This window comes from Bosea sp. 29B (assembly GCF_902506165.1).
Taxonomy (GTDB): domain Bacteria; phylum Pseudomonadota; class Alphaproteobacteria; order Rhizobiales; family Beijerinckiaceae; genus Allobosea.
Genome location: NZ_LR733817.1, coordinates 5,500,364 through 5,556,494, shown reverse-complemented (window position 1 = coordinate 5,556,494; position 56,131 = coordinate 5,500,364). Strand labels below are relative to the sequence as shown.

The 56,131-nt window shown below is 65.0% G+C and carries 52 protein-coding genes and 5 pseudogenes (1 of these 57 only partly in view); 33 read left to right on the top strand and 24 right to left on the bottom strand.

Annotation, left to right across the window (positions count from 1 at the left end; translation table 11 throughout):
- The 4 genes from GV161_RS26845 to GV161_RS26830 form a co-directional block, all read left to right on the top strand.
- Positions 1-603, top strand: partial view of a HupE/UreJ family protein gene (locus tag GV161_RS26845; protein WP_152017456.1) — the 3' portion only. It extends 126 nt beyond the left edge of the window; only the last 603 of its 729 coding nucleotides appear in the window; its start codon lies off the left edge, out of view; its stop codon occupies positions 601-603.
- A 14-nt stretch (positions 604-617) separates the two neighbouring features.
- Positions 618-1,298 (top strand): transmembrane anchor protein, encoded by a 681-nt coding sequence (locus tag GV161_RS26840; RefSeq protein WP_152016277.1) that lies wholly within the window; start codon positions 618-620, stop codon positions 1,296-1,298.
- Between the two features lie 79 nt (positions 1,299-1,377).
- The gene (locus GV161_RS26835; RefSeq protein WP_152016276.1) at positions 1,378-2,022 is read left to right on the top strand and encodes a class I SAM-dependent methyltransferase; all 645 of its coding nucleotides are present in this window, start codon (positions 1,378-1,380) and stop codon (positions 2,020-2,022) included.
- On the top strand, positions 2,019-2,813 hold the full coding sequence (locus tag GV161_RS26830; protein WP_152016275.1) for a nucleoside phosphorylase: 795 nt from the start codon (positions 2,019-2,021) through the stop codon (positions 2,811-2,813). Before GV161_RS26835 ends, GV161_RS26830 begins: the two co-directional genes overlap by 4 nt.
- 7 nt (positions 2,814-2,820) lie before the next feature.
- Here the strand turns inward: GV161_RS26830 and GV161_RS26825 are convergent, their stop codons facing one another.
- On the bottom strand, positions 2,821-3,108 hold the full coding sequence (locus GV161_RS26825; protein WP_152016274.1) for a hypothetical protein: 288 nt from the start codon (positions 3,106-3,108) through the stop codon (positions 2,821-2,823).
- Between the two features lie 270 nt (positions 3,109-3,378).
- On the opposite strand from GV161_RS26825, the gene GV161_RS26820 reads away from it, so the two are divergent.
- The 8 genes from GV161_RS26820 to GV161_RS26785 all read left to right on the top strand — a co-directional run bounded on the left by GV161_RS26820 (position 3,379) and on the right by GV161_RS26785 (position 16,499).
- The gene (locus tag GV161_RS26820) at positions 3,379-4,089 is read left to right on the top strand and encodes a DUF6875 domain-containing protein (protein WP_152016273.1); all 711 of its coding nucleotides are present in this window, start codon (positions 3,379-3,381) and stop codon (positions 4,087-4,089) included.
- Between the two features lie 9 nt (positions 4,090-4,098).
- On the top strand, positions 4,099-5,313 hold the full coding sequence (locus tag GV161_RS26815) for a GNAT family N-acetyltransferase (protein WP_193219579.1): 1,215 nt from the start codon (positions 4,099-4,101) through the stop codon (positions 5,311-5,313).
- 266 nt (positions 5,314-5,579) lie between these two features.
- Complete coding sequence (locus GV161_RS26810) at positions 5,580-7,160, top strand: peptidase S10 (RefSeq protein WP_152016271.1); 1,581 nt, start codon at positions 5,580-5,582, stop codon at positions 7,158-7,160.
- 358 nt (positions 7,161-7,518) lie between these two features.
- Positions 7,519-7,905, top strand: a complete 387-nt coding sequence (locus tag GV161_RS26805; RefSeq protein ID WP_152016270.1) for a DUF305 domain-containing protein — start codon at positions 7,519-7,521, stop codon at positions 7,903-7,905.
- Positions 7,906-8,049: 144 nt separating this feature from the next.
- Positions 8,050-8,559: a hypothetical protein gene (locus GV161_RS26800; protein WP_193219578.1), complete on the top strand. Its 510-nt coding sequence runs from the start codon at positions 8,050-8,052 to the stop codon at positions 8,557-8,559.
- Positions 8,560-8,622: 63 nt separating this feature from the next.
- Positions 8,623-11,526 carry an autotransporter outer membrane beta-barrel domain-containing protein gene (locus tag GV161_RS31400; protein WP_159741846.1) on the top strand — a complete coding sequence of 968 codons (2,904 nt, stop codon included), beginning with the start codon at positions 8,623-8,625 and terminating at the stop codon, positions 11,524-11,526.
- 217 nt (positions 11,527-11,743) lie between these two features.
- The gene (locus GV161_RS26790; RefSeq protein ID WP_152014901.1) at positions 11,744-12,358 is read left to right on the top strand and encodes a tyrosine-type recombinase/integrase; all 615 of its coding nucleotides are present in this window, start codon (positions 11,744-11,746) and stop codon (positions 12,356-12,358) included.
- 394 nt (positions 12,359-12,752) lie between these two features.
- Entirely contained in the window at positions 12,753-16,499 is a 3,747-nt protein-coding gene (locus tag GV161_RS26785) for a DUF2339 domain-containing protein (protein WP_152014900.1), read from the top strand.
- 482 nt (positions 16,500-16,981) lie between these two features.
- Here GV161_RS26785 and GV161_RS26780 read toward each other — a convergent pair whose 3' ends face one another.
- The 7 genes from GV161_RS26780 to GV161_RS26750 all read right to left on the bottom strand — a co-directional run bounded on the left by GV161_RS26780 (position 16,982) and on the right by GV161_RS26750 (position 23,314).
- Entirely contained in the window at positions 16,982-17,797 is an 816-nt protein-coding gene (locus GV161_RS26780) for a creatininase family protein (protein ID WP_152014899.1), read from the bottom strand.
- Between the two features lie 7 nt (positions 17,798-17,804).
- Positions 17,805-18,497, bottom strand: coding sequence for an ABC transporter ATP-binding protein (locus GV161_RS26775; protein WP_152014898.1), 693 nt, complete (start codon positions 18,495-18,497; stop codon positions 17,805-17,807).
- Positions 18,487-19,245, bottom strand: a complete 759-nt coding sequence (locus GV161_RS26770) for an ABC transporter ATP-binding protein (protein ID WP_152014897.1) — start codon at positions 19,243-19,245, stop codon at positions 18,487-18,489. The genes GV161_RS26775 and GV161_RS26770 overlap by 11 nt, the downstream gene beginning before the upstream one ends.
- Positions 19,242-20,228, bottom strand: coding sequence for a branched-chain amino acid ABC transporter permease (locus GV161_RS26765; protein ID WP_152014896.1), 987 nt, complete (start codon positions 20,226-20,228; stop codon positions 19,242-19,244). Before GV161_RS26765 ends, GV161_RS26770 begins: the two co-directional genes overlap by 4 nt.
- Entirely contained in the window at positions 20,225-21,085 is an 861-nt protein-coding gene (locus GV161_RS26760; RefSeq protein ID WP_280179050.1) for a branched-chain amino acid ABC transporter permease, read from the bottom strand. The genes GV161_RS26765 and GV161_RS26760 overlap by 4 nt, the downstream gene beginning before the upstream one ends.
- Positions 21,086-21,110: 25 nt before the next feature.
- Entirely contained in the window at positions 21,111-22,313 is a 1,203-nt protein-coding gene (locus GV161_RS26755) for an ABC transporter substrate-binding protein (RefSeq protein ID WP_201303056.1), read from the bottom strand.
- Positions 22,314-22,549: 236 nt separating this feature from the next.
- Positions 22,550-23,314 (bottom strand): FCD domain-containing protein, encoded by a 765-nt coding sequence (locus GV161_RS26750; RefSeq protein WP_152014893.1) that lies wholly within the window; start codon positions 23,312-23,314, stop codon positions 22,550-22,552.
- A 187-nt stretch (positions 23,315-23,501) separates the two neighbouring features.
- Here GV161_RS26750 and GV161_RS26745 point away from each other — a divergent pair, with 187 nt between their 5' ends.
- From GV161_RS26745 to GV161_RS26730, 4 genes are read left to right on the top strand one after another with little or no spacing between them, the layout of a single operon-like run.
- Positions 23,502-23,840 (top strand): hypothetical protein, encoded by a 339-nt coding sequence (locus tag GV161_RS26745; protein WP_152014892.1) that lies wholly within the window; start codon positions 23,502-23,504, stop codon positions 23,838-23,840.
- Positions 23,833-24,672 (top strand): hypothetical protein, encoded by an 840-nt coding sequence (locus GV161_RS26740; protein WP_152014891.1) that lies wholly within the window; start codon positions 23,833-23,835, stop codon positions 24,670-24,672. The genes GV161_RS26745 and GV161_RS26740 overlap by 8 nt, the downstream gene beginning before the upstream one ends.
- A gap of 1 nt (position 24,673) precedes the next feature.
- Positions 24,674-25,405: an isochorismatase family cysteine hydrolase gene (locus GV161_RS26735; protein WP_159650444.1), complete on the top strand. Its 732-nt coding sequence runs from the start codon at positions 24,674-24,676 to the stop codon at positions 25,403-25,405.
- The gene (locus tag GV161_RS26730; RefSeq protein WP_152014889.1) at positions 25,402-26,370 is read left to right on the top strand and encodes an amidohydrolase family protein; all 969 of its coding nucleotides are present in this window, start codon (positions 25,402-25,404) and stop codon (positions 26,368-26,370) included. Before GV161_RS26735 ends, GV161_RS26730 begins: the two co-directional genes overlap by 4 nt.
- A 69-nt stretch (positions 26,371-26,439) precedes the next feature.
- Here GV161_RS26730 and GV161_RS26725 read toward each other — a convergent pair whose 3' ends face one another.
- Positions 26,440-27,429: a LysR family transcriptional regulator gene (locus tag GV161_RS26725; protein WP_244624097.1), complete on the bottom strand. Its 990-nt coding sequence runs from the start codon at positions 27,427-27,429 to the stop codon at positions 26,440-26,442.
- A gap of 32 nt (positions 27,430-27,461) precedes the next feature.
- Here GV161_RS26725 and GV161_RS26720 point away from each other — a divergent pair, with 32 nt between their 5' ends.
- Both GV161_RS26720 and GV161_RS26715 read left to right on the top strand, forming a co-directional pair.
- The gene (locus tag GV161_RS26720; protein WP_152014888.1) at positions 27,462-28,376 is read left to right on the top strand and encodes an NmrA family NAD(P)-binding protein; all 915 of its coding nucleotides are present in this window, start codon (positions 27,462-27,464) and stop codon (positions 28,374-28,376) included.
- Positions 28,377-28,447: 71 nt separating this feature from the next.
- The gene (locus GV161_RS26715; RefSeq protein ID WP_159650442.1) at positions 28,448-29,635 is read left to right on the top strand and encodes an MFS transporter; all 1,188 of its coding nucleotides are present in this window, start codon (positions 28,448-28,450) and stop codon (positions 29,633-29,635) included.
- A 621-nt stretch (positions 29,636-30,256) separates the two neighbouring features.
- On the opposite strand, the gene GV161_RS26710 is transcribed toward GV161_RS26715, so the two are convergent.
- The 7 genes from GV161_RS26710 to GV161_RS26680 all read right to left on the bottom strand — a co-directional run bounded on the left by GV161_RS26710 (position 30,257) and on the right by GV161_RS26680 (position 37,830).
- Positions 30,257-31,471, bottom strand: a complete 1,215-nt coding sequence (locus GV161_RS26710) for a Xaa-Pro peptidase family protein (RefSeq protein WP_152014886.1) — start codon at positions 31,469-31,471, stop codon at positions 30,257-30,259.
- A gap of 61 nt (positions 31,472-31,532) precedes the next feature.
- Positions 31,533-32,249, bottom strand: coding sequence for an ABC transporter permease (locus tag GV161_RS26705; RefSeq protein ID WP_244624096.1), 717 nt, complete (start codon positions 32,247-32,249; stop codon positions 31,533-31,535).
- A gap of 140 nt (positions 32,250-32,389) precedes the next feature.
- Entirely contained in the window at positions 32,390-33,439 is a 1,050-nt protein-coding gene (locus GV161_RS26700; RefSeq protein ID WP_152014884.1) for an extracellular solute-binding protein, read from the bottom strand.
- A gap of 26 nt (positions 33,440-33,465) precedes the next feature.
- On the bottom strand, positions 33,466-34,593 hold the full coding sequence (locus tag GV161_RS26695) for an ABC transporter ATP-binding protein (protein ID WP_152014883.1): 1,128 nt from the start codon (positions 34,591-34,593) through the stop codon (positions 33,466-33,468).
- Positions 34,590-35,339 (bottom strand): ABC transporter permease, encoded by a 750-nt coding sequence (locus GV161_RS26690; protein ID WP_159650440.1) that lies wholly within the window; start codon positions 35,337-35,339, stop codon positions 34,590-34,592. Before GV161_RS26690 ends, GV161_RS26695 begins: the two co-directional genes overlap by 4 nt.
- Before the next feature lie 447 nt (positions 35,340-35,786).
- Positions 35,787-36,653: a LysR substrate-binding domain-containing protein gene (locus tag GV161_RS26685; protein WP_244624095.1), complete on the bottom strand. Its 867-nt coding sequence runs from the start codon at positions 36,651-36,653 to the stop codon at positions 35,787-35,789.
- Positions 36,654-36,924: 271 nt separating this feature from the next.
- On the bottom strand, positions 36,925-37,830 hold the full coding sequence (locus GV161_RS26680; protein WP_152014881.1) for a LysR substrate-binding domain-containing protein: 906 nt from the start codon (positions 37,828-37,830) through the stop codon (positions 36,925-36,927).
- Between the two features lie 94 nt (positions 37,831-37,924).
- Here GV161_RS26680 and GV161_RS26675 point away from each other — a divergent pair, with 94 nt between their 5' ends.
- A complete protein-coding gene (locus GV161_RS26675; protein ID WP_152014880.1) occupies positions 37,925-38,950 on the top strand; it encodes an amino acid ABC transporter substrate-binding protein in 1,026 nt (341 codons plus the stop codon).
- A gap of 7 nt (positions 38,951-38,957) precedes the next feature.
- Positions 38,958-40,286 carry a pyridoxal-phosphate dependent enzyme gene (locus tag GV161_RS26670; protein WP_159650438.1) on the top strand — a complete coding sequence of 443 codons (1,329 nt, stop codon included), beginning with the start codon at positions 38,958-38,960 and terminating at the stop codon, positions 40,284-40,286.
- A 153-nt stretch (positions 40,287-40,439) separates the two neighbouring features.
- Here GV161_RS26670 and GV161_RS26665 read toward each other — a convergent pair whose 3' ends face one another.
- Genes GV161_RS26665 through GV161_RS26655 form a run of 3 tightly spaced genes read right to left on the bottom strand, consistent with a single transcriptional unit; the run spans position 40,440 to position 43,815 of the window.
- Positions 40,440-41,678, bottom strand: a complete 1,239-nt coding sequence (locus tag GV161_RS26665) for a cyclopropane-fatty-acyl-phospholipid synthase family protein (protein ID WP_244624094.1) — start codon at positions 41,676-41,678, stop codon at positions 40,440-40,442.
- Positions 41,675-42,478 (bottom strand): DUF1365 family protein, encoded by an 804-nt coding sequence (locus GV161_RS26660; protein WP_152014878.1) that lies wholly within the window; start codon positions 42,476-42,478, stop codon positions 41,675-41,677. Before GV161_RS26660 ends, GV161_RS26665 begins: the two co-directional genes overlap by 4 nt.
- Complete coding sequence (locus tag GV161_RS26655) at positions 42,475-43,815, bottom strand: FAD-dependent oxidoreductase (protein WP_152014987.1); 1,341 nt, start codon at positions 43,813-43,815, stop codon at positions 42,475-42,477. The genes GV161_RS26660 and GV161_RS26655 overlap by 4 nt, the downstream gene beginning before the upstream one ends.
- 140 nt (positions 43,816-43,955) lie before the next feature.
- Here GV161_RS26655 and GV161_RS26650 point away from each other — a divergent pair, with 140 nt between their 5' ends.
- The 6 genes and pseudogenes from GV161_RS26650 to GV161_RS26625 form a co-directional block, all read left to right on the top strand.
- On the top strand, positions 43,956-44,555 hold the full coding sequence (locus tag GV161_RS26650; RefSeq protein ID WP_152014877.1) for a hypothetical protein: 600 nt from the start codon (positions 43,956-43,958) through the stop codon (positions 44,553-44,555).
- A gap of 30 nt (positions 44,556-44,585) precedes the next feature.
- Positions 44,586-44,954 (top strand): DUF2147 domain-containing protein, encoded by a 369-nt coding sequence (locus GV161_RS26645; protein WP_152014876.1) that lies wholly within the window; start codon positions 44,586-44,588, stop codon positions 44,952-44,954.
- Entirely contained in the window at positions 44,902-45,627 is a 726-nt protein-coding gene (locus GV161_RS26640; protein ID WP_244624093.1) for a sigma-70 family RNA polymerase sigma factor, read from the top strand. Before GV161_RS26645 ends, GV161_RS26640 begins: the two co-directional genes overlap by 53 nt.
- Positions 45,624-46,247: a ChrR family anti-sigma-E factor gene (locus GV161_RS26635; protein WP_152014875.1), complete on the top strand. Its 624-nt coding sequence runs from the start codon at positions 45,624-45,626 to the stop codon at positions 46,245-46,247. The genes GV161_RS26640 and GV161_RS26635 overlap by 4 nt, the downstream gene beginning before the upstream one ends.
- Positions 46,244-47,047 (top strand): DUF1295 domain-containing protein, encoded by an 804-nt coding sequence (locus GV161_RS26630; protein WP_152014874.1) that lies wholly within the window; start codon positions 46,244-46,246, stop codon positions 47,045-47,047. Before GV161_RS26635 ends, GV161_RS26630 begins: the two co-directional genes overlap by 4 nt.
- Positions 47,044-48,063: pseudogene (locus GV161_RS26625) on the top strand (cyclopropane-fatty-acyl-phospholipid synthase family protein); the annotation flags it as partial. The gene GV161_RS26630 and the pseudogene GV161_RS26625, both read left to right, overlap by 4 nt.
- A gap of 27 nt (positions 48,064-48,090) precedes the next feature.
- Here the strand turns inward: GV161_RS26625 and GV161_RS26620 are convergent.
- The gene (locus GV161_RS26620) at positions 48,091-48,504 is read right to left on the bottom strand and encodes a DUF2177 family protein (protein ID WP_152014985.1); all 414 of its coding nucleotides are present in this window, start codon (positions 48,502-48,504) and stop codon (positions 48,091-48,093) included.
- Between the two features lie 170 nt (positions 48,505-48,674).
- Here GV161_RS26620 and GV161_RS26615 point away from each other — a divergent pair, with 170 nt between their 5' ends.
- Both GV161_RS26615 and GV161_RS26610 read left to right on the top strand, forming a co-directional pair.
- Entirely contained in the window at positions 48,675-49,487 is an 813-nt protein-coding gene (locus GV161_RS26615) for an alpha/beta hydrolase (RefSeq protein ID WP_159650436.1), read from the top strand.
- Between the two features lie 110 nt (positions 49,488-49,597).
- A pseudogene (locus GV161_RS26610) lies at positions 49,598-49,738 on the top strand (SDR family oxidoreductase); the annotation flags it as partial.
- 124 nt (positions 49,739-49,862) lie between these two features.
- On the opposite strand, the gene GV161_RS26605 reads toward GV161_RS26610, so the two are convergent.
- Positions 49,863-50,621, bottom strand: coding sequence for an NmrA family NAD(P)-binding protein (locus GV161_RS26605; protein WP_244624092.1), 759 nt, complete (start codon positions 50,619-50,621; stop codon positions 49,863-49,865).
- Positions 50,622-50,845: 224 nt separating this feature from the next.
- Between GV161_RS26605 and GV161_RS31265 the strand changes: the two are divergent.
- The 3 pseudogenes from GV161_RS31265 to GV161_RS26595 form a co-directional block, all read left to right on the top strand.
- Positions 50,846-50,968, top strand: a pseudogene (locus GV161_RS31265) (ethanolamine utilization protein); the annotation flags it as partial.
- Positions 50,955-51,146: pseudogene (locus GV161_RS31260) on the top strand (DUF4130 domain-containing protein); the annotation flags it as partial. The pseudogenes GV161_RS31265 and GV161_RS31260, both read left to right, overlap by 14 nt.
- A 10-nt stretch (positions 51,147-51,156) precedes the next feature.
- Positions 51,157-51,681: pseudogene (locus GV161_RS26595) on the top strand (integrase core domain-containing protein); the annotation flags it as partial.
- A 510-nt stretch (positions 51,682-52,191) separates the two neighbouring features.
- Here the strand turns inward: GV161_RS26595 and GV161_RS26590 are convergent.
- On the bottom strand, positions 52,192-52,503 hold the full coding sequence (locus tag GV161_RS26590) for a CcdB family protein (RefSeq protein ID WP_159650434.1): 312 nt from the start codon (positions 52,501-52,503) through the stop codon (positions 52,192-52,194).
- Between the two features lie 4 nt (positions 52,504-52,507).
- On the bottom strand, positions 52,508-52,738 hold the full coding sequence (locus tag GV161_RS26585) for a type II toxin-antitoxin system CcdA family antitoxin (RefSeq protein WP_201303055.1): 231 nt from the start codon (positions 52,736-52,738) through the stop codon (positions 52,508-52,510).
- Positions 52,739-52,977: 239 nt separating this feature from the next.
- Here GV161_RS26585 and GV161_RS26580 point away from each other — a divergent pair, with 239 nt between their 5' ends.
- Together GV161_RS26580 and GV161_RS26575 are read left to right on the top strand one after the other, a co-directional pair.
- On the top strand, positions 52,978-54,471 hold the full coding sequence (locus GV161_RS26580; protein ID WP_152014870.1) for an amidohydrolase family protein: 1,494 nt from the start codon (positions 52,978-52,980) through the stop codon (positions 54,469-54,471).
- A gap of 3 nt (positions 54,472-54,474) precedes the next feature.
- Complete coding sequence (locus GV161_RS26575; protein WP_152014869.1) at positions 54,475-55,401, top strand: GTP-binding protein; 927 nt, start codon at positions 54,475-54,477, stop codon at positions 55,399-55,401.
- Positions 55,402-55,436: 35 nt separating this feature from the next.
- On the opposite strand, the gene tenA is transcribed toward GV161_RS26575, so the two are convergent.
- Positions 55,437-56,105 carry a thiaminase II gene (gene tenA, locus GV161_RS26570; protein ID WP_152014868.1) on the bottom strand — a complete coding sequence of 223 codons (669 nt, stop codon included), beginning with the start codon at positions 56,103-56,105 and terminating at the stop codon, positions 55,437-55,439.
- Positions 56,106-56,131 lie beyond the last annotated feature (26 nt).

Sequence of the window (56,131 nt, the reverse complement as noted above, 5' to 3'; positions counted from 1 at the left end):
AAGGGCTATATCCAGGAGATCAGCGGCATCAACCTGATGCCCTTTGTCTATCTGGGCGCCAAGCACATGATGACGGGCTACGACCACCTGCTCTTCCTCTTCGGGGTGGTCTTCTTCCTATACCGGATGAAGCACGTCGCCATCTATGTCAGCCTGTTCGCGCTCGGGCACTCCACCACGATGCTGCTGGGCGTGTATTTCAACATCGGCATGAACGCCTATATCATCGACGCCATCATCGGCCTCTCGGTGGTCTACAAGGCGCTCGACAACATGGGCGCCTACCAGCGCTGGTTCGGCGTTCAGCCGAACACCAAGGCCGCGACGCTGATTTTCGGCCTGTTCCATGGCTTCGGCCTCTCGACCAAGATCCTCGACTACAACGTCGCACCGGACGGCCTCGTGCCCAACCTTCTGGCGTTCAATGTCGGGGTCGAGATCGGCCAAATCCTGGCCCTGACCGCAATCCTGATCGCGATGGGCTTCTGGCGGCGCACTCCCAGCTTCCTTCGCCACGCTTACACCGCCAACACCGTCATGATGACCGCCGGGTTCGTGCTGATCGGCTACCAACTCACCGGCTTTTTCGTCTCCGCAACCTGAAAGGCACCCACACCATGTACAACTCCGACATCCCCACGCGCGCCGAACTGCCGACCTCGGCGCAACTCCTGCGCTCCACGGCCATTGCCATCGTCGCGGCCGCCGGCATTCTTGTGACGATTGTCCTGCCGGCCGAATACGCCATCGACCCGACCGGAATCGGCCGCATGCTGAAGTTGACCGAGATGGGCGAGATCAAGACCCAGCTCGCTGCGGAAGCCGAGGCAGACCGCCTGAAGGACGGTCCGACCACGCCGGCTCAGCCGGCCCCAGCGACGCCTTTGCCGGACCAGCGCTCAAGCCTGCTGACCACGCTGGCCGGGCTACTCGTCTCGCCTGCACAAGCCGGCGAGCGGGTCGTTCTCGCCCAAGCTGAGAAGACCGACGAGACCGTGATCACGCTGGAGCCGACCAAGGGCGCGGAGTACAAGCTGACCATGGCCAAGGGCGCGCAGGTCACTTTCGACTGGAGCGTCAAGGACGGCGTCGTGAACTACGACATGCACGGCACGCCCGGCCCCGGCGCCAAAGAGAAGAGCTACAAGACCGGCCGCGCGGTGGCAGGCGATACGGGCGTGCTTACCGCTGAGTTCGATGGCGGCCATGGCTGGTTCTGGCGCAACCGGGGCACGAAGCCCGTCACCATCATCCTACGGACCAAGGGCGCCTATGCCGAGATCAAGCGCATGAGCTGACGGCAGGTTGCGAAACGGTCAGCCGGATCGATTTGTCCGGCTGGCCGCCTTAAGGTCTCCGCAAGACAAGGAGCCGGCGATGACCAGCCCACGACGTAGCCACTGGAACGACGTCTACACGACCACGCCGGCCGACACGGTCAGCTGGTTCCAGGACGATCCGACGCCGTCGCACGATATGATCGCGCAGACCGGTCTGGGCACGGGCGACCCCATCGTCGACATCGGCGGCGGCGCCTCGATGCTGATCGACCGATTGCTGGGTGCCGGCCATTCGGCAGTGACCGTGCTCGATATCGCCGAGGCCGGCCTCGCCGTCGCACGTACGCGCCTAGGCGAGCGCGCCGAGCTGGTGACGTGGATCGCGCAGGACGTCACAGCCTGGCAGCCTCCGAAGGACGCCTTCTCGATCTGGCATGACCGGGCTGTCTTCCACTTTCTCGTCGATGAAGCCGACCGGCTATCCTATCGGCGCGCGCTTGACCGAGGCGTCAGGGCCGGCGGCTTCGTCATCCTCGCGCCCTTTGCGCTCAGCGGTCCTGAACGATGCAGCGGGCTCCCCGTCAGGCGCTATTCGGCGGACATGCTTCAGGCGGAGCTTGGACCGGCCTATCACCTGATCGATCAGCAGCCGCAGACTCATGTGACGCCAACCGGGAACCATCAGGACTTCATCTGGTGTCTGTTCAAGAAGACGCCGACGTCGGCGGCCTTTGAACAATGACCGACCACCACGACGGCTCTGTGCCAATCCTGGCCAACAAGCACTACGCGGAAGAATCCGCCTTCCAGCCGGGAAACCTGCTGCGCGAAGCGCGTCGCCAGAAAGGTCTGGCCGTGCGCGCGGTACCGGCGATCTGCGTGCTCGACCCCGACGGCGATCTCGTCCGACGCTTGCGCCGGGACGGACGCGCGACGGCTGACCGAGACTGGGCCTGCTATCACAGCGAACTCGATCGCTTCGTCGAAAGCGACCTCGAATTCGGAATCGTCGGCTGCGTCGTCGGCGCCTCCTATGCCGTGCTGGTGGCGGAGCAGCTCTTCGCCGCCGGCTGCAGGCTCCTGATCAGCATGACCTCGTCCGGGCAACTGCAGCCGATACGGCCGCCGCCTTATTTTATCTTGATCGAACGGGCCCTGCGCGACGAGGGTACGAGCTACCACTACCTGCCGTCATCGGAATTCTCACAAGCCGACGCCGGCGTCCTCGCTACGCTTGAGGGCGCCTTTGACGGACTGCGCGAGCCGGTGCTGAGCGGCGCGACCTGGACGACCGATGCGCCCTTTCGGGAGACGGAGCGCACCATCGCCGCCATGACCGCACGCGGCCTGCTCGCCGTCGAGATGGAAGCCGCCGCGCTCTATGCCTTTGCGCAAGCCTGCGGCAAGCGAGTCGTCTGCTTCGCCCACGTCACCGACCAGATGGGCCAGGAAGGCGATTTCGAGAAGGGCGAAGCAGACGGCACCGTAGATGCGCTGGCCGTCATTGTAGCGGCCGCGCGTCGTCTGGGATGACGCCTCTTTAAGCCACAGGCCCCCGCACCGCGAGGCTCACTTCGGCGCGTTCTAATCTGACGTCAGAGAGTCGTTTCGACCGTTCCGTCGGCGCGGACGAAGATGACGTCCTTACCCATCGCTTGACCTTCGGATCCTTCGCGCTGCTGACCTTCGCTGCGGTCACCGTGGCGGCGCGGGTCTGGCGGTCAGTCATCTCGCCCATCGTCATAATAATCTGCCCAGCGATCATCCCCATCTCGCTGGTGCGGGTGGCGGCCGCGACGCCCATGCCTTCGTCATCGATGATTTGCACCGGGAGTGGCCCGAGCGCGTGGGCTGATTCCTAATGACCCTGTGAACCGGCTCGAACGCTCAACATTGAGATTTGGCGGCATAGCCGGTTGGTATCACCCCCCGTGTGAAGCGATGCCAATGGATTTATGTATAGGCTCAGCGATCTTGTGGCTGTTTAAGAGCCATAACGAAGTCCTAAGGCGTCGCCGTCGACGAAAGCTGCGTCGGAAACGCTTCTCTAAGACCGCCCTGCTAGAGCCTCCCTCAAGCAAACCCGAGGCAGCGCGGAATGAGCCAGAAGTCGGATCGGGTCGGAAATTTATTCGAGCCCTTGGCGGGCGCCGGCAGCGGTGCGGTCGCCAATCCACTGGCTGAACTCGAAGCCTCCGGCGCGATGTCGACGCTTGCCGTGGCCCGGGCGCGCTGCGACCAGTCCGGTTCCGACGCCCTGTCGACCCTGATCGGCTGGGTCGAGGGCTATCTGATGACGGCCCATCCCGATCTTGGCCGCACAGGCGCCGTTTGCCCCTTCACCCGCCAGGCGGCAAAGCTCGACACCGTCCGGCTCGGCGTCTGCGAGGCCAGCCCCGATAACGAGGACAGCGTGTTCACGCTGATCCGCACGAGTTTCCAAGCACTGGAGGCGATCCCCGCAAAGCCGGCCATGGCGCATTTCCGCACGATCATCATCGGCTTTCCAGCCTGTGGCGGCGATCGTGGCATCGCCATGCTGAGGCGCATCCATGACCGCCACAAAGTCTATTCGCTGACACGCAACCGGATGATTGGGCTGATGCATGCTGGATCTGAGGCACCCGGCCTATGGAATCCCGATTTCAGGCCGTTGCGCGCGCCGATGCCTGTCCTCGCCATCCGTCACATGGTCGAGCAGGATGCGCCTTTCGCCGTCCGTCATCCGCTGCTTCTGCTGCCCTATCTGGTGCGGTTCCCGTTCGCCGGTCTGAAGCGCATCGTCGCCCATTATATCGGCCGTGGCTGAACCATGTCCTTGATCGCAGCAGCCCACATCGACCCGATCAAGGCATGGACCGCGCCTGTCCCGGTGCACGATACCCTGCCGCGCGACGACGAGATCGCGATCGCGATCGTGGACAGTCCGATCGCATTCTTGGCGATGCAGGCCGAATGGGAAGCCCTGTTCGAGCGCGCTGGCCAGCCTCATCAGGTTTTCCAGAGCCATGCGGTTCTGCGGCACTGGATGCGGCACTACCTCGATTCGCGCACCAGTCTGAGCATCATCACCGGACGACGCGGGGGGTGTTTAGTCATGGCTTGGCCGTTGATCCGCCAGCGCCGTTTCGGCGTGGTCAGCCTGCGCTTCATGGGCGTTCCTGTGGCGCAGTTCGGCGATGTTCTCATCGAGCCTGCCGAGTGCGATGGGTCTCTGATGCAGGCCGGCTGGGACTGCCTGCAAAGGCTCGATGCGGACGTCCTGGACCTACGCAAGCTACGCGCCGATTCGGCGCTCATGCGCTCGGGCCTCGTCGCCGGCGCAGTCCTGCGCGAGCGGCTCGAGGCCCCCTTTGCCGATCTCACCTTTCGGGTCGGGCCCGATGGACCAAGCAAGGCCTATGCATCCCGGGAGCGGTCCAACCATCGGCGCCGGTTGCGGCGGCTCTCGGAACGTGGAGCGATCGCCTTTGGGACGGTGGAGCCCGGGCCGGAGGCGGCCCGGCTTGCCGTCATCGCGGTGGCGATGAAGCGGGCTTCGCTTCTGCGCCATGGCATCGTGGCGCCGACGATCGCAGATCAGCGCTTCTCGGCGTTCTTCCACGATCTCGCTGGCGACGCCGCCGGCGGTTCGCCGCTGCACATAACGATGATCACCTGCGACGGCGCGCCGATCGGGCTCGACCTGGCCCTGGATTGCAAGGGCACCAGCTTCGGCCATGTCATCGCCACGCATCCCGAGCATGAGCGTGGGGGGGTCGGCGGAATTCTGGTGCATCATAGCTTCGCCTCCGCCAAACGTCGCGGTAACGCCATCTTTGACTTGCTAGCGCCGGCTGACGCCTACAAGCACGAGCATGCCGACGGCCTGACGGCCGTGAGCGACTTGGTATTGCCTTTGTCCTGGAAAGGCCGGCTGGCAGCGAATTATGGGCTACTGAACTGGAGACCCTTCCTCAAACAGGCATTCCGACGCCTACCGTCGCCTCTGACACGAAGATTGGCCGCCTGGTCGTATGGCGGAAAGAGCTAAACGCTGCGCAGAATCTAAGGCGACTATCGCGATCGTCATGCGCTCACGGCTGAGATCGGCGACCAACACGCCTGATTCCTGTTCCTACCGGATCGCGATGATTTGCTCTTCCGAGAAACGACTGTGCTTCACCTTCTGCTCCCCTCAATGAGCCAGAGCGAAGTTCAACCCGGATCAGCCCCGAGGGGCAACGTCATGCAACCTCGCGGAATTCCGCCTCGTTGTCGTTCTACCGCGGTTCTTCGGCTTCGACATCGAGGTGCTCCATGAGAATTCCTCCACCAATCCTTCTGCTGCTCGCCGCTTGTCTGGCCGCGGCCCCGCTGCCGGGCGGCACCGACGCGGCGTCGCAGGAGACGGGGTCGCCGGTTCAAGCGCAGGGACGGCCTGCCGCGCAGGAATCACGGCCTCAGGGGCAACCGGACGTGCGGTCAACCGTTCAGAACCAGCTTCTGCCGCAGCCCTCCGTCACCCGGCACGAGATCGTCCTGCCCGGCCGCACGCTGCGCTATACGGCGACCGCCGGCTCGCTGCCGGTGCGCGACCAGGAGGGGCGGACGCTCGCAGAGATCGCCTACATCGCCTATGTGCTGGATCACGAGGATGGCTCAGCCTCGCCGCACCGTCCCGTCAGCTTCGCCTTCAACGGCGGTCCGGGCGCGGCGTCGGCCTACCTTAACCTCGGCCTGATGGGGCCTAGACGCCTGCCGTTCGGACGGCAGGGCGACGGGCCGTCCATGCCGCCGGTTCCGATCGACAATGCCGAGACCTGGCTCGATTTTACCGACCTCGTCTTCATCGATCCCGTGGGGACCGGCTACAGCCGCTTTGCCTCTTCAGGCGACGATGAGCGAAGGCTGCTTTGGTCGGTGGAGGGCGACTACCGGTCGCTGTCGCGGTTCATCGGCAATTGGCTTCGGCTGAACGACCGCCTCGCCTCGCCGAAATACCTCGTCGGCGAGAGCTATGGTGGCTTCCGCGCCCCCAAGGTCGCAGGCGAGTTGCAAAGCGCCGACGGCGTCGGCGTCTCCGGCATCGTGATGATCTCGCCGGTGCTCGATTTTACCTTTCAGCGCGACGCACGCGGCTCGCCGCTGAGCTGGGTGGTCTCGCTGCCCGGTATGGCGGCCGTCCGGCTGGAGCGCGAAGGCAAGCTATCACGCCAAGCGCTTGCTGCAGTCGAAGCCTACGCCTCGGGCGCCTACCTTGCCGATTTGCTGAAAGGCCCTCGCGATCGGCAGGCGGTGGAGCGGATGTCCGACCAGGTAGCTGCGCTGACTGGGCTCGATCGCGGCCTGGTCATGCGGATGGGCGGCAAGGTCGATGCTGGCACCTTCCTGCGCGAACTCGATCGCTCAAGCGGACGGGTCGGCAGCCCTTACGATGGCGCAGTGACCGCCTTCGACCCCAATCCGGACGCAAGCCGTAGCCGGGCCCCCGACGCCGTGCTCGACGCCATCACCGCGCCGCTGACGAGCGCCATGCTGAGCCATTACGCTAGGGACCTGAAATGGCGCCCCGAGGGGCGCTATATGTTGTTGAATGACGATACGAGCCGCCGTTGGAGCTACGGCCAGGGCAGGGGCGACCGCGAATCCATGCGCGAACTGGGCGGTGCGCTGGCGCTCGACCCGGGTCTAAAGGTCATCGTCGCTCACGGGTTCACCGATCTGGTGACACCGTATTTCGAGACGAAGCTTTTACTGGATCAATTGCCTACCTTCGGCGACTCCGCCCGGGTCAAGCTCGAGCTGCTCCCCGGGGGCCACATGTTCTATTCCCGTGACAAGTCGCGGACCGGATTTCGCGCTTCCGTCCGCCAAATGATGGATCCGACAGCCGAATGACCAACCGGCCTGTGCCGTGCAGAGTTCTCGCAGCAACCTTCGCGTGGTCGGACGTCGATTATTACGAATTGTTACCGTGCGGAACGTCGAAGTTGGCGGTGCGTCTCTTGTATTGCGCACCAGAAAAAATCTGGAGCGTCGGGAGACGGTTCAAGACACGGTTATACCCATCCGCATTTGTATCCGCTCGTCCCGATCCATTCGCAGATAGCGTGAGCGAATTGCCCGTGTTGGACGTGTGGGCTTGTGCCTCAAACCCGCGGTGAACGCTGCCATGAGGTGGCAGCGTAGGAGACGCGTCCGACACCCCGGTCGCATCCCCAGACTGATTTCTCACTCAAATGAAGGAACCACGACCATGATCCGCCTGACATTGATCTCGCTCTCTTCGGTTCTCGCCATTACCGCGGCTGTTGCCCAGCAGCCTGCCTCCAAGCCGGCCATGGACCCCGGCATGCACATGAAGATGATGCAGCCGGCAGCCTCTGATTCCGCCTCCACCAAGGGTTACAAGGAATCGATGATGAGCATGATGCAGGCGATGCCGATGACGTTTACCGGCGACGCAGACATCGACTTCATGACGCAAATGAAGGGTCATCATCAGGGCGCGATCACCATGGCGAAGGTTGAGCTCACCCACGGCAAGGATCCCGAAGCCAAGAAGCTCGCCACTGAGATTGTTGCGGCTCAGGAAAAGGAAATCGCGATGATCGACAAATGGTTGAAATCTAAGGGGAAGTGACCAAGACCAAGTTCGCGGTCGACGCGATATTCCTGCTCTGATGCCGGCCGGATGCCTCACCCGAGGCATCCGGCCGGTCGTGCGCTGCAGGCACCGGTCTGTTTCGTCCTCGGTCGTATCCTCGGCCAGAAAAGACTCAACGCCATGCCAAGCTGGCTCTCCTGGCTGCGGCGCTACCTCGCAACAAGTGCGATCGGCCATCTCTTATGGGAAATCGTGCAGCTTCCACTCTATACGATCTGGTCCACCGGAACCGTGCGCGAGCAGGTGATCGCGATCGTCCACTGCACGGCTGGTGATGTCGTCATCGCCACGTTGGCCATCGTCCTTGCGCTCGTTCTAGTTGCCGACTCAGACTGGCCGGCAACCCGCTTCTGGCCGACTGCTGCGGCGGCGCTGATGGGCGGCGTCGCCTATACCGGCTTGAGCGAATGGCTCAACACCGTGCTTCGGACGTCCTGGTCTTATTCCGAATGGATGCCTGTCCTCCACCTATTCGGCTTTCGGTTGGGCATCTCACCCATGCTGCAATGGGTCATCGTGCCTGCGTTGGCGATGTGGCTCGCGATGCGCCCCGGCTCGAGCAGCCGCTTTACATCACTTGATCCCAGATCACGCGTAAGCGCCACGCCGGTCCCCTCGTGCGGTTCATGAGCTGTATGTGGCAGCATCCTCCGATTGGCGAGACGGAGGATCGGGATGGAAGCAGACGTGCAAATGGACGTCCAATTGGACGTCGCGACACGTGGGGGTGGGGGTGGCGGCCTCGTCCTGACCGGCGCCGGAGTTGCCATGAATACAAATGGCTTCGCTGTCTCGGGCGGCGGCGGCGCTGGCGGCGGCATCGGTGCGGGAGCCGGAGCCGGCGGCGCCGGGCTGGTGCTGCTGGGCGGAGGCACGATCACCGTCGCGGCCGGAGCGGGCGGCACCAGCGTCATCGCCGGCGGCCAGGGCGGTGACGATTATGAGAGCGGGCACGGCGGCGCCGGACTGTTCCTGTACAATGGCGGCAGCTTGTCTCACCAGGCCGGCTCGATCAGCGGCGGCGCGGGCGGGACGGGCGCCTGGGCCGGCTCCGGCGGTGCCGGTGTGCTGAGCAATCTCGGCATCATCGACAACCGGGCCGCGATCACCGGCGGCAAGGGAGGCGATTCGAACGCAGGCGGGACTGGCTACGGCCGAGGCGGCGCCGGCCTGGAAGCCTGGGGCGGCTCTATCGCCAATATGGTGGGCGGCAGCATCACGGGCGGTGCGGGCGGGAACCAGTCCGACCTCAACCCAGTCTATGTCGCGGGCGTCGGCGGAGCCGGCATCGTCTTCCGGGATGGCCAGACCGCCAGCCTGGACAATGCCGGGACGATTTCCGGCGGCAATGGCGGCACCGCCGCCTCCAGCAGCCATGGCGCAGGCGGCGTTGGCATCGTCGGCGCGGCGAGCGGCGGCATCTCGATCGTCAATTCCGGGGCGATCGCGGGTGGGCTGGCCGGGAACGGCGCGACGCGGGCCAACGCGGTCGAGTTCTACGGCAGCAACAACCGCTTCGAGATCCGGGCCGGCTCGAGGACCGACGGCAATGTCGTGGTTCAGGGCGGCGGCACCAACAGTGTGCTGGCGCTGGGCGGAACAGCGAACGGCACCGTCAATATCGGCAATCTCGTAGCCTCGCATACCGGCTTCACGGCCTATGAGAAGACGGGATCGTCGACCTGGACGCTGTCGGGCAGCGGCAGCCAGCACTGGTCGATCCGGGACGGGACACTCAGCGGCAATTCCTCCAGCATGGCCGGCGACCTGACCTTCGCGACGGGAGCCGGCACGCGCGGCGTCATCTTCAACGAGGGCGCGGGCGGCAGCTATTCCGGGACCATCTCGGGTGATGGCAGCTTCACCCTGAGGGGAGGTGGTTCCCTCACCCTGGTCAATGCGCAGAGCTATACCGGAGCGACGACCGTCGCTGCCGGCACGCTGATCGTGAACGGCTCGATCGCGGCCTCGTCCGGTGTGACGGTGGCGGCAGGCGCGACGCTCGGCGGCACGGGGGTCATCCCGACGACGGTGGTGAACGGCACGCTGTCGCCCGGCAACTCCGTCGGCACGCTGACCGTCCAAGGCGGTGTGACTTTCAACGCGGGCTCGACCTACCGGGTCGAAATCGTCGGCGCGACCTCCGACCTGCTGACGGTGAGCGGCAGCGCCAGCTTGGCCGGCACGATCCAATTGGTGGCAGGCGGCGGTTCCTACAGCTTCAACACCGCCTACACCGTGCTGAGCGCGGCAAGCGTCAGCGGCAGTTTCGGGACCGTCTCGACCGAGGGCTCCTTCGGCGACGGCGTGACCACGACGGTGAGCTACACCAGCAATGACGTGCAGGTGACGCTGACGCCGAAGCGACTGACGCCATCCAACCCGGCGGACAATTCCCCGACGACCCCATCGGGCCCGAGTTTCATCGGGCCGACAGGGCCGAGCAACGCCTACGCCGTCGGCAAGGCCATCGACCAGGCCGTCGAGAGCGGCGGCGATCCGTCCTCGCTGTTCGCGATCTACAACCTGCCGGCCGCATCGATCGCGGCCGCGGTGAACAGCCTGTCGGGCGAGGTGCACACGGCAGCGCCCGCGATGGCGCACATCGCCTCGGATCAGTTCCTGCGGGTGATGCTCGACCAGACCGCCACGGGCCGGCTCGGTGCCGACGCTCCCGGACCGGGCGGCGCAAGCTATTCCGGCTTCGCGCGCAAGGACGCCGACCAGTCCGCCGCATCCTCCCGGCTCGATGCGCCGCTCTACTCCGTCTGGGGGGCGGCCTATGGTTCCTATGGCCGCACCGACGGCAATGCCCATATCGGCTCGGCCAGGCGCAACATCGACGATGCCCATCTGGCGACGGGCGTCGATGTCAGACTGATGCCCGGGACGTTCGCCGGCGTCGCGGTCTCCGGCGGCAAGGCGCGGGCCTCCCTGCCGGGCGTGCTCGGCAAGATCGATGCGGATGTCTTCCAGGCTGGCCTCTACGGCATGACGCAACTCGGTCCGGTGAAGCTTGGCGCGGCGCTGAGCTATTCCCGGCTCGAGAACGATGTCAGCCGCAGCATCCCGGTCCTGGGCTCGAGCCTCGCTTCCTCCTACGCGACGACGGCCTGGAGCGGGCGATTGCAGGCAAGCGCTGCGCTGCTGAGCTGGAACGGCCTCTCGCTGTCGCCGCTGGCCGCGATCCAGGGCACGCGAGCCCACAGCCCGGCCGTGATCGAGGCGAACTGGGGAGGAGCCAATGCCGGAGCGCTGGCTCTGGCCAGGCGCAACGACATCACCGCGCGCGGCGAACTGGGCGTACAGGTCGACAGCGACACGGCGCTCGGCGGTGTCCCCATTACCGGTTATGTCCGGGCGGCCTGGGCGCATTACTTTCGCCGCGATGCCGATCTGACAGCGAGCTTGGCCGGCCTGCCTGGCGCGGTGTTCACGGCGACTGGCGCCGAGCCCGACCGCAACAGCGCGCTCGTCAGCGCCGGTGTTGTGGCGAAGCTGTCCGATCGCTTTTCGTTGGGCCTCAATCTCGACGGTGAACTTTCCGCCAACAGCAGCCGCATCGGCGGATCAGTCCAGATCAGGGTCAGCTTCTGAAAGGCCGCTGCCCGACCTGAGCACAGCGGCTCGCTAGCTTTGAGTACGGGGTGCTGTTGACACAGGATGGCATGATCCGGACCGAAGCTGTGTCGTTAGGCTCCGCAGGGGGTGCCTGGTTTCGGGGCGGGAGCCGGAGTCGGCTATTAGTGCATCAAACGAGCAGCGATGGCAGTATTATGGATCCTGGATGCGGCGTCCCGATGGAGGACGCATCATGCTTGTCGAAGCTCAGCAGACCCATCAGCGCCCGGCTTGGAATACCCGCCGCATCATAGGCCCGAAGCCGCCGCTTAAGCCGCGTCATATCTGGGCGATCAGGACACGGCTGCAGCATGAACATCGTGTGCGTGACCTGGCGATGTTCAATCTCGCCATCGACAGCAAGCTGCGTGGCTGTGATCTCGTTCGGCTTCGTGTGGCTGATGTTGTGCTCGGCGGAACCGTGAGGCTGAGGACGTCAATCATACAGCAGAAGACCGGCCGGCCGGTGCCATTCGAGCTGACCGATACGACGCGAGAGGCGCTAACAGCTTGGCTCAGAAGACGACCAGCGGCAACTGGCGATTGGCTCTTCCCGAGTCGCAGCCGACCTGGCGATCACGTAACGACCAGACAATACGGTCGCCTGCTTGACGGCTGGATCGCCTTGATAGGCCTCGATCCCGCGCTCTATGGAACACACAGCCTTCGGCGAACGAAAGTTGCCTTGATCTATAAGCGCACCGGCAACCTTCGCGCCTGCCAGTTGCTGCTTGGGCACTCCAAGCTGGAAAGCACCGCCCGTTACCTCGGCATCGAAGTCGACGATGCGCTTCTCCTTTCGGAGTAAACAGACCTATGAGCTGTGGCACGGCGGGCTCCCGCCGTGCCAGGCCCGCCCTTCGACCCACGGCAAACTCGGGTCGACAGATGCCCCTCAGCCCGATAGCCGCGGATGTCCGCTTCCAGGCAATGTGCCAATGTCCGCTTCTGGCGCCACGCGGTCGGCTAGAGGCGCCGTCCTAATGAGCGGAGTGTCACGCAGATCGAGCCTGAATTTCTTCAGTATTTCCAGGGTGAAGTACGGGGTGGGTCACAATCCGAACGTCGCGTGTGAATTTGCCGTGGTTAGCGAAGACCGCCAAAGGGCGGCCGGCGGCGGCCCGCCATGACAACCCCGATCCACCGCGATAGTTTGGCTGTACGCTTCGAATGCCGCGCCGACCGGAGGCCGATCAATCGTCATGGAATGGGGGATTCTCGGCCTACTTCTCGGTCTCTTCTTTTTCGTGATCGTTCCGTGGGTGGCTCTTCGGGCCTCCGGACGCAGCAACACAGCCCTCGATCAGATCGCGCAGCTGAAGACCGAGCTGGCCGTGCTCCGGGAGGAGCTGGCGGCGCTGAGAGGCGGAGGCGTTCCAGTCCTCGCCGCCGCGCCGGCTACAGAGGTCGCGCATTCCGAGACAGCGCTGGAAGCCGAGTCGCCGCTGTCGGCCGAGATGCAGGCGCCCAAGCCGCAGCTTGCGGCCGAAGCCGCCTCGCCCGAAGCCGAGGCGCTCGAGCCGCTGGCTTCCCCGGCGGAAACGATCCCGCTGGCGGCGCGGATGGCGGCCGAAGCTCACGTCGAGCCCGCGCTAGCACTTGAGCGCTTCGAGGAGGAGGCCCTCCAAGAGCAGTACGCGCGAGAAGCGCAAGAGGCGCCGCAGGAGCCGGAGGCGCAGATCGGGCCGCCACTGCCGCGGCGCGACATCGAAGAGACGATCGGCTCGCGCTGGGCCGTCTGGATCGGCGGCGTCGCGCTGGCCTTCGGCGGGCTGTTCCTGGTCCGCTACTCGATCGAAGCCGGCCTGTTCGGTCCCGGCGTGCGGCTGCTGATGGGCGCCGTCTTCGCCTTGCTGCTGGCCGGGGCCAGCGAATATCTGCGCCGCCGCGAGGCGCCACTGCCCTTCAACGCGCCCGGCGCGCTGGGTAACGCCAACATCCCCTCCGTGCTGGCCGGCGTCAGCGTGCTGGCCGGCTTCGGCGTCGTCTTCGCCGCCCACGCCATCTACGGCTTCATCGGCCCGACGCCCGCCTTCGCGATGATGGCACTGATCGGCCTTGCAGCCCTCGCCGCTTCGCTGCTGCACGGGCCGGCGCTCGGGCTCTTCGGACTGGCCGGCTCCTATGTCACCCCTTTCCTGATCGCGAGCACGGCCCCGGCCTTCGCCTCGCTTTCGCTCTTCATCGCCTTCGTAACGGCCACCGCCTTCCTGCTGCATTTGCGGCGCCCGAGCCGTGTCGTCACGCTGGCGGCCGTCGCCGGCCACGGCGCCTGGACCGTGCTGATCGCCTTCACCATGCGTGGGCTGCTTTGGCCCTCCTTCCTCGTCGGCGCCGGCGCCGTCCTGGCCTGGCTGCTGCTGAAGGAGCTGCCGCTGTGGCGAAGGCGCGGCGAGGTCGCAGCCCGGCGTCCGGTCCCATTCGATCTCACCGGCCTCGTCGCCATTGCCGTGCCGCTCGTCATCTCGGGGGTGCTCTGGGTCGGCATGGGCGCGCCGGGGTCGCTGCACCTCGCGATCCTCGCCACGGTCGCGGTCGGCATCGTCGCCGCGGTCCGCCATCGCGACCTCGCGCCGCTAGCACTCGTCGCGGCCGCCGGCGCCGTCGGCATGATCCTGCTCTGGCCGCGCCAGAACGAGGCGCTCGGCCTGTCGCCCGCGACCCTGCTCGACCTGGTCAGGCTGAGCATCGCCCCCGATGCCGGGCCCGGACTGGCCTGGACCGCGGCGCTCTTCGCCGTGGTGATCGGCGGGCTGCCCTTCGCGGCCCTGGTCACGCGGCGCCTGGCCGGCGCCGGGGGCTATGTCGAGCGCGGCTGCCTGGCCTTCGCCTCAGCGCTGGCACCCGTCTGCCTGCTGCTGGCGACGACGCTGCGCGTCAACGGCTTCGAGCGCGCGCCAGGCTTCGCGGCGCTGGCGGCGCTGCTGGTCGCGGTGCTGTTCCTCGCCTCCGAACTCCTGCTGCGGGTCGAGCGTGCCAGCACCCGATCGCCCAATTCGCTCGCCCTGGTCGGCTCCGCAGCCTATGCCGCCGCGGCTGCGATCGCGCTCGGCCTCGCCGTGGCGCTGGCCCTGCGCGAGACTTGGCTGGTGGTCGGCTTCGCGATCGCCTCGGCCGGCCTCGCCATCCTCGCCCGCGCCCGCCCGCTCCCATTGCTGCGGACGATGTCGGCCAGCCTCGCGACCGCCGCCTTCGCCCGCTGGGTCTGGGACCCGATCCTCACCGGAATGGGCTCCCGGCCATTGCTCAACTGGCTGATCCCGGCCTATGCCCTGCCGGCCTTGTGCTTTGGGGTCGCCGCGCTGGCGCTGCGCGGCACGCAGGACCGGCCCAGGATCGTGCATCAGGCGCTCGCCGCCCTCTTCACAGCGGCTTTCGTGCTGCTGCAGGTCCACCAGCTTTTCGTCGGCCCGGATCTGACGCCCGATCTCGCCCGGATCACCGGCCATTATACCCAGCCGCGGAACCGGTTGTTCGAGGAGGTCGCCTGCCTCGTCATCGCGGCAGGACTACTGGGCGCGGGATTCCAGCGCCTGGGCCGGGGCGCGGGCAACGCGGTTTTCCGGATCGCCGGGCTCGCCGCCGCAGCGCTCACGATCCCGCTCGCGATCGGCGGGCTTGGCGCCCTGCTCAACCCGCTCTTCGACGGCACCACGGTCGATGGCTGGCCGGTGCTGAACCGGCTGCTCTGCTACGTCGTCGCCGGCGCTGCGCTCGGCGCGCTCGGCTTCACCACCTCGCGCGAGGGCGGCTCGCCGGTCTCGGATGCGCTGAGCGCCTGCGGGGCCTTCCTGGTCTCGCTTGGCCTCGTACTGATCACCCGCCACGCTTTCGCTGGGCCGCAGCTCTCGCCGGTGGACGGCGCCTCGGTCGGCTATGCCGAATCCGTGATGATCGCCGTCGTGCTGATCGCGCTGACGGCGGCGGCGCGGCTCTGGCACGACGCGTCGAGGGGCCGGATCGCGAGCCTCGCCGTCGTGACGCTTGGCTGCATCTCGATCGGCTGGATCGTCCTCGCCCTCGGCTTCGCGCGCAACCCGTTCCTGGACGGGCGCGCGGTGGAGGGGCCGGTCGTGTTCAACCGCATCTTGTGGGGCTACGGGCTGGCGGCCCTCGTCCTGGCCGGTGCAGGGCTGTGGCTGCGCGACGGCTTCTCCAGGCTTTCGCGCGCCTTCGGCCTGACGGCGGCCATGGCAGCCATTGGCTGCGTCTTCCTGCTGCTGCGCCATGCGCTGCACGGCCCCTCTCTGTCGTCCGAGGTGCCGATCACCCTGGCCGAATCCGGGATCTACGCCGCGCTCGGCTTCATGCTGGCGATCGCCATGATGATCGCGGGTTCGGTGCGTTGGCTGGGACGCAGCGTGCCGGTCGATCCGCTGGCCGCGACGCTCGCCGCCTGCGGCTTCTTCGCCGGCGTCGCCTTCATCGCGTGTCCGGTGGTGACCGACCAGCCTCTGGCCGGCGTGCTGATCCTCGACAACGCGCTGGTCGGCTATCTGCTGCCCGCTGCGTTCGCCTTTGCGGCCTCCGCCTGGGCGCGGGCCCATCTCGGCCGGCCGCTGATCGCGCGGGCCTATGGCGTCGCCGCCATTCTCGGGGCCCTGGCTTATGTCGTCACCGAGGTGCGCCGCACCTTCGTCGGCCCCGACCTATTCAGCGCCGATGTCGGCGCCGGCGAGCTCTACGCCTATTCGGCCGCGATCCTGCTCTATGGCGTCGCGCTGCTGGCGCTCGGTTTCCGGGCCGGGTCGCGCGATCTGCGCCTGGCCTCGCTCGGCATCGTCACCATCGCGATCTGCAAGGCCTTCCTCGTCGACATGTCGGGGCTGGAGGGCCTGCTGCGGGCGCTGTCCTTCATCGGCCTCGGCGCCAGCCTGGTCGCGATCGGCCTCGCCTACCAGCGCCTGCTGCGCCGAGGGACGAGCGCCGCGGCGTCCCTCGGCGCATAGCTGTGTTGTCCATAAAGGGACGATGTCCGCTATGACTTATTGCGCGACGTAGGACCGCTTTCCGGCAGGGAGGCAGAGTCCGCTTCTGGCGCACAGCCGACGAGTGGCCGCGATACAGGTTCGCTTCTGGGTTGGATGGAAATCATGCATGGCGCGAACAGGAACTATCCGCGCGCATCATCGCTATGATCAAAGGATCATACACCGGCGGTATCGCGACGATAAACTCAGGGCTGAGTAGCTGCGATCGATTCCCGGGGAAGCGCGCGCGGCGTGATCGCCGGGAAAATTCGGCCAATTTCCGCAGCCGCGATTGTCATCGACCTCTTTCGGCAGCCTTCCCATCAGCGTCGACCCGTGCCCTGGGTTCGCTAAGGGTCGAGAGCCGACATCCGATTAGCCTCAATGCCGGCGAAACGGGGCTCGACCTTGGTGTGCGCCCAGCAGAGTTTTTGGCTTGCTGCTTGATGAGATCACTCCCCTTAAACCGCTTTCGCCATGACGCGAGCGATCAGGTCGTAATGGCGCCAGAGTTCGGGATCGATCGGGGCCGGTGCGCCGAAATAGCCGTCTGGCGTGACGGCCTTGGCCTCGCTCCCGCCCTTGCGCCAGCGAACGAGATCCGCCTCGCCGAGTTGCGTCGGGATCAGCTTTGGGAGGACGTTGAAATCGACCAGCGCCGGATAGTAGCGCGCCATTGCTGCGGTCTCGAGCTCGTCGGCATGGACACCGAGAATCCCGGTCGTCTTCAACGTATCCAGGCCGTCCGGGCGCTGCCAAGGCACCCAGAACGGTTCGTTGCCGGAACAGCCCAACCGTTCGAACAGGCGCCAGCGCAGCGGCGCATAGAGCCAGCGCGCGCGGCCCGGCCCGCGCTCGAGCTGGTCCAGCATGACCTTGTGCAGCATCCGGTTGTGCTCGAGGTCGCCATGGTGGCTGACGAAGAGGATGTCACGAAAGCCATTTTCGCAGAGCGTGTCGACGATGTCGTTGAGCAGTGCGGCTGCAATCTCGGGCCGGGTGCGGAACGTCGCCGGAAAGGCCGAGAGCACGTGGTTCACACCCCAGTAGAACGGTGGTGCGATGACGAGTTCGCGGCCGGCTTCCGCTGCATAGCGTCGTGTCAGCCGGCACAGCGCGGTCGCGATATGCGCGTCGGTTCCGATCGGCAGATGCGGGCCGTGATGCTCCATTACGCCGATCGGCAGGAGCACGCCCGCCCCGCGCTCGGCCGCAGCGGCGATGGCAGGCCCGGTCATCTCGACCATGGTGCCGGCGTAGAGATCCTGCTCGATCATGACGTCCTCATACCGAAATCAGCGAGCGAACGGCCGCGAAGTCCGCGAGAAGATCACCCGAGGCGCCTTCGCGGACGATCCTGCCGCGATCGAGCACGATCGCCCTGTCGCTAAGCCGCAGCGCATCTTCCGCGTGCTGCTCGACGATGATGATCGCAAAGCCGAACTCCTCTCGCAGGCGCCTGATCGAATGCTCCAACTCCTCGACGATCACCGGCGCCAGGCCTTCGAACGGCTCGTCGAGAGCAAGCAGCCGGGGATTCGTCATCAGGGCGCGGGCGATCGCCAGCATCTGCTGCTCGCCGCCGGAGAGATTGTCGCCATAGTTGCGACGCCTTTCATGCAGGCGCGGGAACATCGCATAGGCCTCCGCCAGCCCGAACCGGCCGGGCCGACGCGCGACCAGCAGATTTTCCTCGACGGTGAGGGAGGCGAAGATGTCACGCTCCTGCGGCACCCAGCCGATACCGAGTGCCGCGCGCCCGCTCGCGTCGCTGCGGCAGATCTCCTCGCCGCGCCAGCGGATCGCACCGGCGGTGACGCGGGCATGGCCCATCAGCGCCAGGATCAGCGTGGTCTTGCCGACGCCATTGCGGCCGAGCACTGCCAGGCCTTCGCCTTCGTCGAGGCGAAAGCCGACATCCTCGATCACGACCGCGTCGCCATAGCCGGCGACCAGGCTTTCGATTTCAAGCAGCATGATCGCCTCGCCGGCCGAGATAGACTTCCCTGACGCGTGGATCGGCCGAGATCTCGGCCGAGGTGCCTTCGGTGAGGATCTGCCCGGCGACCAGAACCGTGATCCGCTCGGCGAAGCGGAAGACCAGGCCCATATCGTGCTCGATGAAGACCACGGTCAGGCTGGCGGGCAGAGCGTGGATGCGCTCGAAGATCGCCGCGCTTTCGGCGGCAGGGACACCGGCCGCCGGCTCGTCGAGCACGAGCACGCGCGGGCGCGCCGCCAAGGCGATCGCGATTTCGAGCAGGCGCTGACTGCCATAGGGCAGCGCCGCGACCGGGCGCTCTGCCAGCGCCAGCAGATTGACGAAGGCGAGGCAGGAACGCGCCTCATCGAGCGCCGCCCGATCGCTGCGCACGGAGCGCCAGAAGACGGCCGTCCGGCGGTTTCGCTCGAGCACGGCGAGAAGGACGTTGTCCAGGACCGTGAGCTTGCGGAAGAGTTGATTGATCTGGAAGGTCCGGGCCAGCCCCATATGGACGCGCTGTGCCTCCGACTGGCCGGTCGCGTCTTCTCCTGCGATCAGGATGCGGCCGGCAGCCGGCTTCACGCTGCCGGTCAGGGCGTGAACCAGCGTCGTCTTGCCGGCGCCATTGGGCCCGATCAGCGCATGGCGCGCGCCGGCGCGGATCGAGAGCGAAACGTCGCGCACCGCCTGGAAGGCCCCGAAGCGGACGCTGAGCGCAGTCGTCGTGAGCGCGGCGGTCATGTACGCCTCCCGAACCGGCCGAAACGCTCGATCAAGCCGCCTATGCCGCCACGTGCCAGAAAGACCGATGCCATCAGAACGATCCCGAGCCCGAGTTGCCAATAGCGCGGACTCACCGTCGAGAGTGCGTCCTTGACCAGCCCGAAAGCGGCGGCGCCGATGCTGACGCCGGCAATGTGACCGGTCCCACCCAGCGTCACCACCATGACGATCTCGGCCGAGCGCTCGAAGCCCAGCATGTCGAGCGAGGCGAAGCGGCTCGTCTGTGCCAGGAGCGCGCCGCCGACGCCGGCGATGGCTCCGGAGAGCAGGTAGCTCACGGCCAGATGGCGCGCGACCGGCGAGCCGATCGCCGGCATGCGCCGCGGGTTCTCGCGGATGCCGCGCAACGCCAATCCGAAGGGAGAGGTCGTCACCCGCCACAGCGCCGCATAGACGAAGGCGAAGACGGTCAACGCGTAAAGAAAGGCCGTCCTTCCCTCGAAGTCGAAGGCAAACAGCCCGAGCAGCGGTGCCACCTCGAAATCCGCGAGCCCGTCGGCACCGCCGGTGAGATCGCGCATCCGGTTGGCGGCTTCGTGGATCAGCGAGGCGACGCCGAGCGTGACCAGAAGCCGGGTGAAATCACTGCCGCGGACCACGATCGGGCTCAGCACCAGGGCGACGAGAGCAGAGATCGACGCGCCCGCCATCAGCCCGAAAAGCGGATCGGTGAAGCCCCATCGCGCGAGGATGGCGCTGCCATAGGCTCCGAGCCCAAGAAAGACGGCATGGCCGAGCGAGACGATGCCGGCATGGCCCTGCAGCAGGTCGTAGGACAGCGCGAAGATCATCAGCACGAGGATCTGTGTCGCCAGGGCGAGATGGTTTGGAAACAGGAAGTAGCTCGCGATCAACGCCGCGAAGATCAGCGGCGTGACCGGGCTGAACGGCAATGCGGGCTTCGACAGGCCGCCATGGCCGGCAGGATTCAGCGCGCTCATGCCGCCCGCCCCTTCAACCCTGCCGGCTTGACCAGCAGCACGGCGACGAGCAGGCCGAAGATCACGAAACCGCCGGCCTCGGGCAGGAGATATTTGAACAGCGCGTCGACCGTGCCGAGGCCGAGCGCCGCCAGCAGCGAGCCCTCGATCGAACCGGCTCCGCCGATCGCGACCACCATCAGCAGCATGGTCAGGTATTTCAGGGCGAAAGCCGGGTCGAGCCCGAGCATCTCGACGGACAGCGCGCCGCCGAGCCCGGCCAGCGCCGCGCCGAGCCCGAAGGTGAGCGCGAACAGGCGCTCGACCTGGATGCCGATCCCTTCGGCGGCACGGCGATTATCGACCGCGGCGCGAATTCTGGCCCCGAACAGCGTGTGCTCGAACAGATAAATCAGGGCGATCGCGGTTGCAGCGCCCATGGCGATCAGGAAGAGACGGTAGCTGGTGATCTCGAGCCCGAGCAGGGCAACGCGCCCAGTCAGCCAGCCCGGCGTCTGGATCGCCTGCTGCTGCGGCCCGAAGATCAGGTTGGCGAGCGCGCCAAGCGCAAAGGCGAGCCCGATCGAGAACAGCACCTGCTCCAACGCGTTGCGCTGGTAGAGATGACGGATGGCGGTCCGCTCGATCACGATGCCGAAGGCGCCGACCACGACGAACACCAATGGCAGGGCAAGAAGGAAGGGAAGGCCGGCTCCGACCACGACCACGGCGAGATAGGCTCCCACCATGGCGAAAGCGCCATGGGCGAGATTGATGAAGCGCATCAGGCCGAGTGTGACCGAGAGGCCGACTGCGGAGAGGAACAGCAGCATCCCGTAGGCGACGCCGTCGACCAGGACGGCAACGAGGCTAGACACCTGGATTGACTCCTTGCCCGCCGGCTCAGCGCGCGGTCTTGCCGGGGTCGACGACGGCCTTGTAGGTCTCGAAAGCCCTGTTCTGCCAACGCCCGTCGAGCTTCTCGCCGCGGCGAATATAGACGTCCTGCACCACATCGCGCGTCTGCGGATCGATGGTGATCGTGCCGCGCGGGCTCGTCAGGGTGAGGCCCTTCATCGCCTCGAGCAAGCCGGCGGCATCGGTCTTGCCACCGGACTTGGCGACGGCCTTGTAGAGCAGGTCCATCGCGTCATAGGCTTGGACCGCGCGGAAGTTCGGGATCGCCGCCGCCCCGGCGACCTCCTTGTAGGCCTTGATGAAGCGCTCGTTCTCGGCGCTTGCGATGCCTGACTGGTAGTGATGGGCCGAGATCACGCCGTCGAGCCCTTCGCCGATCAACGACAGCGAGTTGTCTTCGACCACGTCGCCAGTGACCAGCAGCTTGATACCGGCCCCGGCGAGATTGCGCTCGCGTGCGGCCTTCATGAAGGCCACCGAGACGTCACCGCCGGGATTGAAGGCGAAGAGCGCATCCGGCTTGGCCTCGATGACGCGTTGCAGATAGGGCGCATACTCCATTGAGGTGACGGGAGTGCGGACTTCACCGACCACCTGTCCGCCACCGGCGATGAAGGCCTTCTTGAACCAGGTCTCGGCATCGATGCCCGGCGCAAAGTCGGAGACCATCGTGTAGACGGTCTTGATGCCGTTCTTCGCCGCCCAGTCGCCGAGCGTTGCCGCAGATTGCGGCAAGGTCCAGGAGACACGAACGAAATAGGGCGAGCGTTCGGTGATGATCGAGGTCGCCGCGTTGACGATGATCGCCGGGCGCTTGGCCTCGCCGAGCAGCGAGGCGGCCGACATCGCGTTCGGTGTGAAGCTGTAGCCGATGATCACATCCGCCTTCTCGCGCAGGATCAGTTCCTGCGTCAGTCGGCGGGCGAGGTCGCCGGAGCCTGGCCCCTGGTCGTCGCGCGTGACGATTTCCACCGGCTGTCCTGCCACCGTCTTGCCGTTGAGCTTTTGATAGGCGGCGATGCCCTGCTCATACTGGCGTCCCTCGTTGGCGAAGGTGCCTGACAACGGCAGGATCACCCCGACGACCAGCTTGCCATCGGCGGCAGGGGCCGCTGCCGGCGAAAACCCGGCTGCCAAAGCCAGCCCGAACGTTGCGGCGCGCAGCGCCCAGCCGAAATCCCCGTTCACGATCATCTCCCGTTTCAGATGCAGCGTTGCCCGCTGCCGACTCACGACCTGCGCTTCACCCGCCCCTCTGGCGGTCGTGCGCGAGCCTGCGGAAATCCCGCCCCTTGCCCGATTCCGGGACTGCGACGCCGACGAGGCGTCTGGGTGAGCTCAAAGGATCATCGAAATCGGGGCCTGTCAAATAATTTATGAATTTTCCATTTCACATAAAAAATTGGAAGTGCACAAAAAGACTCTCAGCGACCCCGGCGGCGCTTCGGCGGGCTTGCACCGAGCTGCTCGTCGAGCCTGGCGAGCGTTGCCCGCGCACCACCCTCGATATGCTCAGCGAGCAGTCGGCAGGCCTCCGCCTCGCGGCGGGCAAGGCAGGCTTCGAGAATCGCCTTGTGCTCGGCATGGATCGAGGGTCGCAGCTCGGGATAACGCACCACGGCGCGGCGATAGCGCTCCGATTGCTCGTAGAGCAGGGCGCAGAAATGCAGCAACCAGGGCGAGCCACAAGCCGCTTCGAGCGCATTGTGGAAGGCGTTGTTGCGCTGTTCCCATTCGTCGGCGTAGCTCGCTGGATCGCCAGTCAGGCTCGTCTCCATGCGCGACATGCGGTGATAGGCGGCGACGATCCCGGCCTCCCACTCATCGTCGCCATTGGCGATCGAGCGGGCCAACGCCATCGTCGAGAATCGCTGCCTGAGATCGGCGACATCGAGCAATTCCTCGCGCGACACCGGTGCGACCTGGAACCCGCGCTGCCCTTCGCCGCGCACCAGCCCTTCGACGGCAAGGCGCGACAGCGCCTCCCTGACCGGATTGCGGCCAATGTCGTAGCGCTCCTCGAGCTGGTCCGGCCGCAGCCGCTTTCCGGGCTCGAACTCGCCGACGATGATGTCGCGGCGCAGCTTGATGAGCGCCTCGTCGGCCTGGGTGCGCGGCCCGTCCTGTCTGAGCAGCCAAGCCGAGGGGCCCCAGTCGGGTTTCGGCTGTTTGCTGGCACTATCCGCCATCCATACCCCCTTGCGGGCGCGAATCGAGATCGGCCCGCCTACTCAGTTTCACCTGCAATACACGAAATCAGGTGCATATGGGGTAATTTCTAAGAAGTTGATTTTGCATCAAAAGTGTAAAATTTATAAATTATTGTTGCACGAGGGAATGCCGGCCGCTAAGGATCGCCTGACAGGAGAACTCACGATGGCGAACGAATTCGACCCAGACCTGCCGTCCAACCGGCTGATCTTCGACATCCGCCGCGACAATGATGTCTGGCCGCACTTCAAGGAGCGGCTCGAAGAGCTGATGGAGGCCTATGGCCTCAGCGTGGCAGAGCGCGAGGCGTTCCGCGCCGTCGACGTCCGGCGCCTCGGCGAGCTCGGCGTGCACCCATACTTCCTGCCGCAGGTCACGCGACTCTTTCACGGCGCAGCCGGCAACACGACCAAGAGTGCGGCAGCCGAAGCTTATCGCCGCTCCTTCGGCGATCAGATCGTCGAGCATCGCGACATTTCAAGCGAGGAGAAGCCGCATGGCTGAGTTCGTTTCGATCATGGCCATGGCGCATGCGCCGGGCGTAACGGGCTGGCTCGATTCCTGCCCCGTCTCCGATCAGCAGGCGATCAAGGCCGGCTATGAGGAGCTCGGCCAGATCATGCGCGCGGCGAAGCCGGACGTGATCATCGGCGTCGGCAACGACCATCTGCTCAACCTGCCGCTGAAGAACCCGCCGAACTGGCGCGTCGATTGCGCCTCTGAGTGGACCGGCCCGGCCGAGTTCTTCAAGGCCTGGCTGAAGCAGCCCGGCTACCAGGTCCGCGGCCGGCCGGCGATTGCGGAGATCATCGCCCGCGAGGCGATGGCGGCCGGCCACAAGATCGATCGCGGCGATGGCCTGCTCTTCGACGACAATTGGTCGGTGCCGCTCTGGTATCTCGGCTATGACGTCCCGATCCTGCCGATCCATATGAACTGCATCAATCCTCCGGTTCCCGAGCCGGCCGATTGCATCCGCTTCGGCCAGGAATTGCGGCGGATCGTGCGCGACGTCCTGCCTGCCGGCCTTCGCGTAGGGCTGATGGGCACGGGCGGGCTGTCGCATGAGCCCGGCGGGCCGCGCTACTTCACCATGGATTCGAGGTTCGACCGCTGGTTCCTCGAACTGATGGAAGAAAGCGACGCCGATCGGGTGATCCGCGAGGCGACCGTCGAGCGGATGAACGATGCCGGCGGCGGCGGCACCACCGAGCTCCTCGCCTGGATGGTGGCGATGGCGGCGGCGGGCGGCACCGGCGCACGCTCAGTCTTCTACGTTGCGTCGGCGGAGATGCGTTGCGGCATCGGCGCCAGCGTCTGGTCGGATTTCGCCTGACATGGCCACACCTGAGAAAAGCAGCGCGTTCGCCAGCCGGAGCATCTTGGCGACGGTCGAGGAGCGGCTAGCGCCACAACGCACCGCACTGATCGTCGTCGACATGCAGAACGATTTCTGTGCTCCCGGCGGCTATATCGACGGTATCGGCAAGGACGTCTCCGGCCTCGCCGCCATCGTGCCGCCGCTCAATGGCCTGCTGGCGAGGGCGCGGCGTGCCGGGGTTCCGGTGATCTGGCTGACCGCCTGCTATGAGGAGCGCGAGATCCCGCCCTCGATGATCGCGCAACGGCGCCGGATCGGCGCCAGCGCCATCTGTTGCGAGCGCGGTTCCTGGGGTGCGGGATTCTTCGGCGTCTCGCCGGAGGCGAACGAGACCGTCTTCGAGAAGCACACCTATTCCGGCTTCTCGAATCCGGACTTGGAGCGACACCTGCGGGAATTTGGGCGCGAAGCCCTCGTCTTCGCCGGTGTTCAGACCAATGTCTGCGTCGAATCGACCTTGCGCGAAGCTCATAGCCGCGGCTTCGACGTCGCAATCGTGCAGGACGCCGTCGCCTCGCACGCGGCGGTGCAGCACCAGGCCACGCTGGCCAATGTCGGTTTCCTGCTCGGCGATGTGGTCACGGCAGAGGCCGTCGAGCTGGCCTGGGCTGCTGGACCGGCGGTCACCGGGGGGATGCAGGCGCATCCGCAGGTCCCGGACGCGCTGTTGCCCGGCGGCAACCGATGACTGGCGCAGCGCCGATGCGACGGCGCATCGACATCCATCACCATTTCATACCGCCGCGCTATCGCGAGCTGGTCGGCGCGGATGCGATCGGCCGCACGCTGGTCTCGGGGCAGGCGCCCACCTGGAGCCCGCAGCAGTCGATCGAGGCGATGGACCGCAATGGCGTTTCGCTCGCGGTCGTCTCGATCTCGGCCCCGGGGTTTCAGTGCGACGAGGGCGAGCGTGCGGCGCTGTGCTGCCATTGCAATGATTTTGCCGCGCGGATGCGAAGCGACCATCCGAGCCGGTTCGGCAGCTTCGCGTCGCTGCCGCTGCCGGATATCGAGGCCAGCCTCAAGGAGATCGAACGCGCCTTCGACGAGCTTGAAGCCGACGGCGTCGGCCTGCTGACCAACTACGAAGGACGCTATCTCGGCGATCCCTTGTTCGACCCCATCTTCGAAGCGCTGAACCGTCGCGCGGCGACGGTCTTCGTGCATCCGACTGACACGCCCTGCGGCTGCTGGGTCGGGCTGCCAGCAGCCTCCCTCGAATTCCCGTTCGACACCACGCGTGCGATCGCCAACCTGCTGTTTTCCGGCACGATCGGCCGGTTTCCGAAGATCCGCATGATCTTCTCCCATGCCGGCGGCACGATACCGTTCCTCGCCGGGCGCCTCGCCAGGCTCGAACGCCGGCCGGACTACAAGAAGATGGTCCCTGAGGGCGTGAAGGCGCTGCTCCAGACGCTGTATTTCGATACTGCCCTATCGGCCGAGCCGTCTATGCTGAACCCGCTCTTGGCATTGACGACACCGGAGCATGTCCTTTTCGGCAGCGATTATCCCTACGCGCCCGAGGATGCGATGACCGCAGCCGTGAGATCGCTCGATGCCATGTCGCTGCCGAACTCGGCAACCGATGCGATCCTGGCAGGAAATGCGCTGGGGTTGCTGCCGTCCTTGGGAGTTCGAAGCGGGATTTAGCCGACGCGACCATGCATCGCCGCTATTTTTGGTCAGCTGGGCGCGCGGATTCGGCTTTGCCTGCCGGGCTCATCGATGTCCTTCGAGATTGGTCGGGCTGAGGCGTCGCGCGAGGTGCTCGGCGAAGAGGCGTGCGGCCGGCAGCGGAATCTTGGCTGCCGGCGTCACTGCATGGATCGGGACCTTCTGCGTCTCGTACTCGGCCAGCACGATCTCCAGCTCGCCCCGTTCGACGAGGTCGCGGACCTGCCAGAGCGGGGTGAAGCCGAGCCCCAGGCCGAGCGCAGCAGCCGAGTAAGTTGCGGCAGTGCTGTCGGTCCGCAGCCTTCCGCTTACGCGAATGGTGTGGCTCTCGCCGTCGATCTGAAACGGCCATGCCTCCGACGTCACATCGAGACGGCGCACCAGGCATTGATGATCGGCAAGCTCGCTGGGATGGCTGGGGCGACCATGTTTGGCAAGATACATCGGTGATCCATAGACCACGCGGCGCAAGGCTCCGAGCCGCCGCGCCTTCAGCTCGGAATCGGGCAGGTCGCCGATGCGGACCGCCAGATCGATGCCATTCTCGACCAGATCAAGAAAGCGATCGCTCAGGCTGAGCTCGACCTCGATCTTCGGATATCGCTCAAGGAACTCGGCCAGCGCCGGGACGACATGGACGGGCGCGAACAGCACCGGCGCGCTGATCCGTAGCAGCCCGACAGGCTCGGCGCGCTGGTTGCTGGCCTCCATGCCGGCATCGCTGATCTCGAGAAGCGCCGGCCGGATGCGCGAATAGAAGCGGCGTCCCGCTTCGGTCGGATGCGATCGGCGGGTGGTGCGGCGCACGAGCTCGACGCCGATGCTCTCCTCGAGGGTGGCGAGCGATCTGCTGACCGATTGCAGGGAGCGCCGTAGCGCCCGCGCCGCGGCTGTGAAGCTTCCCTCGTCCAGGATGGCGACGAACGCCTCCAGGTCCTCGAGACGATGCATGAGTTCGCCCAGCCCGATTATATTGTTACTCGATATAATTTCTCCCGAAGCGCCTCGATTATCAATCCTTTCTGCGAGCCTCACATTGAGCTGACGATGTTCAAGGGAGTTCGCCGATGACTGCTGAGATCGACACCGTCCTCGCTGTCGGGGCCCATGGCCGATTTGCCGGCCTCGTCCCGCCCGCGCTGCGATCCAAGGGAATCAAGGTTAGGGCGCTGGTGCGCGACGATGCCGCCGCCGCGGCGGCTCTACGGAATGGCGCTACCGAGCTGGCTCGTGGCGATCTTCGTCACCCCGACACGCTGCTCGCGGCGGTGCGCGGCGTTCAGGGCGTCTTTCATATCGGCCCGGCCTTCGCCCCGGACGAGGCAGAGATGGGCCTCAACATGGTGCGCGCCGCGCGACAGGAGGGCGTGGCGAAGCTCGTCTATTCCTCGGTGATCCAGCCGACTTATGCCAAGCTCCCCAATCACGCGAGCAAGATCGTCGTCGAACAGGCGCTGTTCGAGTCCGGGCTCGACTACACGATCCTGCGGCCGACAAACGTCTTCCAGAATCTGGTCGGCGCCTGGCCCGCCATCGTGAAGACTGCGACCTTTGCCGAGCCGTTCCCGGCGACGATGCGCGTTGCCCGGGTCGATTATCGCGACGTCGCCGAAGCGGCCGCCATCGCCTTCAGCAGCAACCGTCTGTCATACGGTGCCTTCGATCTTTGCGCCGACGGGTCGCCCAATCGCGACGAGATCGTCGCCTTGATGAGCGATGTTCTCGGGCGCCGCATCGCCGCCGCCGAGCCGAACTTCGACACATGGGCCGCGAAAGCGAACCTGCCATATGCCCCCGCGCAGATCGAGGTGCTGCGCCAGGTCCATGCGCATTATGCGGCGCATGGGGCGCCGGGCAACGGCCTCGTCTTGCGAACGATCCTCGGTCGCGAGCCGCGCACGCTGTCGGCCTTCATTCAGGAACTAGCGACAGGCCAAAGCCTCGCGGGCCCGGCCGCGCAACCGATAACGGCTCGGAGCTGACAATGACCGAGGCATCGAATGCAGCGCATCACCGCACCGCGGCTGATCACACGGCGGCGATGACGCCAAGCATGACATTATTCTTCGCGGCGGCAGTCGCGATCACGGTCCTCAACCTGTTCGCTTCGCAACCCCTGCTTGGCCTGATTGGGCCGGCCTTCGGAATGACCCCGGCTGAGGCCAGCGTGGTCACGACCCTGACGCTATTGGGCTATGCCCTCGGGCTGGTCTTCCTAGTACCGCTGGTCGACCTCATACCCAATCGCCGCCTGATCCTGCTGACGTTGCTTTGTTGTGCCGCATCGCTGGTATCGACGTCGCTCGCCCCGACCACCTCGCTTCTTCTGGCGAGCGCGGTCGCGCTTGGCGTGACTGCGACGGCCGTCCAGATGCTCGTTCCCATCGCGGCGGCGCTGGCAGCGCCTGAGGCGCGAGGCCGGGTGGTCGGCAATGTGATGAGCGGGCTGATGGTCGGCACACTGCTCTCGAGACCGCTCGCCAGCCTGGTGGCGGAATTTGCCGGCTGGCGCTCCTTCTACGCGTTGAGCGCCGTTCTCATCGCGGTTTTGACCGCAGCAATGGCGAAGACGTTGCCCGAACGACGGCCTTCGCCCGGCGCAAGCTATGGCTCGCTGATCGCCTCGCTGGGGGCGTTGATCTGGCAGGAGCCGGTGCTGCGCTGGCGCTCTGCCTATCAGTTCCTGCTGATGGGAGCGTTCAGCCTGTTCTGGACCGCGATCGCGTTACGGCTGACGGCCCCGCCTTACGGGCTTGGCCAGGTCGGCTTCGCGATGTTCTCGCTTGCGGCCGTCGGAGCAGTCGTGATCGCACCTGTCGCCGGGCGGCTGGCGGACCGAAACAAGGCGAGCACGATGACGCCACTGTTCCAGGGGGCGGTCGTGCTCGCCTTCCTGCTGGTGGCCGTGGCAGACGGGGCTGGGGGGCTGCTTCCGCTCAGGGCTATGCCAACCCTGTCGCTTGCATTGCTCGGCATTGCCGCGTTCCTGCTCAGTCTTGGTGTCACCGGCGACCAGATCATCGGGCGCCACGCGATCAACATGCTCCAGCCCGAGGCGCGCGGGCGCCTGAACGGCCTCTACACCAGCTTCATGTTCATCGGCGGAGCGCTTGGAGCATTTGCCGCAGGTCCGGCTTGGGATCGCGGAGGTTGGCCTCTCGTCTATTTGCTGGCCTTGGGAGCCGCTTCGATCGCAGCCTTGCTGACGATCGGCGCCAGCTTCGCCGTATCGAAGCGCTGAGCGACGAACCGACTGCGCGAGACCGATTGCCGGATCATGGATGCTGCCTTTTCATCCAGATAACCCGGTCCGGCGCAATTCGGCGGGTGTTACCGTGGATGGCGGCGAGCGCCGTTACACCAAGCGATATCTAGCGAGCCTTTCGCGAGTTGTCCGCGGACCAAGCCGCCTTGGCCATGGCTGCCAATTTGATTAGGGCAGCTGAGCTGCGCGCTGCGAGTGTCTGCTATTTGGCATAGCACCAACGCCGGCAATTGGCGCTTGCCGCTGCATATCGCAGTGTTAGGTCGGCGCATCCCTTTCCCAATTTTACGCAGCATCGGGCATTTGCTCCAGCAGCTTGTCTAGGGAGATCGGTCCAGTGCAGCGCGGGGGGCGCCAAGGCCAGACCGAGCGTCCGAAAACACTCGCTTGGTCTGCTAAGCGGCGCAGGGCGGGTGCGAGCTCACGACCCTACGTGATACTGGGGCTTGGCCCGATCGCCCGTCCAATCGAGGGCTTCGGAGACTCAGGCATCTGAAGACGCGTGTATCGCCGGATGCCATCGTCAGTTGGAAAGTCTGAAGCAGCCCACCGTGCCTCCGGTGGAAGGCACGGTGGGCTTAGCCTAGGCTTCCGCGTCTAGCGAAGCTCATATCCGAAGGGATCGTGCAGTGATGCCGCAGGTTCGCTAAACCAGCGCGCCCCGGCCTCGGTCATGTAGATGATGTCCTCCAGGCGGACGCCGAATTCGCCGTAGATGCAGATCATCGGCTCGTTCGAGAAACACATGCCGGGGCGCAGGAGTGTCTTGTTTCCCCTGACCATGTAGGGAGTCTCGTGGACATCGATGCCGAGGCCGTGCCCTGTCCGGTGAGGGAGGCCCGGCACCTTGTAGCCCGGACCGAAGCCGGCTTCCTCGATGACGCGGCGGGCCGCCCGGTCGACGGCTTCGCAAGGTGCTCCGAGGACAGCTGCATCGAACGCAGCCATCTGGGCCTTCTTTTCGAGATTCCATATCTGGGCTTGCCGCTCGCTCGGCTCGCCGAACACGAAGCTCCGGGTGATGTCGGAGCGGTAGCCGTGGACCTTCGTACTCATGTCAATCAGCACCATGTCGCCATCGCGCAGGACCTGCGGATGCTTGACGCCATGAGGATAGGCCGTGGCTTCTCCAAATTGGGCCGAACAGCTCGTCCAGTTCACTCCGAGCCGGCGATGCGCCTTGTCCAGAAAATCGACCGTCTCCGTGGTGGTCACCCCGGCGCACAGGCCCCTGGCGGCAGCCCGATGAACCGCCATCGTGATGTCCATCGCCTTCTGCATCAACGTCAGCTCGTGCGTGGACTTGATCTCGCGACATAGCGAAGTCAGGGCACCACCACTGGCGAAGCTGAAGGCTCCTGCTGCTTTTCTCAGCTCATCGACCGTGAAAAAGGGCGTTTGCGGATCGAGCGCGACGACGCCCTGGAGCTGCCCCAGGCTGCGTATCGTCTCGATGACGAGCGCTGCGGGATTCTCGTGCTCCTCCCAGCAACGCACGTCGTGGCCGAAGAGCATGAGCTCGCGGGTCTTCGGCTCTTCGAAAGCGGGGCAGATGAAGGCCACATCGCCTTCGACAGGGATGACCATGGCGTGCAGCCGCTCGCTCGGATTGAGCTGGATGCCGGAGAAGTAGGTGAGATTGCTCGTCGCATCGATGTAGAGCGCTACATAGCCGTTCTCGCGCATGTATTTCTGGGCTTGCACGATGCGCTCCCTGTATTCGGCAACCGTGATCGGCTCGACGCCGCCCATGTCCGGTTTGAGCTTTGCAAGTTCCGCGTCGAAGCTCGAACCACCTACGCCGATCGTCATTGGTTTTCTCCGGAATGTCGTTCTGTTGGGAATGGTCACAGGGTGTGCTGACGAGGCCCGGTCATCGGCCCTTGTATCGCCGCTGCACGACGAGGCTCGATAGGCCGGTGAGGGCCAGCGTCGTGATCATGAGGATGAACGCGATCGCTGCCGCAAACGGCCAGTTGTTGTTCTGGGCATATTCTCGATAGAGCATCGGCGCCATCATCTGGAAACGGGATCCGCCCAACAGATAAGGGGTGGCGTAGGCATTCATCGCCAGAATGAAGACGAGGATCGAGCCGGTCCCGATCCCGGGCAGGGAGAGCGGGAGAATGACGTGCCAGAACCGGCGCGCCGGATCGGCACCCAGATTCTCCGCGGCCTCCTCGAGCCTGATGTCGATGCCCTCGATCACGCTCTGCAGGGTCAGGATCATGTAAGGCAGATTGATCGACAGGATCCCGACCGAGACCGCGAAGGTCGTATAGAGCAATGTGGCGCCTGGGCCGCCAAGGGCCGTGTAGGCGGCATCGACGAGCCCGCCGCGACCAAGCACGCCCATCCATCCGAGCGCACGCACGGTTCCCCCGATGAAGAGAGGCAGGATGACGGCCAGCAGGCCGATCGATTTCCATCGGCTTTGCGTTCGCGCCAGCCTGTAGGCAATCGGGAAGGCGAGGACGAGACAAAGCACTGTCGTCGAAAGGGCGATCCCGACGGTTCGTTCGAAGACATTCGTGTAGAATGGATCGGTGACGAAGCGCAGATAATTATCGAGCGTCAGCGCCTCGACCATGAAGGCATGGCGATCGTAGCGATTGAGGCTGTAGCGTGCGAGCAGCGCGAGGGGAACCAGCAAGGTCACGATGACGAGCCCCGTCGCCGGTCCGATCAGAAGACCGGCTGTCAGGCCCTGGCGAGGTCGGTTCGCCATGGTCAGCCTCGTTCGAGCAGGCGGCGCCACCAATCATTGATGTCGTCGCGTACCGCGCTCAATTTCGGATAGGGCGCCGGGATGAGCTTCGGAGCAGGGTTCGGAAGCGCGAGCTGCTGCCCGAGTTCTCCGTCGAGCGCCGCGTTCGAAACGGTCGGGTGGTAGCTCATTTTCTCGGCGAAACCGCGCTGCGCTGCCGGGGCGAGCGCCGCATCGAGATAGGCGAAGGCCGCGGCCTTGTTCGGCGCGTTCTTCAGCACGCAGAGGCTGGTGACATAGGCAAGGCAGCCCTCTTTGGGGAACGCCGCCTGAATGGGGAGGCCGGCCTTCTTCCAGAACAGGACGCGCGCATACCAGAGCGGGCCGATGTCGATTTCGCCGGACTTCAGCGCCGGGGCGAAGGCCTCGGTCGAGGTGAAGACGCGGGCGCGATTGCGTATCAGGGCCTCGACCTGAGGCTTGACCTCCGCCAGCTGGCCGACATCGTCCTTGTGTTTCAACGCCAGCGCCATCGCCAGCCAGAGATAGCTGTTCTCGAACAGGCCGACCTTCCCCTTGAAGCGATCGGCCTCCATGTCGGAGAAGGTGGTCGGTGCCTCCGAGACCCGCTCCGGATTATAGGCCAGGACCTGCGGGCTGTAGATTTGCGGGATCGAATAGGTATTGGCGAACTCCGGCAGCACATGTTTGAGGTTCGGCACTTTCTCTTGATCGAGCGGCTCAAGCATCCCGGCCTGTTCGAGATCATAGGCGGCCGGGCCCTGGACGGAGATGACGTCGATCGTGCCGGCGGGAAGCCGGCGTTGTGCGATCGCCTTGGCGATGCGCGTCGGCTCGATGCCCGCATCCTGGATGGCCTCGATGCCCGAAGGCGCGAGCAGCGGCTTTTCGATGATGCTTGCCAGATAGGCGCCGTAGTCGCCGCCCCAGGTGCTGACGACGACACGCCCTTGCGCAGGCGCCGCAACCGCCGGCGCGCAGATGAAGGGCAATGGAGCCGCTCCGGCAATAAGCCCGAGCGCCTGCCGCCGAGAGATCGACGAAATGCTCATGTTTCCTCCGATGTTTTTTGGCTGTTTCAGACGGCTTGCTTGATCAGCGGCCGAGCCAGATCCGGACGGACCGGAACATCCCTTTCGTCGAAGAGGTGCTCGTTCATCGCATCCCAGGTGACCGATAATTCCGCTCCGGCAGCCTGGCGGGCATTGCGATGCACCCCTGCCAGATCGTGCACGCTGATCGATGTCTCCGCGCCGATGCCGAGCAGGTAGTCGACATGGCTGCCGACATAGGTCGCGTCCTTCACGACGACGCTCGTGCCGGCGCCGGCCGGATCGATCGATGGCCGGAGCTGGATCCGCTCCGGACGAATGGCCAGGGTGTGCTGGCCTCGCGACTGATAGCGTGCCGCCAGTCGGATCACCGTCCCATCCGGCAACTGCAGGCGATCGCCCCCGACGAGCTCGCCGGAGATGAGGTTGCTATGACCGATGAAGCTCGCCACGAACGGATTGGCAGGCTGCTCATACAGCTCTTCCTGCGTGCCGATCTGCTGAACCCGTCCGTCACGCATGACCACCAGGCGGTCCGCCATGGTCATCGCCTCTTCCTGGTCGTGGGTGACCATGAGCGCGGTCAGGCCGCGAGCCCGCTGAAGCTGCCGGATTTCGCGCGCAACGGATTGGCGCAGATTGGCGTCGAGATTCGACAATGGCTCGTCGAGCAGCAGCACAGAGGGGTTGATCGCCAAAGCCCGCGCGAGTGCGACGCGCTGCTGCTGCCCTCCTGAGAGCTGCCGCGGAAGCCGGCTGGCCATCGGCCTCAGCTTGACCATGTCGAGCATGTCATCGACGCGCGAGCGGATCTCGTCCGCGGCAAGCCGCCTCATCCGCAGCCCGAAGGCGATGTTCTCGGCGATCGTCATATGCGGAAAGAGCGCGTAGCTCTGAAAGACCATCCCCATTTGCCGCCGGTAGGGCGGCAGTCTCGCGTAATCCTTGCCCTCGAGGAGGATGCGGCCGGCCGACCCCTCCACGAAGCCGGCGATAAGACGCAGCGTCGTGGTCTTGCCGCATCCGGAGGGACCGAGAAGGACCAGCATCTCTCCGCGGCGGACGCTGATGTTGACGTTGTCCACGGCGACGGCCGGCCCATAGGTCTTCGTCAGGCCTTGGATTTCGAGAAAGGTTCCGTGCGCTTCGGTCATGACACGACGCTGCTCAGCTTCACATAGCGATCGATCGCCAGGAGCAAGGCACCAATCACAAGGGTTTGGGTGACGACGACCGCTGCTGCGAGCGGGTCGTAGCGGTATTCGAGGTATTGCAGCACCGAGATCGGAAAGGTGATCGTGCCGGGGCTGATGAGGAACAAGGTCAGTTCGATGTTTTCGAAGGACACGATGAAGGAAAACAACGCGGCTGCGACGACACCTTGTTTCATCATCGGAAGTGTAATGCGAAGAAGAACCTTGAGTGGCGTGGCCCCCAGATTGGCGGCTGCCTCTTCGATCGACCTGTCGAGGTGCATCAGATTAGCGATGCACAGCCTGATGACCCAAGGCGTGGTGATGAGCAGATGGGCGAGGACCAGGACGACCGGAGAGCCGATCGCGGAAACGCCGCTGATGCGATCGATCTCGACCGTCTGGATATAGATGCCGAGCCCGATGACCACGCCTGGAACGCTGAGCGGAGCGAGCAACAGGACGTTCAGGCCGGCGCGTCCGAAGAAGCGATATCTGACCAAGGCGATGCTCGCCGGCACGCCGATCAGAATGCTGCCGGCCGTGGAGAACAGCGCGATCTTCAGGCTGGTCGCGAGGCCGCTTGCGAAGTTTGGAAACTCGGCTAGCCGCGCATACCAGTCAAAGGTGTAGCCGCTCGGTGGGAAGACGATGACGCCGTCGGCGAAGAAGCTCATATAAGCGGCCATCACCAGCGGGATGGCCATGATCAATGCGCCAGCAAGGCATAGAAGGTCTAAAAGCAGTCGATTCCGTGTAGGCCAGGCATGCTCACCAGAGACAAAGCCTGCATATGAGCGCATAGTGGCTGACAAAGCTTCCCCCTCGCACATTGGTCATGCGCGGTATTATTGATTATTGCTCACTCAGGCCGACGTTTCAGCCTGGGGGAGATATCGCCTTGGGAAGGCGATAGGGTCAATTTTGGCGTGGTTATACGGCTATGTGTGCTCGTTATGACCGCAGGCGCCTCTGAGGTCGCTCGGCGCTGGAGGGCATCTTCAGGGGCTTTGACATCATAGCCGCGGCGCTCGTTCGCAGCGGCCGCAGGTCATAGGCCTAGGCTGCTGCCGGCTTCGCCTGTCTCGACAGGCGGTCAGAACGCCTGGACCGAACGCAGGGCAGGATCATATCCAGGGCAAAGCCCCTTTGGATCAGCGCGCGACCATGAGGCAGTCGATAAAGTCCCTGACGAGATTGGATTTGGGCCGCCCCAGCGGCAAAAGCAGCAGACTCTTGATCCTGACCTCCGGCTCGAACGGCCGCAGAACCACCCCGGCAATGTTCAACGCAGGAAGAACATGCGGGTGGACGAGTCCGACGCCGACTCCTTCGGCGACAAGCGTACAGACGGTCGTGGCATAGATCGTCTCGACCACTGTCCGAGGCGGCTCTGCGCCGGCCTCGTTCATCACATGATGAAAGCGCTGCCGGGCCCTGTCTTCCGGGACATACTCGATGAAATCCACGCCTGACAGATGATGCGGCCGGATGACATCGTATTCAGCAAGAGGATGGCCTTGGGGGATCGCGCACAGCGCTGCAGGCGACACGAAGGGTTGATAGCTGACACCTGTGGTATCGATCTCGTCGGCAGCCAGTCCCAGATCGAACGCACCGGCCGCGACACCGTCCCTTATGTCCCTGGAGGTGAGCACCATCAACGTGACGGCAATGCTCGGTTGAATGCTGCGAAAGCGCCCGATAGCGCGCGGCACGAGCGCGGATGCCAGGGCAGAGAGCGATCCGATCCGGATTTGGCCGGCGCCATGATCGCGTATCCGCGCCGCGCTTGCGCGCAATTTGTCCATTCCGCGGAAGTGCAGCTCGACCTCGGCGAGGAACTGCATGCCTTCCGGGGTTGCGACAATGCGACTTTTAACCCGGTCGAAGAGAAGGAAACCCAGGGCTCGTTCGAGATCGGCGATCGCTCTGCTGACGGCTGGCTGGCTGATCCCGAGCGTTTCGGCGGCGCGGGACACTGTTCCGACTTTGATGACTGCCAGAAAAATCTCGATCAACCGAGTGCTTATCGCATCGCGAGGATTCTGCCCGTCCATGCTCTGGAGCTAGCACGCCGATCCGCCGAGTGTCGACGCCGTCTGGTGTGATCCCGATCAGCGATGTGCAGATCGACCTCGAACCATCGGCTGAGGGGGCTCGATGACAAGAACCGCAAGCGCGAGAAGCTGCTGGCGGAGATCAAGCTGGTCGTTGGAGACCTTGCCTGGCTGGCCGAAGTCGCGGATGTCCACTTCCGGGCGACGTTCCAATGTCGGCTTCTGGCGCTTGTCAGGCGTTGTCGAGTTGGAGCGCAAAACGGTTCCTCACCTCGGCCAACACGCCTAGGAAGTCGCGGACGAGCTGTGGCCGCGGGCGCCCTGGCGGAAAGACGAGATGCTTGCGGAAATGCAAGGCGGGCTCGAAGCGCAATACCTTGAATTCTGACCGGTCGAGCCCAGCGATGGCAGCAGGGTTGACCAGACCGATCCCCGCACCTTCTGATGCGAGCGCGCAAACGGTGACGGAGTATTCGACGTCGACGACAACGCGCGGCTTCGCCTGCGCGGCGGCCAAGGCATCATGGAGGCTGCGCGCCAGACGTTCGTCGAAGTCAAGCTGCAGGAATGGCTGATCGTGCAGATCCTCCGGCCGGATCATCGCCCGCCCCGCGAGAGGATGGTCGCGTGGAACGACCGCGACCATCCAGTAGTCGGAGAAATGCTGATGCTCGACGCCAGCGAGGTCGACCTCCTCCGAGCATAGCCCGACGTCGAATTGCCCGGATGCCACGAGATCCCTGACCTGACTGGATGATTGCACCTGCAAGGTCACGTTGATGCTTGGGAACTCTCTTTGAAACAGGGCCAGGGCCTTGGGCACCAACCGGGCTCCAAGCGAATGCAGGCTTGCGATCTTGAGTGCGCCGGCGCCGAAATCGCGAATGCGGGCGGCGGCGGCCTCCAGTTTCGCCATTGCAAGGAAGTGGCTGTCCACCTCGCGAAAGAACATCCGACCCTCGAAGGTCGGGACCATGCGGCCGCGAATCCTGTCGAACAGGGCGAAGCTGAGCTCGCGTTCCAGCTCAGCGATGCAGCGGCTGATCGCTGGCTGGGTCACGCCCAACAGATCAGCCGCGCGCGAGGCGCTGCCGCTGGTCATGACAGCGGCGAAGGCTTCAATCTGCCGATGCTGCATAGCTATCAGTTTTCGTTATCAAGTTGGCGTAAGTGGATATTGGACGCATAGCGTTGCGCTGCCTAGCCTCAGCCAAACAAGAATGGGGAGGCCGATGATCGCAGATTTCCTCAAGACGACGGCGCTCGCAGCCGGGCTGCTGTGGTTGTCGATTCCATCGGCTGCGGCCGGACCGCATATCGATGCGCTGAAGCAGCGCGGGGTGCTCAAATGCGGCACCTCCGAGGGCACGCCCGGTATCACCATGCCGGATCGCGAGGGCAAGTGGACCGGCATCTATGCCGATCTCTGCCGGGCCATAGCGGCGGCCGTGCTGGGCGATGCGAGCAGGGTCGATTTCGTGCCGACCACCACTGTCACGCGCTTCACCGCCTTGCAGAGCGGCGAGATCGATGTGCTCTCGCGAACAGCGACCGTGACCTTGACCCGCGAGGCTCAGCTCGGCCTGCGCTTCGCGCCTATCTGGTTCTATGATGGCCAGGCGATCATCGTCGCACGCAAGCTCGGCGTCACCAGCGCAAAGCAGCTCAGTGGCGCCACAATCTGCGTCCAGCAGGGCAGCACCTCCGAGCTCAACCTCTCCGAATATTTCCGCACGAATGGCATGACCTTCTCGCCGGTGACGGTCGCGACGCTCGATGCGGTCGAGGACGCCTTCTTCTCCGGCCGCTGCGACGCCTACAGCAACGACTCGACGCCGCTCATCGGCATGCGGCTCAAGGCCGAGCGGCCCGATGACTACGTCCTGCTCCCGGAACGCCTGTCTAAGGAGCCGACCGCACTCGCGATCCGCAAGGGCGACGAGCAGTTCTACGACGTCGTCCGCTGGGCGGTCTTCGCGCTGATGGAGGCCGAGGAGATGGGTGTCACCTCCGCCAATGCAGCCGAGCTCGCGGCAAAGGGCCCGCCGTCGGTCAAGCGTCTGCTCGGCAGCGAGCCGGGCCTTGGCAAGGCGCTGGGCCTCGACGAGCGCTGGGTCGCCCGGATGATCGCAGCGGTGGGCAATTATGGCGAGATCTTCCAACGAAATCTCGGCAAAGGCTCCCGCATCGGCCTCGAGCGCGGCCAGAACGATCTCTGGACGCGCGGCGGCCAGATCTATGCCTTGCCGCTGCGCTGAGGGGAGGATGGACGATTTTGCCGATCGCCGGCCAGCTACGCCCCCCGGCCCTGCAGGCCAAACGGCCCTGCCTTCCTGGGTCGGCGCGTCTTCCTCGCTGGCCACCTCTCTGATCTCGATGTTCGACGGAGAGCGGCAGCCGCTCTATCCGCAAACTGCACCGTTCGTCGCCCATGTCGATAGCGTCGGCGACGAGCCGTTCCACTATCCATACGAGGTCGGCTACGCCTATGAGCGGCTTCCCGACGATTTGTTCACGTCAGGCTTCGGCAGCGGTCTCGAACGCTGGGCGCCATTGCTGCCGCCGCTCCTGCGGGGCCTGTCCTGTGGCGAAGGCGCGACGCCGCTGGTCCCAGCTCCAAGGGCAGCCGCCTGGGCCGGTTTGCCCGAGCTCTTCATCAAGAACGAGAGCGCCAATCCAAGTTGGAGTCACAAGGATCGTCTGAGCCTCTGCACCGTCAGCGCCGCCGCGGCGGCGGGGGCAACAGGTACGGTGATTTCGTCGTCGGGCAACCACGGCGCTTCGGCCGCGGCCTATTCTGCCCGAGCCGGGCTGCGCTGCATCGTGCTCTGCGACGACCGCATATCGGAGGCGCATGCGCAGCAAATGCGCGCCCATGGCGCCGCAGTTGTCGCGATGCCGCGCGCCGCGCGGTGGCCGCTCCTCGATGTTCTCTCGTCCCGGTCCGGCTGGTATCTGATCGGCAACACGGCGCCGACCCATACCGGCCACCCGTTCGGTCCGGAGGGCTACAAGACCATCGCCTACGAAATATTCCTGGAGCTTGGACGGGTGCCGGCTGCAGTGTCCGTGCCGACGAGCTACGGCGAGCTGCTGTTCGGGATCGGCAAGGGTTTTTCCGAACTCAAGGCACTGGGCTTGGCGAAGGAGGAGCCCGTCTTGATTGCTGCCGAACCCGAGGGCTCGGATGCCCTCGGCCGGTCATACGCCAGCGGCTCGTCCAGCACCCTGGAACCAACCGAAACCATTGCTCACGGTATCGGCTCTGCCCGCGGCGGTTTCCGCGGAATCGCCGCACTGCGTCGGTCAAGGGGGCTCGCCGTTGCGGTTCATGATCGGAGCATTGCCGATGCCCAGGCTGCTCTCGCGCTCGACGGTCTCTGGAGCGAGCCGGCTTCGGCCGCGGGCCTGGCAGCATTGCGCATCGCTGCCAAGAAGGCGCTGCTGTCGCCCGGTCCTCTTGTTCACATCTCCACGTCAACGGGGCTGAAGGCGCCCGATCATGCGGCCGGTGAGATTCCACACCTCGCTCACGCCGATTGGGACCAACTGCGCAGGGCCCTGGCTGCGAGCTACAACGTGTTTCTCGACTGATCCAACCACGGCCAGGCGGGGGTAAGGACAGGCGTAAATCGCAACTGCTTGCGGCCAGCCAAATAAAGCGCTGTTGCGGGATCAAACGTCTGCATTCAGGCGGGCGCCCGATGTCCGGTTGTGGCGCGATGAGGAAGCTAAGCGCCTTGAGATCTATTGGCGCCCGCCCAAGGCAACCAGACTGACGTCGATCGTGCCGGCTCGGAAACCGGCCTCGCAATAGCTGAGATAGAATTCCCATAGCTTGCGGAACTGCTCGTCGAAGCCTTGCGGAGCGATCTGCGGCCAGCGCTCGAGGAAGCGCCGGCGCCATTCTTTCAAGGTCCAGGCGTAGCTCACGCCAAACTCGAGGCGTTCGATCTCGGCCAGCCCCGCCGCTTTCGCCGCGCCGACCAGTGCGGGAACCGAAGGTAGGCAGCCGCCAGGGAAGATGAAGCGCTGAATGAAGTCCGTGCCTTGCTGGTACGGCTCGAACAGAGCGTCGTCGATGGTGATCGACTGCAGCACCGCATGACCACGGGCCGTCAGCGAGCTGCTCAACGCGGCAAAATATGTCGGCCAATAGTCGCGTCCCACCGCCTCGATCATCTCGATCGAGACGATGCGATCGAACTGGCCGACAATGTCCCGATAGTCCTGCAGGCGAAGGTCTACCCGGTCCGCCAGCCCGGCTTTAGTGATCCGCTTTTGCGCGTATGCAAGCTGCGCCGGGGAGAGCGTGATGGCGGTGACGTGGCAGCCCTCGCGAGCCAGGCGCTCGGCCAGGGCGCCCCAGCCACAACCGATCTCGAGGACCCGCTCGCCGCCCGAGAGCGCGAGCATCTCGACGATCCTGTCGAGCTTGCGCTCCTGCGCGGCCTCGAGCGTGTCCGTAGGCGCCTCGTAGAGCGCGGACGAGTAGGTCATGCCCGCGTCGAGCCAGTGCTGGTAGAAGTCGTTGCCTAGATCGTAGTGAGCGGTGATGTTGCGGCGGCTGCCCGCGCGACTGTTGGCGTTGCGCCAATGCCGCAGGCGATTGAGCAGGCGCGCCGGCCAGGTGCCGGAGACGAGCTGGCGCAGCGTCGCGTCATTGCGCGCCCCGAGTTCGATCAGCGCCGTCAGGTCGGGCGTCGTGAAGTCGCCGTCGCGATAGGCCTCGGCCAGGCCGATATCGCCATCTATCAGCAGGCGGCGCATGGCGCGCCAGTTCTTCAGGACGATCGCCGCCTGCGGTCCCGGTTCGGAGGAACCACTCCAGAGCCGCTCGCCCTCGGGCGTGACGATGCTCAGCCGACCAACGACGATCTGCGAAAGCAGCCGGCGCAGGAACCAACGGGAAAGGCCGATGCCGCCCGGCAGCGAGAGTGACGTTTCGGCCATGGCTGCCTGGCGTTCGGTGTCGGGAAGTCTCATGGCTGCATCGATCCCTTCGGATGAGGAGCCGCCGCCCGGCCGGTACTGAACCGATGCTCAGGCGGAGCAGGATGCGTCCACCAGCGCATGCGCTTCGCGATGAGACGCAGCGCGTGCCAATGGATGGCGGCGGTGACCTTCAAGGTGAGCAGGGGATGGGTCGCCAGCAGGCGCATCAGCGTCGCGTCGTCGAGAGTACGGCGCTGGCCGCTCAGAGAGGCGGTGATCAGCCTCCCTTCGGCATCATGCCCGTCGATCACGATCGAGACGCGCTCGCCCGGCGGCTCGACCTGAAAGGCGTAGCGCATGGCAAGGCCCATGAAGGGCGAGACATGAAAGCGCTTCTCTGCCTCCTGCCTCACAGGACGCGCCTGCGCACCCACCGGTGCGACATAGCTGTGGACCTCGCCGAAGGTGTTGTGCACCTCGTAGACGGTCGCTCGCAGGTTGCGGTCGCGGCCATAGCAGAAATAGGTGCTGACCGGATTGAAGGCGTAGCCGAGGATGCGCGGCATGGTCAGCAGCCGCACTGCGCCCTGATCCCAGTCGATACCGGCTGCCGCCATTGCTTCCGCAACCTGCTCCTTCAACGGCCTGCCGCTGCGGTCGCCGTAATCGACATCCCGGAAGGCGTAGAGATTGAAGCGGTTGCGGGAGAACAGGCGCGATTGCTTCGCCAGGGCGTCGATCTCGTCGAGATCGAGCAGCATCCAGAAGACCCGGTAGGCCAGCGCATGCGGCCTCGGCCGGAACCGGCTGTGGCGTACACGGCCGACATAGAGCGCGGAATGCCGGGTCATGCCGCAAGCTCGCGCGAGACCCGGAGGGGGATGCGGCCGGATTCGTCGGGGACGTTCCAGGGGCGCCGCACATCGCCGAGCGCCTCGGCAACGGCGAGCCCCGATTGCAGCCCGTCCTCGTGAAAGCCGGAGCCGAAATAGGCGCCGCAGAACCAGCTGCGCCTTGCACCTTGTAGCGCCCACAGGCGCTCCTGAGCGATGAGCGCGGCCTGGTCGAAAATCGGATGCTCGTGGAATTCTTCCCGCAGGATGGTCTCTGAACGCAGCGTATCGGGCGGGTTCAGCGTGACGAAGAACGGCCGCTGCCCGGGCAGGTTCTGCAGGAGGTTCATCCAGTAGGTAACCGCGCAGGCGGCATCCGGCCGGGCGCGCTCGCCGATATGATTCCAGCTCGCCCAGGCACGGCGACGCTTTGGCATGAGCGCCTCGTCGCCATGCAGTACGGCGCGGTTCCGGCTGTAGCGAAAGCCGCCCAGCGCGCTGGTTTCGAGCGGGTCGGGATCGGCGAGCATGGCCAGTGTCTGGTCGGCATGAGCAGCGAAGACGACCTGGTCGAAGCGCTCGCTCCAGCCATCGCCCATGACCAGAACCTCGTTCGGCGAGCGCCTGACCTGGCGCGCCGGCGTGCCGAGCCGGATGCTGCCGCCAAACCGCTTGCGTAGCCGCTCGACATAGACGGCGCTGCCGCCGGTGACGGTGTGCCAGAGCGGGCGGTCGGTCAGCTGCAGCAGGCCATGATTATGATGGAAGCGCAGGAAGGCCTGGACGGGGTAGGACAGAATCTCCGAGCACGGAGCCGACCAGATCGCCGCCGCCATCGGCAGGAGGTGGTCGTCACGGAACGCGCTGCCATAGCCGCCGGCAGCGAGATACTCGCCGAGCGTCATCGCGTCAGCGCTTCCTGCCCGGGCATCGCGGGTGGCATCCCGGTAGAAACGGACAAGGCCCTGGAGCATGGCCCAGAAGCGCGGGCTGGCCAGATTGCTTCGCTGCGCGAACAGACCGGCAAGGCCCGTGCCGCTGTATTCGAGGCGCCCTCCGTCGAGAGAGACGGCGAAGGACATCTCGGTCGGTTGCGTCGCGACGCCCAGATGATCGAGCAGTGCGACAAAGTTCGGATAGGTTTTCTCGTTGTAGACGATGAAGCCGGTATCGACGGGCGTTTCGCTGCCGTCGTCTCCAGGCACCAGTATCGTGTTCGCATGACCGCCGAGCCGCGGCTCGGCCTCGATCAGCACGACATCATGCGCCTGTCCCAGCAGCCACGCCGCCGACAGGCCGGAGATGCCGGCGCCGATGATGGCGATCCTCTTTGGGGGTTCGTGAGCCTGCGGCATGGCCATTCCTTGCTCTTCGGAAAGGCTATACGCAGGGGGCTGCGCTTTGGATTTGCGCCCGGTCCCGGAAATCTCCGCCGGGATGTGGGCCGATCGCTACGGCCCTACGTAAGCAGACCGAGACAACCGGAGGTCTGGCCATGCCCGCCAAGGGGCTGAAGTGTCTGTTCGCCGCATTGAGCGCCCACGTTGCCCATCCAGGGCCACGGGAAGCGATCGCCAACACGGTCGCCCTGGTGATCGTCTCGAACCAGCCCTTCTACCCGCTCTATCTCTACTGGGCCGTGTCGCCCGTGATCTCGCCGTCCCTTCTGACCTTCCTTTCGACGCCGCTGTTCGCGCTGGTGCCGAGCGCGATGCGACGCAATTCCAGGCTCGGGCGCTGCCTTCTGCTCTGCGCCGGGATCGGCAACACGCTGCTCTGCCGCTTTGCCTTCGGAAGCACGTCAGGCGTCGAAGTTTTCCTGTTCCCCTGCCTGATGCTGTCAGCTCTGCTTTTTCGCCGCGACGAGCGCATCTATGCCGCCGGCTTCATCCTGCTGAGTTTCGCGGCCTATCTGCTCCCTGTCGATGCCATCGCGGCACCGCTGCATCTCTATCAGTCGCAGGAATACCTCGCTCTGCAGCGCCTGAACTTCCTGAGCGCAGCTTCGCTGACCGCGTTGATAGGCTGGCTTTTCGCGGGGCAACGCCCGGACATCTCGGCCGGCGGTGAAACCGGAACAGGCCAGCGAGCGTAGAAGAGACACACCTTGCGGAAAGGACATCGCATGAGACGTCTTCTGCTCGCCCTGATCATCGGCTCTCCCTCTGCCGCAGGCGCGGCTTCGACCGCGCTCGACGGCACCTGGCTGCGCGATGACGGCAACGCTCGCGTTCGTATCGCTCCCTGCGGCGACAAGGTCTGCGCCACCAATCTCTGGATCGGCGACACCAGCAAGGGCGAAGCGCCTGGCGATAAGCTCGTCATGACCCTGTCGCGCCAGGACGACGGCTCCTTTTCCGGCACCGCCTATGATGCCAAGCGTGACTGGTCCTATTCGATGACAATCAAGATTGCTCCCGGCGAACTCACTACGCGCGGATGTGTGCTGGGACGCCTGGTCTGCCGTGACGTCGGCTGGAAGTCGGCCGACTAGCCGGTGCGGCCGGCCCAGTGATCCGTCGCCGCGGCGCCACCGTATCTTCAGTATGGTTGCCGCATTCGCCCTGACTGTCGAAGACATGCGCGAGGCGTCAGCCGCAGCGCAGGGAGGTCGATTCTTCGCCTTGTTCGACGCCAATGCCTTGATTGCCGCGATTGCGCGTTCGGGTGACCGGGCCGCTTTTGTCGAGCTCTTCGACCATTTCGCGCCGCGCGTGAAGGGGTTGCTGATGCGCGGCGGCACCCCGGCTGAGCTGGCGGAGGAAATCGCGCAGGAGACGCTGCTCACGGTCTGGCGCAAGGCCGCGCTGTTCGATCCTGCCAAGGCGAGCGCCTCGACCTGGATCGCCACGATCGCGCGCAACCGGCGCATCGACATCGCCCGGCGGGAGACCCGCTCGCGGCTTTCGCAAGTTTATGAGATTCTGGATGAAGACGGACCTCAGCAGCCTGACGAGACCATTTCGGGAGCCGAGCGCGACGCGCGGATCAGGGCAGCGATGACCGGACTGTCCGCCGACCAGTACCGGGTCGTCGAACTCGCCTTCCTGGAGGAGTTCAGCCATCAGGACGTGGCGAAGCGTCTGGCGATCCCGCTCGGCACGGTGAAGTCGCGGCTGCGGCTCGCTTTGTCGCATCTGCGCAGCAAGCTGGAGGATTTGCGATGAGCATGGCCCATCGTCCATCCGACGAGACTCTCGCCGCCTTCGCCGGCGGCCACCTCGATGAGGGGCTGGCGCTGGCAGTCGCTGCCCATGTCGAGCTGAACAGCGAAAGCCGGCACTTCGTGCATGAGCTCCAGGCGGTTCAGGGCGCCTTGCTCGACCATATCGAGCCGGTTGCGATGGCTGCGGGCGCGATGGACAGGATCGAACAGCATGCGGTCTCCCGCCATCCCGCCGAGCCGCGTACCGTCGAGCCTGGTATTCCGGCCGTATTGCGTCCCTATGCGCTCGGGCCATGGCGCCCGATCGGAATCCGGATCTCGATGAGGCGGGTCGAGGTGCCCGGGTCGCAGGCGCGGGTCTTCATGCTGCGGGCCGGCCCGGGGATCGCGCTGCCGCATCACAAGCACACTGGCTTCGAGTGGACGACGATCCTCGCCGGCGCCTACGAGCACGAATATGGCCGCTTTGCCGTCGGCGATTTTGACGAGGCTGACGCGGAGCACGACCACACTCCCCGTGTCGACCCCATCGAGGGTTGCACTTGCCTGGTCGCCATGACCGGCAATGTGCTGTTCCAGGGGTGGCTCGGCAGGCTGCTGCAACCGCTGGTGCGGCTGTGACCTTGGCCTCCTTCGCGGCAGCGTTGCTCTTCGTCGGCGTTGCAATGTCGGCGACCATGCTGCTGGCGACCAGGATCGAACGCCGCACCGGCAATTCCGGATGGATCGATGTCGTCTGGACCTTTGGGCTTGGCGTGATCGGCACCGCGGGGGCGCTCCTGCCATTCGGCGAAGGGCCATTCGCACGTCGTCTCTTCGTCGCTGCGCTCGTCGCGGCATGGGCTCTGCGTCTCGGCGTGCATATCGCCAGGCGAACCAAGGGAATCTCCGACGACCCGCGCTATGCCCGCATGAAGCGCGACTGGGGAGGGCGGGCACCCAGAATTATGACCCGGCTACTGCAATTGCAGGCACTCGCGAGCATCCCGCTTGCGATCGGCATCATCCTGGCCGCTCATAATCCGGCCGCGCTCGGCCAGCCGCAGGACGCGCTCGGTCTGGCGATCTTCCTCGTCGGTATCCTCGGAGGCGCGATCGCCGACCGACAGCTGCGCGGCTTCGCGCAATCGGGCCTGGGAGGCGTCTGTGATACGGGCCTCTGGGCCTTCTCGCGCCATCCCAACTACTTCTTCGAAGCCGTGCTCTGGTGTGCCTATGCGGTGATCGCCTCCGCTATGGGCTATCCGATCGGCTGGCTGGCCTGGCTCGCGCCCGCCTCGATCACCCTGCTGCTGGTCCGCGTCTCCGGCATTCCGCCGCTGGAGGAGCACATGCTCGCCAAGCACGGGGCGGCCTATCGCGACTATCAGCGCCGGACCAGCGCCTTCATCCCGCTGCCGCCAAAAGGAGCCAGGCCATGACGATCATGCAGAGGCTTTCGAGCTGGGGCGAGGCCTTGCCCGTGCCTGATGCGGTCAGCCGGATGGTCATTGCATCGCTGGTGGGACGGACGGAACGCGCGCTCGCAACCCAGCCAGGCAATGCGGCCGGCTTCGCGCGGGAGATGGCCGATCGCCCGATCGCGTTGCACGCGGACGCCGCCAATGCGCAGCATTATGAAGTGCCGGCGGCATTTTTCGACCAGGTCCTTGGGGCGAGGCGAAAGTATTCCTGCTGCTACTATGACGACCCGACTGACAGTCTCGCAACGGCCGAAGAGGCGGCGTTGGCGCTGACCGCCAAGCATGCCGGCCTTGCCGACGGGCAGGAGATCCTCGAGCTCGGCTGTGGCTGGGGCTCGCTCTCGTTGTGGATGGCGGAAGCCTACCCGCAGGCACGGATCGTCTCGGTCTCGAACTCTGCCTCGCAACGCGCCTTCATAGAAGAGCGTGCGCGCGAACGCAGCTTCGGCAATCTGCGCGTCATCACCGCGGACATGAACGACTTCGCCATCGAGGAGTGCTTCGACCGCGTCGTTTCGGTCGAGATGTTCGAGCATATGGCCAACTGGCGCACGCTGCTCGGACGCGTGCATGGCTGGCTGAAGCCGAGCGGGCGCCTGTTCATCCACGTCTTCGCGCATGTGCGAGGTTGTTACCGCTTCGATGTCGGCGAGAGTGCCGACTGGATCGCCCAGCACTTCTTCACCGGCGGGATCATGCCGAGCGCGGCGCTGGCGCACCAGTTCTCCGATCTCTTTGCAGTCGAGGAAGAATGGCGCTGGAGCGGCGACCACTACCGCCGCACCGCGGAGGATTGGCTGACGAATTTCGACCGCAACCTGCCGGTGATCGAGCCCATTCTACGCGAGGTCTATGGTGAGGACGCGCCGCTCTGGCGGAGGCGCTGGCGCCTGTTCTTCCTTGCGACGAGCGGACTATTCGGACATGCCAGCGGCGAAGCCTGGGGGGTCAACCACTACCGGCTGAGGCCCGTCTGGCGACATGCGGGCCGCGGGTGGCAATCAGAGCCAGCCCCAGCCGATCGCCCGCCGCACGACCTCGTAGGCGATCCAGCTGCAGAAGCCGACGACGACCGTGCCGTAGAGGATGTCGGCGAGCGTGATCGTCAGCGTCCATGGCCGCAGCGTTGCGTAATTCGTCAGATCGTAGGTCGCGTAGGCAAGCAGGCCGATCAGGGCGCCGTTGAGGAATGCGGCGCCCGCATTGCCCTCGCGCAAGGCCGGCATCACCGCGAAATGCAGCACGCCAAGCGGAAAGCCAAAATAGAACAGCGCCGCCGGCACATAGCGCACCTGTTCGACGATCAGATCGCCGAGCGCGGGACGATAAAGCCTCGCCGTCATCGTGCCGAGCCAGATTGCGTCACAGATACCGAAGGCGACGAGAAAGGCGACGTAGCCGGCGACGAAGCGCATGACGACCTCCAGGATTTGGTATCTGCAGATACGTAGCGCGCGCCAATCCGGATTACCTTGCGGTGCAACTTGGACAGTTCGACGATCCAGCGCGCCTTGCCCGACGTACATTTGCAAAGGCCAGCAACGCAAAGGCGCCGATGACAATCTCGATTTCCAGGCGCGCTGTCATGGCGGCGCTTTCCGGCATTGCCCTCGCCGGCTGCGCCGCGCTGCGGCCGGGCGCGCTGAGCGAAGGCGCGCGAGATGCCGCCTATGGCGGCCATCCGCGCCAGACGATGGACATTTATGTTCCGCCCGGCGGCGGTACGGGACGGCCGGTCGTCTTCTTCATCTATGGCGGCTCATGGGCCAACGGGGCCAAGGAAAGCTATGCCTTCGTCGGCGACGCCCTGGCCAGTCGTGGCTTCGTCACCGTGATCGCCGACTACCGGCTCGTACCGGAAGTACGCTTCCCGGTCTTCATAGAGGACGGCGCCGCGGCACTTCGCTTCGTGCATGACGAGATCGCACGCTTCGGCGGCGATGCGCGCCGGATCCATCTCATGGGTCACTCGGCCGGTGCCTACAACGCGATGATGCTGACACTCGACAAAAGTTACCTCGCGCGCGCCGGCCTGTCCCCCGATGTCATTCGCTCGACGGTAGGCCTTTCTGGACCCTATGATTTCCTGCCTCTGGATATCGACGTGACCGGAGCGGCCTTCGGTTCTGCGTTCAACCTGGAACGGACGCAGCCGATCCATTTTGCCCGCAAAGACGTGCCGCCGATCCTGCTTGCGACCGGCGCCGACGACATCACTGTCCTGCCCCGCAACAGCGAGCGGCTCTCCGCCGCACTACGCCGCGCCGGTGCGCGCTCCGTGACGCTCAAGACCTATGCTGGCCTCGGCCACGCCGGAACAGCAGCTGCGCTCGCGCGCGTCATGAGCTGGCGCGCGCCTGTCCTTGATGATGTCGTTCTGTTCTTTGGGAGTAGCTAAGCGATCTGAACGGTGGAACCGCGTTGCTGCGAGCTCGACGAGCACCACTTCCACGGACTGATCAGCCAATGTCCGCTTGGCGTAGTCGAATCAATGTCCGGAAGTGGCGCTTCGGCGAAGGCACGCCAATGAAACGGCCGGGGCAGCCCAATGAAGTTGCGCCCAGCTTCCTGTTTTTGGCCTGCCAGGATTCCAGCTATATGACTGGCGAAGTTCTGCATCCCAATGGCGGAACGCCGGTCAACGGATGATCTTTGCACACTACGGCTTTTCAGTTCGGTCCTGTTGCCAGCTTTTGGACGTACGTTTCGAGGGTTGTAGCGCCTCGGACTGGATCGTCGGAGAGATCAAAGCCACCGTCGAGGCTGACTGCGGTCATTCGCGCATAGAGTCCGCGGCTGCCTCGGAAAAACCGAGCAGGAGGAACGCTTCCTTCCACTTGCCGCGCGGCGTGACCTCTACTTTGACTGACTCACCGAGGGCACCCGAGAATGCCTCGGCGACGTCTTCACTCGAATAGCGCCTCGGACCTTCAACATATCGAACGCCAATGTCAGTGGGCGGTGACAGAAGCCTCTCGGCGGCAACTTTGCCGAGATCATCTGGTGCGACCATCGGGATCGAGACATCCGCCGGAAACATGGTCGGCAGCTTGCCTGTTCGGCGGACGGTCTTGAGCAGCCCATCCCAATTGCTCATGTAGTAGCCGGCGCGATTTACCGCTGAAGGGATCGATTGCGCACGGAGGCCTTCTTCGAGTTCCCAGAGAACATTGAGATCGCCGATACGCTCTCCATGCTGGGCGCCACCTGTCGACTCCGCGACGACCTTCTCAAGCCCTGAGTCCTCCAGAGCGCGCAATATGTTGGCGACTGTGTGCCGTTCGACGACATCCGTGTCCTGCGATGTATCAGCGGGAGGATTGAGCAGGAAGGCCCGTCGTCCTTGCTGAAATGCAGCCCTCAGGGAAGGCACATCCGCGACATCGGCCTTCACAAGCTTAGCGCCCTTCGCGAGCCATCCGGCAGCATGATCCGGGTCGCGCGTGACAATCGTGACCGCTTCGCCTCGGCTCAGTAGGACAGCTGCGGTTGCCGAGCCGACGTGCCCGGTCCCGCCCATGATGACGAACATGGATGGCTCCTCCGTTCAGGTGATCGAACAAGCGGCGAAGTGGGGCTTCTGTTCCATGACGAGCTGTTGCCCACGATATGCACTTGGCTGTGCTGACCGACCCTGCGCCGGCTCGGCGACGGCTTCCATCGTGAAAGCAGGAAAGACGCGGAACTTACCAGTCGGCCATTCGTAGTCGGGTGGAAATCCAAAGAATTCTCGCTGGATCGCCACGGAGCATGTCGATGAAGGTAAGAAAGTTTGCGCTGGCCGATGCATCCCTGGAGCGTTCCCCCGGACAGCAAGCAGATATTTACGTTGGAGATCTGGTCGACGAGCGTCATGGCGGGTCGGTCGCGATCGGGTATCTGCCACAGCGATCCCGCGCGTTTCGATCTGCTCGACCGCCTGCTCTGGCGCCTGCAGGAGGAGCGCGAACTCCTCCAGATCGCCTCCGACCATGATGTTCACCGCGCCGAGGCGTTGGCCCGCTCGGTCCGGCGCGATATGCACAAGATGACCGCCTTTGTGCGCTTCCGCGAGGTCGATGACGGGGATGCGCGAGGATCGCGCGCCGGCGACGCGGCCGAACGACGTCTGGGCGATGGATTTTGTCCATGACCAGTTGGCGACAGGCCGCAAGATCCGGGTTCTGACGGTGGTCGACACCTTCTCGCGCTTCTCGCCGGCCGTCGATCCGCGCTTCAGCTATCGGGCCGAGGACGTCGTCGCCACGCTGGAAAGAGTCTGCGCGAAACTGGGCTATCCGAAGACGATCCGGGTCGATCAGGGCTCCGAGTTCGTCAGCCGCGACCTCGACCTGTGGGCCTATGCCAAGGGCGTCACCCTGGACTTCTCCCGCCCGGGGAAGCCGACCGACAACGCCTTCATCGAAGCGTTCAACGGCCGTTTCCGCAGCGAGTGCCTGAACACGCACTGGTTCCTGACGCTTGCGGATGCGACGGAAAAGATGGAGGCTTGGCTCAGCTACTACAACGAGGATCGGCCGCACGGGGCCATCGGCAACAAGCCACCGATCCTGCTGCAAAATCCCGGCGGGACACCCAGCCCGCCGCCGTGACCAAAGGCCGGAAACTCCAGCCTCCGACGATCCAGAAAATGGGCTCGGATCATCCTTATATTGCCGTGCCGCGTAAATCCTTGGACGCGTTCGCCGCAAAATATGCTTCGCTTTATCAGCTATCCCAGGGCCTTGGAAAAAATTTGCCTACTTTGAAACGAGATCTGGCTCGCCGTGGTGTTGAGCCAGTTTGGCCTCCAAACCGGGCTGGTGCTTCGTTTTATCTGCGGTCCGCGATCCCTCCTAGCATCTAGGTCAAACGACCTTCGCTAGGATTTCAACCCGGCCCATCAATGGCCGGGCTTTTTCGTTTTAGCGCTAAGCGAGCGGCTCAATTCGCGGAAGCACTATCCCTCTGATTGCGGAACTTTGATCCCGGAATCCAAAAATCCCAATCAAATGATTTCAATCACTTAGGGATGCGTGTGCGGCAACACTATGCCTCATTCAACAGTCGCTAGATGCAATGACGGTCGGGGCTTGCTCCGGCCGTTTTTTTGACTCGTCGAGTTATATGCCGGTCAGCATCAGATCGAGTGCTGCCGTGATGGCGAAATGCTCCTTCGCGAGCGATGTGACCGGCGGCCCCAGCAGGTTGCGACGGATCGCGACGATCTCGGTCGGCACCAGAACGACCTTGATGCCATCGACGGTAAAGCTGGGGTTCAGCCGCTTGATCGCCGGCAGCAGTTCAGCCCGGCGCAGCGGTACGATCACACGTGTATCAAACGAAGACAGCAGATCGGCCTGAAGGTCGATGACGAACGGATATTCGGCCCGCAGGCGCTCGCCGGGATGCTCGTAGACGTCGTATTGCGCCACGTGCTCACCAGCCGCGGAATTCGTCGGAGAACAGGCCGCGCTCGGCCGTCCAGGCATTCTGGGCAGCTATGGCTTCGCTGTTCTCAGCGAGCCAGCGTCGTGCGTCTTCTTCCGCGATCCGCTTCCGCAGAGCGTCCTCGGTGATAGCCGAGAGGTTGAGCCCGTGAGCACGCGCCGCCTCGATCAGGTCGGCATCGAGCGAGAGGTTGATTGGTCTCTTGGCAGCACGATTCATGCGCATGAATTATGCACATTCGGAAGGTGCTGTCATGTGACGTGATCTTGCCTCACGAAGGTTCGCCGCTGCTTCCTGCCATCAATATCCGCTTCATCGGCCTCGTGCCGACCCGACATGCGTCATCCGCCGAAGCGGTTCACCGGCAACGCGCTTGTCTCGGCAATTCCCGATCGGCCAACATCGGGTGCTTCGCGATCACTGGTCGCGGGCCAACCGAGGGATGAGGGCAAGAGCAGATGAGCGGACTGTTGATCGCGGGTGGCCGTGTCGTTGATCCGGAAAGCGGCCATGACGACATCGCCGATGTCGCAGTCGCGGACGGGAAAATCGTCGCGATCGGCTCCGGTCTCGGCAGCGCCGAACGCGTGATCGACGCGAAGGGGCTGGTCGTCGCTCCCGGCTTCATCGACCTTCATGCCCATGGCCAGTCGATCCCGGCCGACCGCATGCAGGCCTTCGACGGCGTCACGACGACACTGGACCTCGAGGCCGGCGTGCTGCCGGTCGCCTCCTGGTATCGCCGCCAGGCGGAACAGGGCCGCATCCTGAACTACGGCGCCGCGACGAACTGGGCCTTCGCTCGCATCGGCGCGATGATCGGGATCAATGAGGAATCGTCGCTGGAAGCGTTCGGACGCGCGATGCGCGATCCGCGCTGGATGGACAATATCTCGTCGCCGTCCGAGCAGCAGAACATCCTCGAGCGCATCGCGGCCGGGCTCGACGAGGGCGGCATCGGCATCGGCATCCTGAACGCCTATGCTCCCGGCGCTGGCGTGCAGGAGCTGACCGCGCTCTGCCAGCTCGCCGCCGAGCGCGGCGTGCCGACCTTCACCCATATCGCCTATATGGCGAACACCGACCCGAAGAGTGCGGCGGAGGCCTATATCCGCCTGATCGGCTATGCCGGCGCGACCGGTGCGCATATGCACATCTGCCACTTCAACAGCTCCAGCAAGACCGATGTCGTGCGTTGCGCGTGGCTGATCAAGAAGGCGCAGGAGCAGGGCCTGCCGATCACAGTGGAGGCCTATCCCTACGGCACCGGCTCGACGGTGATCGCGGCCGCCTTCTTCAGCGACCCCGAATTCGAGCGCCGCAATGACACGAGCTACGAGCAGATCCAGCTTGTCACCAGCGGGCGCCGGATCCAGGACCGCGAGGACCTGCTCACCGCGCAATCGGAAGACCCGTCGCAGCTGGTGCTGTGGCACGTGCTCGACACCGAGAACAATGCCCGCCATCGCGACATGCTCGACCTCTCGGTCCTGTATCCCGGCGGCGCGATCGCATCGGACGCCATGCCCTGGTCGATGCCGGACGGATCGACCTATACCGGCGATGCCTGGCCGCTGCCCAACGAGGCGACCTCGCATCCGCGCTCGTCCGGCACCTTCACGCGCTTCCTGCGTCACTGGGTGCGCGAACGGCAGGCGGTCAGCCTGCAGGAGGGGATCGCAAAGTGCACATTGATCCCGGCCGAGATCCTGGCCGCGAGCACGCCCGCCATGCGTGACAAGGGCCGGCTGAAGGCTGGAGCCGATGCCGATGTCGTGGTGTTCGATCTGGAGCAGCTCACGGATCGGGCGGAGTTTTCGGCGATGAACCGCCCCGCCGAGGGTGTTCGGCACCTCGTCGTCAGCGGCGAGCCGGTCATCGCCGATGGCGTCATGAATGTCGCGGCCCGGCCGGGCCGGCCGGTGCGCCGTCCGTTCGGCGCGGCTGCTTAAGCCATGCCGGTTCCGATCCTGCTGGTGACGGGCTTTCTCGGAGCTGGCAAGACGACGCTGGTCAATCGCATCCTGCAACAGGCTGACGGTCGGCGTATCGCCGCCGTTGTCAATGATTTCGGCGCGATCAACATCGATGCGGAACTGATCGCCGGCGCGGAGGACGGGGTCGTCAGCCTCGCCAATGGCTGCATCTGCTGCTCGCTGGAAGGCGACCTGCTGCGCACGCTCGCCAATCTGCTGCGGCGAACGCCGCGCCCTGAAGCCATCGTGATCGAGACGAGCGGCGTCGCCGATCCGAACGACATCATCCGCAACCTGATGGACCCGGTGATCTGGCGGGAAGCCCCGCTGGAGACGGTGCTGTGCGTCGTCGATGCGGCGGCGCCGGAGGCGGGGCTCGGCGATCCGCTGTTCCTGAGCCAGTTGCGGATGGCCGACCTGCTCGCCGTCAGCAAGGGGGACCTCGTCGACAAGGCCTCTCTCGACGCGCGCTGCCGGTCCCTGTCGCAGATCAATCGCCGGGCCGCTCTTGTCAAGGCGACCGGGGGCGATGTCCCGCTCGATCTGGTCTTTCCTGACGTCGGCACGGCTCGCGAGCGGACGACGCGCCCCAAGAGGCCGAGTGTCGACCGTTTCGAAAGCTTCAACTGGACGTCCAGCGAGCCGATTTCGCTCGCCGGGTTTCAGCACGTCGTCGGCCGGCTGGCGCCACGGCTCGTGCGTGCGAAAGGATTTCTCGAAACGATCGAGAAGCCAGATTGCCGGTATCTCTTCCAGCTCGCCGGCGGGAGGGCCACGCTGGCACCTCTCGATCGTGACGAGCTGGTGCAAGGCACCAGGATCGTCTTCATCGCGGAGATCGGCAGGATCTCTCAGGCGGATATCGATGATACGATGACCCGGGCGAGAGGGCATCGGGCCAAATAGCCCCGGGGACGCACGGACACGCCTGGTTCGACCGTTCAGGCCTGCGGCGTGTCGAGCCCCATCTGCCAGAAATCGGCCTCCAGCTTCGAAGCCTGGCCGAACAGGGCGGCGAGCTCGGAAAAGCGCGCTTCGGTCATCGCCCGCGCCGCGAGCTCATCGAGATGGCGGCGGGCGTCGCGTGCGACCTGCTGATAGGCTTCGCCGGCATATTCGCCGATCCAGTCGCGATAGGGATGGTTGTCGAGCGCCGGTCCGAGCTCTCTGGCGAGCTGGGCGCCGATCTCGGCATAGCCGACGATGCAGGGGCTGAGCGCGACATGCAGGTCGAGCAGGTCGCCGGAGACGCCGCAATCGAGCACGAAACGGGTGTAGGCGACCGTCGCCTGGTGCTCGGGCGCGGCTTCGAGCTGCTCGGGCGAAAGCCCCCAGCGGCCGCAGAGCCGGAGATGCAGGTCCATTTCGAGATCGAGGATCGCCGACAACCCGGCCTTGGCGGCGCGCATGTCGGCAAGATTGCGGCTCTTATAGGCCGCCAGCGCATAGGCGCGGGCGAACTGGATCAGGAAAAGGTAGTCTTGGACGAGATAGGTCCGGAAGGCGGCCTCGGGCAGCGTGCCGTCGCCCATGCGCCGGACGAAATCATGCTCGACGTAAGATGCCCAATCCGCCGCCGCGGCAGCCTTCAACCTGTCGAAGATGTCCACGGCCGCCCTCTCGCAACGGGAATCGC

Coding starts and splice junctions, on each gene's coding strand:
- GV161_RS26840 (WP_152016277.1), top strand. CDS start 618: ATGTACAACTCCGACATCCCCACGCGCGCCGAACTGCCGACCTCGGCG.
- GV161_RS26835 (WP_152016276.1), top strand. CDS start 1,378: ATGACCAGCCCACGACGTAGCCACTGGAACGACGTCTACACGACCACG.
- GV161_RS26830 (WP_152016275.1), top strand. CDS start 2,019: ATGACCGACCACCACGACGGCTCTGTGCCAATCCTGGCCAACAAGCAC.
- GV161_RS26820 (WP_152016273.1), top strand. CDS start 3,379: ATGAGCCAGAAGTCGGATCGGGTCGGAAATTTATTCGAGCCCTTGGCG.
- GV161_RS26810 (WP_152016271.1), top strand. CDS start 5,580: ATGAGAATTCCTCCACCAATCCTTCTGCTGCTCGCCGCTTGTCTGGCC.
- GV161_RS26805 (WP_152016270.1), top strand. CDS start 7,519: ATGATCCGCCTGACATTGATCTCGCTCTCTTCGGTTCTCGCCATTACC.
- GV161_RS26800 (WP_193219578.1), top strand. CDS start 8,050: ATGCCAAGCTGGCTCTCCTGGCTGCGGCGCTACCTCGCAACAAGTGCG.
- GV161_RS31400 (WP_159741846.1), top strand. CDS start 8,623: ATGGACGTCCAATTGGACGTCGCGACACGTGGGGGTGGGGGTGGCGGC.
- GV161_RS26790 (WP_152014901.1), top strand. CDS start 11,744: ATGCTTGTCGAAGCTCAGCAGACCCATCAGCGCCCGGCTTGGAATACC.
- GV161_RS26785 (WP_152014900.1), top strand. CDS start 12,753: ATGGAATGGGGGATTCTCGGCCTACTTCTCGGTCTCTTCTTTTTCGTG.
- GV161_RS26780 (WP_152014899.1), bottom strand. CDS start 17,797: ATGATCGAGCAGGATCTCTACGCCGGCACCATGGTCGAGATGACCGGG.
- GV161_RS26775 (WP_152014898.1), bottom strand. CDS start 18,497: ATGCTGCTTGAAATCGAAAGCCTGGTCGCCGGCTATGGCGACGCGGTC.
- GV161_RS26770 (WP_152014897.1), bottom strand. CDS start 19,245: ATGACCGCCGCGCTCACGACGACTGCGCTCAGCGTCCGCTTCGGGGCC.
- GV161_RS26765 (WP_152014896.1), bottom strand. CDS start 20,228: ATGAGCGCGCTGAATCCTGCCGGCCATGGCGGCCTGTCGAAGCCCGCA.
- GV161_RS26750 (WP_152014893.1), bottom strand. CDS start 23,314: ATGGCGGATAGTGCCAGCAAACAGCCGAAACCCGACTGGGGCCCCTCG.
- GV161_RS26745 (WP_152014892.1), top strand. CDS start 23,502: ATGGCGAACGAATTCGACCCAGACCTGCCGTCCAACCGGCTGATCTTC.
- GV161_RS26740 (WP_152014891.1), top strand. CDS start 23,833: ATGGCTGAGTTCGTTTCGATCATGGCCATGGCGCATGCGCCGGGCGTA.
- GV161_RS26735 (WP_159650444.1), top strand. CDS start 24,674: ATGGCCACACCTGAGAAAAGCAGCGCGTTCGCCAGCCGGAGCATCTTG.
- GV161_RS26730 (WP_152014889.1), top strand. CDS start 25,402: ATGACTGGCGCAGCGCCGATGCGACGGCGCATCGACATCCATCACCAT.
- GV161_RS26720 (WP_152014888.1), top strand. CDS start 27,462: ATGACTGCTGAGATCGACACCGTCCTCGCTGTCGGGGCCCATGGCCGA.
- GV161_RS26715 (WP_159650442.1), top strand. CDS start 28,448: ATGACATTATTCTTCGCGGCGGCAGTCGCGATCACGGTCCTCAACCTG.
- GV161_RS26710 (WP_152014886.1), bottom strand. CDS start 31,471: ATGACGATCGGCGTAGGTGGTTCGAGCTTCGACGCGGAACTTGCAAAG.
- GV161_RS26705 (WP_244624096.1), bottom strand. CDS start 32,249: ATGGTCGAGGCGCTGACGCTCGATAATTATCTGCGCTTCGTCACCGAT.
- GV161_RS26700 (WP_152014884.1), bottom strand. CDS start 33,439: ATGAGCATTTCGTCGATCTCTCGGCGGCAGGCGCTCGGGCTTATTGCC.
- GV161_RS26695 (WP_152014883.1), bottom strand. CDS start 34,593: ATGACCGAAGCGCACGGAACCTTTCTCGAAATCCAAGGCCTGACGAAG.
- GV161_RS26690 (WP_159650440.1), bottom strand. CDS start 35,339: ATGGCCATCCCGCTGGTGATGGCCGCTTATATGAGCTTCTTCGCCGAC.
- GV161_RS26680 (WP_152014881.1), bottom strand. CDS start 37,830: ATGCAGCATCGGCAGATTGAAGCCTTCGCCGCTGTCATGACCAGCGGC.
- GV161_RS26675 (WP_152014880.1), top strand. CDS start 37,925: ATGATCGCAGATTTCCTCAAGACGACGGCGCTCGCAGCCGGGCTGCTG.
- GV161_RS26670 (WP_159650438.1), top strand. CDS start 38,958: ATGGACGATTTTGCCGATCGCCGGCCAGCTACGCCCCCCGGCCCTGCA.
- GV161_RS26665 (WP_244624094.1), bottom strand. CDS start 41,678: ATGAGACTTCCCGACACCGAACGCCAGGCAGCCATGGCCGAAACGTCA.
- GV161_RS26660 (WP_152014878.1), bottom strand. CDS start 42,478: ATGACCCGGCATTCCGCGCTCTATGTCGGCCGTGTACGCCACAGCCGG.
- GV161_RS26655 (WP_152014987.1), bottom strand. CDS start 43,815: ATGCCGCAGGCTCACGAACCCCCAAAGAGGATCGCCATCATCGGCGCC.
- GV161_RS26650 (WP_152014877.1), top strand. CDS start 43,956: ATGCCCGCCAAGGGGCTGAAGTGTCTGTTCGCCGCATTGAGCGCCCAC.
- GV161_RS26645 (WP_152014876.1), top strand. CDS start 44,586: ATGAGACGTCTTCTGCTCGCCCTGATCATCGGCTCTCCCTCTGCCGCA.
- GV161_RS26635 (WP_152014875.1), top strand. CDS start 45,624: ATGAGCATGGCCCATCGTCCATCCGACGAGACTCTCGCCGCCTTCGCC.
- GV161_RS26620 (WP_152014985.1), bottom strand. CDS start 48,504: ATGCGCTTCGTCGCCGGCTACGTCGCCTTTCTCGTCGCCTTCGGTATC.
- GV161_RS26615 (WP_159650436.1), top strand. CDS start 48,675: ATGGCGGCGCTTTCCGGCATTGCCCTCGCCGGCTGCGCCGCGCTGCGG.
- GV161_RS26605 (WP_244624092.1), bottom strand. CDS start 50,621: ATGTTCGTCATCATGGGCGGGACCGGGCACGTCGGCTCGGCAACCGCA.
- GV161_RS26585 (WP_201303055.1), bottom strand. CDS start 52,738: ATGAATCGTGCTGCCAAGAGACCAATCAACCTCTCGCTCGATGCCGAC.
- GV161_RS26580 (WP_152014870.1), top strand. CDS start 52,978: ATGAGCGGACTGTTGATCGCGGGTGGCCGTGTCGTTGATCCGGAAAGC.
- GV161_RS26575 (WP_152014869.1), top strand. CDS start 54,475: ATGCCGGTTCCGATCCTGCTGGTGACGGGCTTTCTCGGAGCTGGCAAG.